Annotated in this window: 60 protein-coding genes and 1 pseudogene; 31 read left to right on the top strand and 30 right to left on the bottom strand. The window is 66.0% G+C overall.

The features are described 5' to 3' along the window. Positions 1–413: 413 nt before the first annotated feature. Both ACH49N_RS18155 and ACH49N_RS18150 read left to right on the top strand, forming a co-directional pair. A complete protein-coding gene (locus tag ACH49N_RS18155; RefSeq protein WP_159920597.1) occupies positions 414–686 on the top strand; it encodes a hypothetical protein in 273 nt (90 codons plus the stop codon). A gap of 637 nt (positions 687–1,323) precedes the next feature. Then, a complete protein-coding gene (locus tag ACH49N_RS18150) occupies positions 1,324–2,397 on the top strand; it encodes an anti-sigma-D factor RsdA (protein ID WP_358273288.1) in 1,074 nt (357 codons plus the stop codon). A 189-nt stretch (positions 2,398–2,586) separates the two neighbouring features. Here the strand turns inward: ACH49N_RS18150 and ACH49N_RS18145 are convergent, their stop codons facing one another. The 3 genes from ACH49N_RS18145 to ACH49N_RS18135 form a co-directional block, all read right to left on the bottom strand. Beyond that, positions 2,587–2,934, bottom strand: coding sequence for a hypothetical protein (locus ACH49N_RS18145; protein ID WP_358273289.1), 348 nt, complete (start codon positions 2,932–2,934; stop codon positions 2,587–2,589). A gap of 346 nt (positions 2,935–3,280) precedes the next feature. Continuing rightward, positions 3,281–4,471: a PIN domain-containing protein gene (locus ACH49N_RS18140; RefSeq protein ID WP_358273291.1), complete on the bottom strand. Its 1,191-nt coding sequence runs from the start codon at positions 4,469–4,471 to the stop codon at positions 3,281–3,283. Between the two features lie 6 nt (positions 4,472–4,477). Continuing rightward, a complete protein-coding gene (locus tag ACH49N_RS18135; RefSeq protein WP_358273292.1) occupies positions 4,478–4,936 on the bottom strand; it encodes a helix-turn-helix domain-containing protein in 459 nt (152 codons plus the stop codon). Between the two features lie 207 nt (positions 4,937–5,143). Here ACH49N_RS18135 and ACH49N_RS18130 point away from each other — a divergent pair, with 207 nt between their 5' ends. Next, positions 5,144–5,605 carry a hypothetical protein gene (locus ACH49N_RS18130; RefSeq protein ID WP_358273293.1) on the top strand — a complete coding sequence of 154 codons (462 nt, stop codon included), beginning with the start codon at positions 5,144–5,146 and terminating at the stop codon, positions 5,603–5,605. A gap of 153 nt (positions 5,606–5,758) precedes the next feature. Further along, positions 5,759–5,863 (top strand): annotated as a pseudogene (locus ACH49N_RS18125) (DUF4193 family protein); the annotation flags it as partial. 75 nt (positions 5,864–5,938) lie between these two features. On the opposite strand, the gene ACH49N_RS18120 reads toward ACH49N_RS18125, so the two are convergent. From ACH49N_RS18120 to ACH49N_RS18095, 6 genes are all read right to left on the bottom strand, one after another. After that, on the bottom strand, positions 5,939–7,180 hold the full coding sequence (locus ACH49N_RS18120) for an allantoate amidohydrolase (protein WP_358273295.1): 1,242 nt from the start codon (positions 7,178–7,180) through the stop codon (positions 5,939–5,941). Between the two features lie 103 nt (positions 7,181–7,283). Then, on the bottom strand, positions 7,284–8,621 hold the full coding sequence (locus ACH49N_RS18115; protein WP_358273296.1) for an FMN-binding glutamate synthase family protein: 1,338 nt from the start codon (positions 8,619–8,621) through the stop codon (positions 7,284–7,286). Between the two features lie 10 nt (positions 8,622–8,631). Next, positions 8,632–9,330 (bottom strand): protein glxC, encoded by a 699-nt coding sequence (locus ACH49N_RS18110; RefSeq protein ID WP_358273298.1) that lies wholly within the window; start codon positions 9,328–9,330, stop codon positions 8,632–8,634. Next, the gene (locus ACH49N_RS18105) at positions 9,318–10,214 is read right to left on the bottom strand and encodes a glutamine amidotransferase family protein (protein ID WP_358273300.1); all 897 of its coding nucleotides are present in this window, start codon (positions 10,212–10,214) and stop codon (positions 9,318–9,320) included. The genes ACH49N_RS18110 and ACH49N_RS18105 overlap by 13 nt, the downstream gene beginning before the upstream one ends. A gap of 24 nt (positions 10,215–10,238) precedes the next feature. Next, positions 10,239–11,600, bottom strand: coding sequence for a type III glutamate--ammonia ligase (glnT, locus tag ACH49N_RS18100; protein WP_358273302.1), 1,362 nt, complete (start codon positions 11,598–11,600; stop codon positions 10,239–10,241). Positions 11,601–11,645: 45 nt separating this feature from the next. Beyond that, on the bottom strand, positions 11,646–12,839 hold the full coding sequence (locus ACH49N_RS18095) for an FAD-dependent oxidoreductase (protein WP_358273303.1): 1,194 nt from the start codon (positions 12,837–12,839) through the stop codon (positions 11,646–11,648). A 283-nt stretch (positions 12,840–13,122) separates the two neighbouring features. Between ACH49N_RS18095 and ACH49N_RS18090 the strand changes: the two genes are divergently transcribed. The 5 genes from ACH49N_RS18090 to ACH49N_RS18070 are packed head-to-tail and all read left to right on the top strand — an operon-like array spanning position 13,123 to position 16,617. Further along, positions 13,123–13,536 (top strand): ethanolamine utilization protein, encoded by a 414-nt coding sequence (locus ACH49N_RS18090; RefSeq protein WP_358273588.1) that lies wholly within the window; start codon positions 13,123–13,125, stop codon positions 13,534–13,536. 18 nt (positions 13,537–13,554) lie between these two features. Continuing rightward, a complete protein-coding gene (locus ACH49N_RS18085) occupies positions 13,555–14,079 on the top strand; it encodes a dimethylamine monooxygenase subunit DmmA family protein (protein WP_358273305.1) in 525 nt (174 codons plus the stop codon). Then, on the top strand, positions 14,076–15,053 hold the full coding sequence (locus tag ACH49N_RS18080; protein ID WP_358273307.1) for a PDR/VanB family oxidoreductase: 978 nt from the start codon (positions 14,076–14,078) through the stop codon (positions 15,051–15,053). The genes ACH49N_RS18085 and ACH49N_RS18080 overlap by 4 nt, the downstream gene beginning before the upstream one ends. Beyond that, a complete protein-coding gene (locus ACH49N_RS18075) occupies positions 15,050–16,045 on the top strand; it encodes a DUF3445 domain-containing protein (protein WP_358273308.1) in 996 nt (331 codons plus the stop codon). The genes ACH49N_RS18080 and ACH49N_RS18075 overlap by 4 nt, the downstream gene beginning before the upstream one ends. After that, the gene (locus ACH49N_RS18070; protein ID WP_358273310.1) at positions 16,042–16,617 is read left to right on the top strand and encodes a TetR family transcriptional regulator; all 576 of its coding nucleotides are present in this window, start codon (positions 16,042–16,044) and stop codon (positions 16,615–16,617) included. The genes ACH49N_RS18075 and ACH49N_RS18070 overlap by 4 nt, the downstream gene beginning before the upstream one ends. A 45-nt stretch (positions 16,618–16,662) precedes the next feature. Here ACH49N_RS18070 and ACH49N_RS18065 read toward each other — a convergent pair whose 3' ends face one another. After that, a complete protein-coding gene (locus tag ACH49N_RS18065; RefSeq protein ID WP_358273312.1) occupies positions 16,663–17,214 on the bottom strand; it encodes a HutD family protein in 552 nt (183 codons plus the stop codon). 192 nt (positions 17,215–17,406) lie between these two features. Here ACH49N_RS18065 and ACH49N_RS18060 point away from each other — a divergent pair, with 192 nt between their 5' ends. After that, the gene (locus ACH49N_RS18060; RefSeq protein WP_358273314.1) at positions 17,407–18,759 is read left to right on the top strand and encodes an ammonium transporter; all 1,353 of its coding nucleotides are present in this window, start codon (positions 17,407–17,409) and stop codon (positions 18,757–18,759) included. 67 nt (positions 18,760–18,826) lie between these two features. Here the strand turns inward: ACH49N_RS18060 and ACH49N_RS18055 are convergent, their stop codons facing one another. From ACH49N_RS18055 to ACH49N_RS18045, 3 genes are all read right to left on the bottom strand, one after another. Further along, positions 18,827–19,423, bottom strand: coding sequence for a transcriptional regulator (locus ACH49N_RS18055; RefSeq protein ID WP_358273315.1), 597 nt, complete (start codon positions 19,421–19,423; stop codon positions 18,827–18,829). Positions 19,424–19,495: 72 nt separating this feature from the next. Next, the gene (locus ACH49N_RS18050) at positions 19,496–20,161 is read right to left on the bottom strand and encodes an XRE family transcriptional regulator (RefSeq protein WP_250776166.1); all 666 of its coding nucleotides are present in this window, start codon (positions 20,159–20,161) and stop codon (positions 19,496–19,498) included. 274 nt (positions 20,162–20,435) lie between these two features. Continuing rightward, positions 20,436–21,683 carry an alpha/beta fold hydrolase gene (locus ACH49N_RS18045; RefSeq protein ID WP_358273318.1) on the bottom strand — a complete coding sequence of 416 codons (1,248 nt, stop codon included), beginning with the start codon at positions 21,681–21,683 and terminating at the stop codon, positions 20,436–20,438. A 381-nt stretch (positions 21,684–22,064) separates the two neighbouring features. Between ACH49N_RS18045 and ACH49N_RS18040 the strand changes: the two genes are divergently transcribed. Continuing rightward, entirely contained in the window at positions 22,065–22,358 is a 294-nt protein-coding gene (locus ACH49N_RS18040) for a WhiB family transcriptional regulator (protein ID WP_109328148.1), read from the top strand. A 58-nt stretch (positions 22,359–22,416) separates the two neighbouring features. Here ACH49N_RS18040 and ACH49N_RS18035 read toward each other — a convergent pair whose 3' ends face one another. Then, positions 22,417–23,634, bottom strand: a complete 1,218-nt coding sequence (locus ACH49N_RS18035) for a hypothetical protein (RefSeq protein ID WP_358273320.1) — start codon at positions 23,632–23,634, stop codon at positions 22,417–22,419. Between the two features lie 173 nt (positions 23,635–23,807). On the opposite strand from ACH49N_RS18035, the gene ACH49N_RS18030 reads away from it, so the two are divergent. Then, positions 23,808–24,257: a hypothetical protein gene (locus tag ACH49N_RS18030; RefSeq protein WP_358273322.1), complete on the top strand. Its 450-nt coding sequence runs from the start codon at positions 23,808–23,810 to the stop codon at positions 24,255–24,257. A 48-nt stretch (positions 24,258–24,305) separates the two neighbouring features. Here the strand turns inward: ACH49N_RS18030 and ACH49N_RS18025 are convergent, their stop codons facing one another. The 4 genes from ACH49N_RS18025 to ACH49N_RS18010 all read right to left on the bottom strand — a co-directional run bounded on the left by ACH49N_RS18025 (position 24,306) and on the right by ACH49N_RS18010 (position 27,905). Further along, the gene (locus ACH49N_RS18025) at positions 24,306–24,563 is read right to left on the bottom strand and encodes a Rho termination factor N-terminal domain-containing protein (RefSeq protein ID WP_109328146.1); all 258 of its coding nucleotides are present in this window, start codon (positions 24,561–24,563) and stop codon (positions 24,306–24,308) included. A 95-nt stretch (positions 24,564–24,658) separates the two neighbouring features. Next, positions 24,659–25,723 (bottom strand): hypothetical protein, encoded by a 1,065-nt coding sequence (locus ACH49N_RS18020; RefSeq protein ID WP_358273323.1) that lies wholly within the window; start codon positions 25,721–25,723, stop codon positions 24,659–24,661. Between the two features lie 38 nt (positions 25,724–25,761). Then, positions 25,762–26,376, bottom strand: coding sequence for a DUF305 domain-containing protein (locus ACH49N_RS18015; RefSeq protein WP_358273325.1), 615 nt, complete (start codon positions 26,374–26,376; stop codon positions 25,762–25,764). Then, entirely contained in the window at positions 26,373–27,905 is a 1,533-nt protein-coding gene (locus ACH49N_RS18010) for an LVIVD repeat-containing protein (RefSeq protein ID WP_397504737.1), read from the bottom strand. The genes ACH49N_RS18015 and ACH49N_RS18010 overlap by 4 nt, the downstream gene beginning before the upstream one ends. A 139-nt stretch (positions 27,906–28,044) precedes the next feature. On the opposite strand from ACH49N_RS18010, the gene ACH49N_RS18005 reads away from it, so the two are divergent. The 6 genes from ACH49N_RS18005 (at position 28,045) to ACH49N_RS17980 (ending at position 32,824) form a co-directional block, all read left to right on the top strand. After that, entirely contained in the window at positions 28,045–28,704 is a 660-nt protein-coding gene (locus ACH49N_RS18005; RefSeq protein WP_358273328.1) for a TetR/AcrR family transcriptional regulator, read from the top strand. A gap of 3 nt (positions 28,705–28,707) precedes the next feature. After that, positions 28,708–29,187 carry a nucleoside deaminase gene (locus ACH49N_RS18000; RefSeq protein ID WP_358273329.1) on the top strand — a complete coding sequence of 160 codons (480 nt, stop codon included), beginning with the start codon at positions 28,708–28,710 and terminating at the stop codon, positions 29,185–29,187. A 536-nt stretch (positions 29,188–29,723) separates the two neighbouring features. After that, positions 29,724–30,497, top strand: a complete 774-nt coding sequence (locus ACH49N_RS17995; RefSeq protein ID WP_358273331.1) for a deoxyribonuclease IV — start codon at positions 29,724–29,726, stop codon at positions 30,495–30,497. An 83-nt stretch (positions 30,498–30,580) separates the two neighbouring features. Further along, entirely contained in the window at positions 30,581–31,369 is a 789-nt protein-coding gene (locus ACH49N_RS17990; protein WP_358273333.1) for an amino acid ABC transporter substrate-binding protein, read from the top strand. Positions 31,370–31,394: 25 nt separating this feature from the next. Further along, positions 31,395–32,063, top strand: coding sequence for an amino acid ABC transporter permease (locus ACH49N_RS17985; RefSeq protein ID WP_159920481.1), 669 nt, complete (start codon positions 31,395–31,397; stop codon positions 32,061–32,063). Continuing rightward, positions 32,060–32,824 (top strand): amino acid ABC transporter ATP-binding protein, encoded by a 765-nt coding sequence (locus ACH49N_RS17980; protein WP_358273334.1) that lies wholly within the window; start codon positions 32,060–32,062, stop codon positions 32,822–32,824. The genes ACH49N_RS17985 and ACH49N_RS17980 overlap by 4 nt, the downstream gene beginning before the upstream one ends. Before the next feature lie 3 nt (positions 32,825–32,827). Here ACH49N_RS17980 and ACH49N_RS17975 read toward each other — a convergent pair whose 3' ends face one another. From ACH49N_RS17975 to ACH49N_RS17960, 4 genes are all read right to left on the bottom strand, one after another. After that, positions 32,828–33,322 (bottom strand): GNAT family N-acetyltransferase, encoded by a 495-nt coding sequence (locus tag ACH49N_RS17975; RefSeq protein ID WP_358273336.1) that lies wholly within the window; start codon positions 33,320–33,322, stop codon positions 32,828–32,830. A 104-nt stretch (positions 33,323–33,426) separates the two neighbouring features. Further along, positions 33,427–34,275 carry a patatin-like phospholipase family protein gene (locus tag ACH49N_RS17970; protein ID WP_358273337.1) on the bottom strand — a complete coding sequence of 283 codons (849 nt, stop codon included), beginning with the start codon at positions 34,273–34,275 and terminating at the stop codon, positions 33,427–33,429. 17 nt (positions 34,276–34,292) lie between these two features. Continuing rightward, positions 34,293–36,092 (bottom strand): long-chain fatty acid--CoA ligase, encoded by a 1,800-nt coding sequence (locus ACH49N_RS17965; protein ID WP_358273339.1) that lies wholly within the window; start codon positions 36,090–36,092, stop codon positions 34,293–34,295. Next, positions 36,085–36,627: a MarR family transcriptional regulator gene (locus tag ACH49N_RS17960; protein WP_358273341.1), complete on the bottom strand. Its 543-nt coding sequence runs from the start codon at positions 36,625–36,627 to the stop codon at positions 36,085–36,087. Before ACH49N_RS17960 ends, ACH49N_RS17965 begins: the two co-directional genes overlap by 8 nt. 282 nt (positions 36,628–36,909) lie before the next feature. On the opposite strand from ACH49N_RS17960, the gene ACH49N_RS17955 reads away from it, so the two are divergent. From ACH49N_RS17955 to ACH49N_RS17925, 7 genes are all read left to right on the top strand, one after another. After that, the gene (locus tag ACH49N_RS17955; RefSeq protein WP_358273342.1) at positions 36,910–37,413 is read left to right on the top strand and encodes an N-acetyltransferase; all 504 of its coding nucleotides are present in this window, start codon (positions 36,910–36,912) and stop codon (positions 37,411–37,413) included. Positions 37,414–37,487: 74 nt separating this feature from the next. Further along, a complete protein-coding gene (locus ACH49N_RS17950) occupies positions 37,488–37,883 on the top strand; it encodes an antibiotic biosynthesis monooxygenase (protein ID WP_358273343.1) in 396 nt (131 codons plus the stop codon). A 61-nt stretch (positions 37,884–37,944) separates the two neighbouring features. Next, positions 37,945–39,285, top strand: coding sequence for an SWIM zinc finger family protein (locus tag ACH49N_RS17945; protein WP_358273345.1), 1,341 nt, complete (start codon positions 37,945–37,947; stop codon positions 39,283–39,285). Continuing rightward, on the top strand, positions 39,282–40,757 hold the full coding sequence (locus ACH49N_RS17940; protein WP_358273347.1) for a DUF5691 domain-containing protein: 1,476 nt from the start codon (positions 39,282–39,284) through the stop codon (positions 40,755–40,757). Before ACH49N_RS17945 ends, ACH49N_RS17940 begins: the two co-directional genes overlap by 4 nt. Continuing rightward, a complete protein-coding gene (locus tag ACH49N_RS17935) occupies positions 40,754–41,857 on the top strand; it encodes an AAA family ATPase (protein ID WP_358273349.1) in 1,104 nt (367 codons plus the stop codon). Before ACH49N_RS17940 ends, ACH49N_RS17935 begins: the two co-directional genes overlap by 4 nt. Beyond that, positions 41,854–44,022 carry a DUF5682 family protein gene (locus ACH49N_RS17930; protein ID WP_358273351.1) on the top strand — a complete coding sequence of 723 codons (2,169 nt, stop codon included), beginning with the start codon at positions 41,854–41,856 and terminating at the stop codon, positions 44,020–44,022. Before ACH49N_RS17935 ends, ACH49N_RS17930 begins: the two co-directional genes overlap by 4 nt. Further along, positions 44,019–45,179, top strand: coding sequence for a VWA domain-containing protein (locus tag ACH49N_RS17925; protein ID WP_358273352.1), 1,161 nt, complete (start codon positions 44,019–44,021; stop codon positions 45,177–45,179). The genes ACH49N_RS17930 and ACH49N_RS17925 overlap by 4 nt, the downstream gene beginning before the upstream one ends. A gap of 7 nt (positions 45,180–45,186) precedes the next feature. On the opposite strand, the gene ACH49N_RS17920 is transcribed toward ACH49N_RS17925, so the two are convergent. The 6 genes from ACH49N_RS17920 to ACH49N_RS17895 all read right to left on the bottom strand — a co-directional run bounded on the left by ACH49N_RS17920 (position 45,187) and on the right by ACH49N_RS17895 (position 49,587). Continuing rightward, positions 45,187–45,390, bottom strand: coding sequence for a hypothetical protein (locus tag ACH49N_RS17920; protein WP_109328063.1), 204 nt, complete (start codon positions 45,388–45,390; stop codon positions 45,187–45,189). A gap of 189 nt (positions 45,391–45,579) precedes the next feature. After that, the gene (locus ACH49N_RS17915) at positions 45,580–46,707 is read right to left on the bottom strand and encodes an acyl-CoA dehydrogenase family protein (RefSeq protein ID WP_159920457.1); all 1,128 of its coding nucleotides are present in this window, start codon (positions 46,705–46,707) and stop codon (positions 45,580–45,582) included. A 10-nt stretch (positions 46,708–46,717) separates the two neighbouring features. Then, positions 46,718–47,893, bottom strand: coding sequence for an acyl-CoA dehydrogenase family protein (locus tag ACH49N_RS17910; RefSeq protein WP_358273354.1), 1,176 nt, complete (start codon positions 47,891–47,893; stop codon positions 46,718–46,720). Positions 47,894–48,010: 117 nt separating this feature from the next. Next, positions 48,011–48,454, bottom strand: a complete 444-nt coding sequence (locus ACH49N_RS17905; protein WP_201453529.1) for a hypothetical protein — start codon at positions 48,452–48,454, stop codon at positions 48,011–48,013. Positions 48,455–48,478: 24 nt separating this feature from the next. Continuing rightward, on the bottom strand, positions 48,479–48,997 hold the full coding sequence (locus tag ACH49N_RS17900; protein WP_358273356.1) for a twin-arginine translocation pathway signal: 519 nt from the start codon (positions 48,995–48,997) through the stop codon (positions 48,479–48,481). After that, complete coding sequence (locus tag ACH49N_RS17895; protein WP_358273357.1) at positions 48,994–49,587, bottom strand: hypothetical protein; 594 nt, start codon at positions 49,585–49,587, stop codon at positions 48,994–48,996. Before ACH49N_RS17895 ends, ACH49N_RS17900 begins: the two co-directional genes overlap by 4 nt. A 184-nt stretch (positions 49,588–49,771) precedes the next feature. On the opposite strand from ACH49N_RS17895, the gene ACH49N_RS17890 reads away from it, so the two are divergent. Genes ACH49N_RS17890 through ACH49N_RS17865 form a run of 6 tightly spaced genes read left to right on the top strand, consistent with a single transcriptional unit; the run spans position 49,772 to position 52,577 of the window. Next, on the top strand, positions 49,772–50,230 hold the full coding sequence (locus ACH49N_RS17890) for an Asp23/Gls24 family envelope stress response protein (protein ID WP_109328051.1): 459 nt from the start codon (positions 49,772–49,774) through the stop codon (positions 50,228–50,230). After that, the gene (locus ACH49N_RS17885; protein ID WP_250772564.1) at positions 50,227–50,541 is read left to right on the top strand and encodes a hypothetical protein; all 315 of its coding nucleotides are present in this window, start codon (positions 50,227–50,229) and stop codon (positions 50,539–50,541) included. The genes ACH49N_RS17890 and ACH49N_RS17885 overlap by 4 nt, the downstream gene beginning before the upstream one ends. Beyond that, a complete protein-coding gene (locus tag ACH49N_RS17880) occupies positions 50,538–50,717 on the top strand; it encodes a DUF2273 domain-containing protein (protein ID WP_109328047.1) in 180 nt (59 codons plus the stop codon). The genes ACH49N_RS17885 and ACH49N_RS17880 overlap by 4 nt, the downstream gene beginning before the upstream one ends. Then, on the top strand, positions 50,710–51,693 hold the full coding sequence (locus ACH49N_RS17875) for a DUF6286 domain-containing protein (RefSeq protein ID WP_397504738.1): 984 nt from the start codon (positions 50,710–50,712) through the stop codon (positions 51,691–51,693). Before ACH49N_RS17880 ends, ACH49N_RS17875 begins: the two co-directional genes overlap by 8 nt. Then, complete coding sequence (locus ACH49N_RS17870; RefSeq protein WP_358273359.1) at positions 51,690–52,268, top strand: hypothetical protein; 579 nt, start codon at positions 51,690–51,692, stop codon at positions 52,266–52,268. The genes ACH49N_RS17875 and ACH49N_RS17870 overlap by 4 nt, the downstream gene beginning before the upstream one ends. A 36-nt stretch (positions 52,269–52,304) precedes the next feature. Next, on the top strand, positions 52,305–52,577 hold the full coding sequence (locus ACH49N_RS17865) for a YciI family protein (RefSeq protein ID WP_358273361.1): 273 nt from the start codon (positions 52,305–52,307) through the stop codon (positions 52,575–52,577). Between the two features lie 105 nt (positions 52,578–52,682). On the opposite strand, the gene tuf is transcribed toward ACH49N_RS17865, so the two are convergent. Together tuf and fusA are read right to left on the bottom strand one after the other, a co-directional pair. Then, entirely contained in the window at positions 52,683–53,873 is a 1,191-nt protein-coding gene (tuf, locus tag ACH49N_RS17860) for an elongation factor Tu (RefSeq protein WP_109328041.1), read from the bottom strand. 89 nt (positions 53,874–53,962) lie between these two features. Beyond that, positions 53,963–56,065: an elongation factor G gene (gene fusA / locus ACH49N_RS17855; protein ID WP_109328039.1), complete on the bottom strand. Its 2,103-nt coding sequence runs from the start codon at positions 56,063–56,065 to the stop codon at positions 53,963–53,965. Positions 56,066–56,205 lie beyond the last annotated feature (140 nt).

Here is a 56,205-nt window from a genome sequence, read left to right as displayed (position 1 = left end):
GGGAGGAGGAGTACGGCGAGTTCCTTCCCGCCGGGTGCCTTGCAACGGCGAGCGGGCAGATCAGTACGGCACCTCGGCGTCTCCGGGTGACCGTTGGACCCCGATCCTGCCGAGGTCGAGATGCGAATGAACGTCTACCGGTCCGGCTAGAAGCGGGGCTCGCGCAGTGCCGCCCCTCTTGGGTGCCGAAGCCAGTTCCTGCCCGCCGAGCGGCACATCAGACGCGCGTTGCGCGCCAAGTGCTATCGGACGGGCCGTCCGGCACGACATGCTGTAGTCATGCACAACAGACGAAGCAATCGCATGACCGACCTTGGCCAGCAGACAGCCGGCGTGTGCAAGCAGTTGGGCACGCTGGCCGACGTGCAGCGCCACCTCGACAACGTCGCCGCGGTGCGCTGGGACGTGATCGAATGAGCACGCCCGCTGATCTTGACGAGCAGGTCACCGCAGTTCGGGATGCGCTACACGGCCTACGCCGAACCCTCCTCGACCTCGAGCGCACCTACGCAGACCTCGATGCGACCGCGCTCGCGGTGGACGACCTCGGCGCCCCGGCCACGGCGCCGGAGGTGTTGGAGAGCGCCGTTGATGCCCTCCGCGCAGCCCAGGACACCCTCGGAACTGCTGACGCCGACCTCGACGTGGCGAAACGACACACCTCACGGCTGAAAAGGCGCGAATGACCGCGGCGAACTTCCGCGGTTTCCCGGCGGTCCAACTCGCTGGAAAGTCCGCCGAAGGTCCACCCCACCTCTCCTCGGCGAATGGTCGTGAATCGGTTCGAACCAACTGCTGCGCCCCGAAGGTCACCACACGGGCTGCCCCGTCGCTGCCGGGGCGTCACCGCCACCACCCGCGGCGCAGGGTCCGCTGCCGCCACAGCCGCCGAACTGTCCACGCTGGACGACGGCGACCGCGCTTGCGGAAGCGCATGACGTGCGGCCACCGCCGGGCCTCGCCAACTACCGGCTGCCGGGGGATAATTCCCCTTGGAGGATCGTTCACCCCGAAGGAGCGATGCTTGAAAACGTCGACCTCGGCCCAGGGCCTCAGGACCGCCCGAGTGCGCCGAGGTCGGCCCGAGTAGGACGGGTGTGCTCGTGCGGCAACAAACTGCGTCCGGACCCCCGGAAACCCACGACCGACGTGGAGCGCTCCGATTGATCTTTCTTCGCTGACATGCGGTAACATGTCGGAGCCCGTCACCGAAATAACAGATGACGCAGTCAACCGCGGTGTCAGCCAGGACCCGGCCATGGGGAGTACCACGGAAGCTGGCGGCATGGCTCAACACCGAGCCATCGCAGGTGACGAGGGTAGGTGAGAGATTTGGCTAGGGGCATCACCCACAACGGCAATCCCGATGCCGATCTCCCAGACGACGACGCACCGGTGGACGTCGCGGCAGTACGCCGCGACGACGCGCTGATCGACGCGATCGCCAGTGGCGATCCCGTCGCATCGGATTCGTCGGAACAGGACCAACTCGCGCTGCTGCTGACCAACTGGCGCGCCGACATCGTCGCGACGCCGATGCCAACCGGTCCGCTGCTCGACGACGTGATCGCGGCGATCGACGCCTCCGACGCTCGTTCCGCACGCAGCGCCGCCCGCGGCACGCTCCGCCTGTTGCGACCCATCGCCGGCGCTGCCGCCGCGATCGCGATCGTCATCGGTGGCGTCACCATCTTCTCGTACAACGCCGCACCCGGCGATCCACTCTGGAGCGTCAAATCGGTGGTGTTCAGCCAGCAGGCCGATTCGACCGTCGCGCAGATCGACACCACCTCCCAGCTGCAGGAAGCCGAGCGGCTGATCGCCGCGGGCGACGCGGAGGCGGCGAAGAACCTGCTCGAGGGCGCCGCCGACCGTGCCGGCGGGGTCCGCGACGCCGACACCCGGAACGAACTCGACGCATGGCGGGCGAAGCTGGCCGCAGAACTCGAGAAGATCGCTCCCACCACCCCGCCGCCGACGACCACAACGGCCGGTACCGCCACCACCGAAGCGCCGACGACGACCACCGAACTGCCGGCTACCGTGCTGGAAGCACCGGGTTCCACGACGGCGCCCGGGGTCGAGCAACTGCCGGAAACCCCGCCCCCAGATGTGCAGCTTCCCGGACCACCGCCCACGTCAGTGCCGCCGCTCCTCACGACGACGCTCACGCTTCCACCCGAGACATGGCAGTCCCCCAGCCCTGAACCCACCATCACGATGGTCCCGCCTCCGCAGCTGCCCGCGCCTGTGCCGCCGGACAACCCGACCACGCAACCACCCCAACCACCCCCGGATACACCGTCGGACAACCCGACCACCCAACCACCCACCCAGCAGCCCCCGTCGCAGGAGCTTTCTCCAGCGCCGCTCCCGCCGCAAATCCCGACCAGCTGAGGACATGCGGCCGCGCGGCGCTCTTCGGCTTCGCAAGCGTTCGCTGTTGCCTCACACCGGACGAAAGGTGGAAGGTCCGCGCGGCCGGCGCGAGCCGATGATGCGCGCAACTTCCCTACGACCCACCTGGGCGGCCGTCGGCTCACCGGTCGATATCGCCGACCCACCGGAACGGCGAAACGACACACGTCATGTCAACGAACCCACGCCCTGCTGACGACGTTGATGAAACCGCTCGCGCTGCTCATCGAGCAACACCACACCACGGTGCTGAACGCGCTGATGTTCACGGGCAATCAACAGGCGCACCGACGCGGTCCGTCGCGTCAGCTCGGTCGCCCGGGTGGCCGCTTTCCGATCGCTGAGCAAGTACGCCGCAGCACGGTCACACTCGATCAGGATCTGCTCGTACGCAAGCCGTATCGGCGCCTGTTCGTCGAGCCGAGCCACCGCCACGTCTTCGACCAATTGCAGCGGAAGCCGCGCCAGTCGATAGTTCACACGCAGAAGGGCCAAGGACAGGGAGCTGAGTGTCACACTCGGAATCGTAAGCACGACGAAATACTTTGTGGCTAGGGCCTTAAGTCCCGTTGTCAATATCCGATCTCTTTCGCAGAGCGCTCGCGCCGAGTGCTTATCGCCCCGATCGCCGCCTGATTGCGGCAGCCGTGATGCTCCGGCGTTCTCCATGACACACCCCGCACCCGTTTCACCGCGACCCACACAATCCGCCCACGGACTTCGCAGCGCCGGCAAGTTCGTCGTGTGCCTAGAAGAACACCGCACCGACGTGGGTGCGGATCTTCGAACCGTGATCGGTGGCCGGGTGCGCGCCGAACCGGACTTTCTCCCCGTGCAGGTATTCGCCGGAGAGACCGTCGACTCAGCCCCAAGTGACCGGGTCCTCCTCAGACCCCAGGTTTCGCACCAGCCATCGCCCGTCGACAAGATGCATGAGGACCGGGTACATAAGGCGGGGGTCGTTCGGCCGCCACCCGCCACCCTCCGGTGTCGAGGTGTCGTGCACATAGAGCACTTCGACTCCCGGGGCGACCAGCCTTGTGCCTGTACCGATTCCCCATGTCGCCGGATCCGGCAGCATCGCCCGGAACGACCGCACGTGTACGCGCTCGAAATGTACCCACAACGGATGATCCGGCTCTGGTTCGGCGAGGGCGGCCGCAACCGCCTCACCATCCCAACCGTCCGCATCGATATCGCGACGATTGTCCTGCACCCAGTTCCAGGCAAGTACCATCCGGAATTCGGGATCCACATTCGGCCACACCGACAGCAGATCCCCGTCCACACACACCGGCGTCAAAAACGCCCACGCCGCACTCACCAGCTCGGCATGCCCGAGGAACCGCACCCGCTCGGCCGGATCCATCGCACGAAGCTGCCGGTACGTCTGCCGCACCTCGGGCGGCAGGGAGTCGATCTGCTCGTCGGTCAGCTCTGGAAGAGACGACGCCACCGGTTCCGCACCGGCGGCGGAGGCTTCGTCCGGGGCGGCAAGCAGTGCCCGGACGGCGTCGACGAACCGCGGGGTCAGCCGCGCGAGTAACTCGAGCAACTCCCCCACCGTGCGCGGCGGAAGCGTGTTGCGGGCGATCAGCACGTGTATGCACTCGAACACCGCTTCCGGGTCCAAATCGACTTGGTCGCACAGGAATTCGTCGGGGTGGACGACCTCGACGTCAAACGGGTCGAGCACCGCACGCGGGAAGTCCTTCAGATTGGCGGTCACGATCAATGCCGCGCCGGATCGTACCGCCGCAGCCAGAACGTGCCGGTCCTTCGGCTCGTTGGCCATCGCGGGAATCAGCTCCCGATATCCGCGTGATTCCTCCTCCGCGAAGGAGAACGCCCTGCGCATCTGCTGCACTCGCCGCGCCGCCTGTTCGGGTGAATTCCCGAACCGCTCGCCAGACAGATTCCGTTCGACCTCGTCGAGTAGATCCGGCGTCCAGACCGGACGGAACAACTCGGCATCGGCAAGTGTGAGCAGCAGATCATTCAGCGTCTGGGGAAGCATGACGCACGCGTCGAGAACCACCCGGAAGGCAGCCATCTCGGATCAGCGGGTCGAGATGAAGCCGTCAGCGGCATCGCCGGAATCCGCGGTTTCTTCGCGGGCCATCTCCTCGAGTACCTGGCCACGACGCGCCCGTTCACCCTGCTGGAACTCCAGCACGTCAGCCAACTCCACCCGCCGATGCCGACCAGGTGAGGTGTACGGGATCTTCCCCGCCTCCAACAACCGCACCAACGTTGGCCGTGTGACGCCCAAGAGCTCCGCGGCCTCCTGCGTCGTCAGCACCGTGCGATGCGGCTCCACCGTCACCGCCTGCCCCCGATCCAACGCAGTGACCGCGTCGACGAGTAACCCTCGGACACTGTCCGGCAGGGGCACCGACCCATCCGGAGTCGAGATCGATACCTCCGCAGAACCAGCGAGAACATCCTTCAGCGCGGCGAGACGATCCCGATCGTCGGTGGGTGGCGGCAACACCGTGCGGTTCATCAGAGCGGCCATAGCCCACCATAAAACGAAAAAAACGAACACGCAATCAGCGCCACCGCCAGGCCTGGCCCCGCACCTACCGAGCCCGGCCAATCCCCCGCCGAGCTCCACGCGGGCACCTGGACAGGCACCTCACCCCGCCGAATGGCCGGTCCGGATCGGTGGGGAATGGAGAACTATAGAAAGACCCGATCAATTCTTCACACGCTCGAGGCATCCATGCTTGAAAACCCCGCACCATCGCCGAGGACATCACCGGCAACGCTCAACCCCTCCGCTGCAGACACCGACGCCCCCTGCCTGGCTCGGCCCGAGCGCAGCCCAACCGGCAACCGCTCGGCCCGGCGACGGCGCGCCGCCCGCGGCGTTCCCACCGGCTCTCCCGAGCTCGACTGGCTACGACAATCCCTGCACGCCTGCGATCTCCTGACCAGCGTGCACTCCATCAGCCCCACGGACCGGGCGCTCGTTGCCTTCGCCATCGAATGGGCCCCCTACGGCGGCGCCGACGCCGAGGACCTGTTCATCAGATTCGGCGTACAACGCAGCAGGTTCCTCCATCTCCTCCAAGCCGCGATGACCCCGCGACCATCAGACCTGGGCCACCTGCGCAACCTCAAGACCACCCTCTGTAACGACCTCCTCCGCGCATGGAATGACACCCACCACAACGAGAAGTAGTCCAGCAGGCTATCGGCACAGAGGTATCCGAGCGCAGCACAGAACCGTCTGCGAACGCGAACCGAGACGGACAGCCGTCCAGCGGCGGATGCGGTTGATGGGACCAACCTTCCGGACGAGGGACGTCACGTTTTCCTCTCGACGCCGAACCCCGTCGTGGACGTCGAGGACACCGACATCGCCGAGTCCTTCGAGCTGCCCGGCGCCGACCTGTCCGGTGAAGAAATCACCGTGCGCGTCCTCCCGAAACAGGCCGATACCGGACAGCGCGATAGAGACCACGACAACCACCGTCACCGCGGTCGCCGAAGCACTGTGGTATTGGCGCTGCCCCTAATATGCCTCCTGCTGCTCGCTGACCCAGTCCGCTATCACGTCCGCAAGGGCTTCGGCGCCGCGGTTGCAGTCGTCGGGTTCGGCGAATTCGGCGGGCGAGTGGGACACGCCGGTGGGGTTGCGGACGAACATCATCGCCGTGGGCACCTTCCCGGACAGGATTCCGGCGTCGTGTCCGGCCGCGGTCGGCAGAACGGGAATGTCGCCGAGGTGCGCGAGTGAGCGGCGCAGTCGTTCCCGGGTGGACTGCGGGAACTCGACGATCGGTGTGACGGATTCGGCGTCCACGTCGAGACCGATACCGTCGGCGGCCGCGTACGCCTGCGCCTCCGCGGTGATTTGCTGGACCAGCTTGGTCAATGTCTCCTCGTCGGCGGCCCGGGCGTCGAGCCACGCCCGCACCTCCGACGGAATGGCGTTGGCACCGTTGGGAAGTACTTGCACCTTACCGAACGTCGCGACCGCCTCGTGCAGCGTCGCGGCCGTGCGGGCGGTGTGGACTGAGGAGGCGAACGCGAGCATCGGGTCGCGGCGGTCGACGAGACGGGTGGCACCGGCGTGGTTGGCCTCCCCCGTGAAGACGAACTGCCACCGGCCGTGCGGCCAGATCGACGATGCCACGGCGATGGGGCTGTCGATCAGGTCGAGGGCGCGTCCCTGCTCGACGTGCAACTCGACGTACACGCCGACGCGGTCGACGAGGTCGGGGTCCTCGCCGAGATGGTGAGGGTCGCGGCCGACGCCGACCAGTGCTTCACCGAGGCTGATGCCGTCGCTGTCGCGTAATGCGAGGGCACGTTCGGGTGCCAGTGCGCCGGTGGACAATTGTGAGCCGACACAGGCGACTCCGAAGCGGGCACCCTCTTCGTCGGAGAAGGCAGTGACCGCGATGGGTCGGGTCGGTTCGATGCTCCGGTCGCGGACGATGTCGATGGCAGCGAACGCGGACACCACCCCGAGGGGTCCGTCGTAGGCGCCGCCGTCGGGTACCGAATCGAGGTGCGATCCGGTGACGAACGCATCGCGGGGGTCTCCTTCCCACCCCTTCGGCATCCACCACGCCCAGAGGTTGCCGTTGCGATCTTCCTCGACGCTCATGCCGCGAGCCTGCGCGCAGTCGGCGAACCATTCGCGCAGCGTCATGTCGGCGTCGTTCCACGCGAATCTTCGGTATCCCCTGGTCGACTTGTGCTGTCCCACATCGAGGATGCTCGCCCACAGCGAATCGAAGGAAGTCATGTTCTCGGTCCTCTACTCATAGTTTCAGCTGGCAGGCGCTTCGCGCCCGTGCGCCTTTCTGGTTGCTCCAGCTACCAAAAAGGCGCACGGGCGGCGGAGCCGCCTACAGGGCGCCGGGGATCCAGGTGGTGCCGGCGAGGGGTACGCGGGCCATCGCCGACGCCTCGACAGTGAGGGCGACGAGGTCCTCGGGTTCGAGGTTGCGTAGGTGGGATTTGCCGCAGGCACGGGCGAGGGTCTGCGCCTCCATGGTGAGCACCCGCAGGTAGTTCGCGAGCCGCCGTCCGCCCTCGACGGGGTCGAGGTTCTTCGACAGTTCCGGGTCCTGGGTGGTGATACCGGCGGGGTCCTTGCCGGCCTGGAAGTCGTCGTAGAACCCGGCCGCGGAGCCGAGTTCCTCGTACTGCTTCGCGTAGCGGGGGCTGTTGTCACCCAGCGCGATCAGGGCGGCGGTGCCGATCGCGACAGCGTCCGCCCCGAGGGCCATGGCCTTCGCGACGTCGGCGCCGCTGCGAATTCCGCCCGACACGATGAGCTGAACGGATCTACCCCCCGTCGCTCCGCTCCTGTGCACCCCGAGTTCCTGCAGCGCCTGGACCGCCTGCGGAATCGCGGCGAGGGTGGGGATGCCGACGTGTTCGATGAACACGTCCTGGGTGGCGGCGGTGCCGCCCTGCATGCCGTCGACCACGACCACGTCGGCACCGGCCTTCACGGCGAGTTTCACGTCGTAGTAGGTGCGGGTGGCGCCGACCTTGATGTAGATGGGCTTTTCCCAGTTGGTGATCTCGCGGAGTTCGATGATTTTGATGGCGAGGTCGTCGGGGCCGGTCCAGTCAGGGTGCCTGCACGCCGACCGCTGATCGACACCCATCGGGAGGGTGCGCATCCCGGCGACGCGTTCGGTGATCTTCTGCCCCAGCAGCATGCCGCCGCCGCCGGGCTTGGCGCCCTGGCCGAGGACGATCTCGATGGCGTCTGCCTTACGCAGATCGTCCGGGTTCATCCCGTACCGCGACGGCAGGTACTGGTAGACGAGGTTCTTCGACTGCCCCCGTTCCTCGGGCGTCATGCCGCCGTCGCCGGTGGTGGTGGACGTGCCGACCTCGCTGGCGCCGCGGCCGAGCGCTTCCTTCGCCTGCCCGGACAGTGCACCGAAGCTCATGCCGGCGATGGTGATCGGGATGTCCAGGTGCAGCGGGAACTTGGCGTTGCGGTCGCCGAGCACGACATCGGTGTCGCACTTCTCGCGGTAACCCTCGAGCGGGTACCGCGACATCGAGGCGCCGAGGAACAGCAGGTCGTCGAAATGCGGAAGCTGGCGCTTGGCACCCCAGCCGCGGATGTCGTAGATGCCGGTCTCGGCGGCCCGCTGGATCTCGGAGATGACGCCGCGGTCGAACGTCGCCGATTCGCGCAGGGCCGGGTTCGGGGTGTTCATGAGGGTTCTCCTAGTAGGCGCTGGCGTTGTCGACGTGGAAGTTGTAGAGCTTGCGGGCGGAGCCGTAGCGGGTGAACTCGGACGGGTCGGCGTCGAAACCTGCCCGATCGAGCAGCTCCCGCAGTTCCGTCCGGTGCTCCTCGCGCATCTCCTTCTTGATACAGTCGGCGCCGAGGGAGGCGACGGTGCCGCGCACGTAGATGCGGGCCTCGTACAGCGAGTCGCCGAGCGCTTCGCCGGCGTCGCCGAGGACGACGAGACGGCCGGCCTGACCCATGAACGCGGACATGTGGCCGATGTTGCCGCCGACGACGATGTCGACGCCCTTCATCGAAATCCCGCAGCGGGCAGCGGCATTGCCGTCGATCAGGAGGAGGCCGCCGTGGGCGGTGGCGCCCGCGGACTGCGACGCATCACCCTTGACGTGCACGGTCCCCGACATCATGTTTTCCCCGACCCCGACGCCGGCGTTGCCGTTGACCGTCACGGTCGCGTGCTGGTTCATGCCGGCGCAGTAGTAGCCGACGTGCCCGTCGATGGTGACGTCGATGTCGGAGTCGAGGCCGCAGGCCAGCGCGTGCGCACCCTGCGGGCCGGAGACGGTCACCGTCTTCGGGGCCTCGGGCGAGGTGAGCCGCTCGTTGATGGCACGGGTACTCGACGTCTCGAGGTTCAGGACAGTCGCTTCGGTGGTGGCTACCGGTGCCATACGTACACCTCTTCCGGTTCGGGCTCGAAGATTCGGGCGTTGTCGACGCCGGGCAGGTTCGCCAGGGCGCGGTATTCGGAGGCCATCGCGACCCAGTGGTCGGTCTCGGCGATGACGGCGGGCTTGCAGGAGATGGCGTCGCGGACCACGGCGAACGAGTCGGCGGTCGAGACGAGGAGGGTGTAGAAGCCGTCGAATGTCTCGTTGAGCATCAGCAGCGCCTTCTCCAGGTCGACGCCCTCGGCGAGTTGCTTGGCGACGAACCGCGCCCCGACCTCGGTGTCGTTGGCGCTGTCGAACGCGACGCCGTCACGTTCGAGCTGGTGCTTGATGCTCATGTGATTCGAGAACGACCCGTTGTGCACCAGGCACTGGTCGGGGCCGACGGAGAACGGGTGCGAACCCTCGGCGGTCACCGCGGATTCGGTGGCCATGCGAGTGTGCGCAACACCCTGCCAGCCGCTCGCCGACGGCAGCCCGAACCGGTTCGCCAGGTCGATGGGGTTCCCGACGCCCTTGAGGACGGTCAGGTCGTCACCGAACCCGATGATCCGTGCCGACGGCGCCACGCTGCGCACGGCCGCCGCGAGATCCGCTGCGCCGACAACACCGTGCAGGATCGTCGTCGGGGACAGGTCGATTCCGGTGACGGTGATGTCAAGTGACGCCGACAGCGTGGCGGCGAGTTCCGCTGCGGGAATGGGGCAGTCGAGCAGTGAGACCGTCGATTCACCGACCGGCGACCAGGCCGGGTCCCCGTAAATGGCCATGCCTGCGGAATCGGGTCCGCGGTCACACATCTGACCGAGCATGTCGGTGAGCAGGGTGCCGAGTTGTGGGTAGAGGGACGGCTCACGCAGGTGAAGTCCGACGATTCCACACATGGATGTCTCCTTTCGGGAGGTCGTTCAGAACGCTGTCAGGTAGTGGTCGAGCTCCCACGGGGAGACGGTGTTGTGCCAGGCGAAGAACTCCTCGCGCTTGAGTGTCGCGAAGTATTGGGCGACCCCGGGGCCGGCGACGTCCAGGGCCCCCGTCACCACGGGATCCGATTCCAGGGCGTCCATCGCGTGCAGCAGTGTCATCGGCAGCATGTCACTGGGACTGTCGCCGGAGCCGGGAGTGCCGGGGTCGAGATCGCGTTCGATGCCGTCCAGGCCGGCGGCGATGGCGGTGGCCGCGGCCAGGTAGGGGTTGGCCGAGCCGTCGCCGCCGCGCAGTTCCACCCGGTTCTTGTCCGGAACCCGGAGGTAGTGGGTGCGGTCGTTGCCACCGTACGTGGCGTAGCGAGGCGACCAGGTGGCGCCGCTGCTCGTCGAGGTGGCCCCGGTGCGCTTGTAGGAGTTGACGGTCGGCGCGATAACACCCTGCAGCGCACACGCATGCTCGAGAATCCCCGCGATGAACGCGTACGCCGTCCTCGACAGTCCCAGCCCCTTGGGGTCGTCGCCGTCCGGGAACACCGAACCGGCGTCGTTCCACAGTGACAGGTGCAGGTGCATGCCCGACCCGGTGCGGTCGGAGAAGGGTTTGGGCATGAATGTGGCCTTCATGCCGCGCTTCTCGGCGATCACCGACAGCAGATACCTTGCGGTGATCACCCGGTCGGCGGTAGTCATGGCGTCGGCGTAGTCGAAGTTCTGCTCGAACTGCCCGTTGCCGTCCTCGTGGTCGTTGGCGTAATTGCCCCACCCGAGCGTGTTCATCGCCTGCGACACCTCGGTCAGATGGTCGTACATCCGGGTGACGTCGCGGGCGTCGTAACACGGCTGCCGGCTGACGTCGGCGGTGTCCGCGGTGGTGAGAGCGCCATCCCCGGTGCGGTGGACGAGGAAGTACTCGATCTCCGCGCCGACGTTGACGGACAGGCCGAGATCGGACGCCTTCTTCAGCGTCTCCTTCAGGATCACCCGCGGCGCATACGGCCAGGGCTTGGCCTCGACGTGCGGGTCGCAGTGCACGATCGCCAGTCCGGGCTTCACGAACGGGATCGGCGTGAACGACGAGACATCGGGTATGGCAACGAGATCGGAGTCCTTGGGCTCCTGCCCCATGTGCCCGGCCGCGTAGCCGGCGAAGCCCACGCCGTCGTCCTGAAGCTGCTCGACGGCCTCGATCGGCACCAGTTTGGCGCACGGTTTGCCGGACAGGGTGACGAACAGGGCGAGGATGAAGGTGGTTCCGGTGGCCCGGGCCACCTCGGACAAGGTCTGCGGTGGGGTTGTCACGATGTTCTGCGCGGTGAACGCGTCAGCAGTGTCGACAGCCATGGGTAGCTCCTGAACTGGTGGTCTACGGGTGAGGGGGTCTGTGGTTCAGCGCATCTCGCCGGCGCCCTCGTAGGGGTGCAGGCTGAACAGGAGGTCACCCTCCTCGAAGCGTGAGTACCTGAAGTCGGACGGCTCGACGTTCGGGAGGGTCGTCTTTCCGTCGTCGAGGAGCATGTCGGCGACAAGGCGGCCGACCGCCGGTGAGACCTTGAAACCGTGACCGGAGAACCCGGTGGCGAGGAACAGTCCGTCGACCGGTGCGGGTCCGATGATCGGGTTGTAGTCGGGCGTCACGTCGTACGCGCCGACGTAGGACGACGTGATCCGCGGGTCGGGCATGTCCGGCAGACGGTTCCCCAGTTTCATGATGTTCTTCTCGATGGTGGAATCGTCCGCGCGGTTGCTGTACTTGTCGGGGTCGATGTATTCGGGCGCGGCGTGGTCGCTGTTGCCGACCAGCAGTTCGCCGTTCGGCTCGCGGCAGATGTACTGCAGTCCGGCGAGGTCCGACAGCACCGGCACCTCCGGCGTCGGAATGCCCTGATCGATCAGCACGAGCTGCGCTCGTTGGGCTTTCACCGGGATGTCGACGCCGACACCGGCACCGAGTTCGGGTGCCCACGGGCCGGTCGCAAGAATCACCTGCTCGGCGTGCACCTCGTCGCCGTTCGTGAGCGCCACCCCGTAGACGCGGCCGTCCGCGTTCTGCAACAGCGACGCCACCGGAGTGCTCTGCCGGATCGTGACGCCCAGCTTGCGGGCCGACGCACCGAACGCCATCCCCGCCATGTACGCCTCGCCACGGCCACCGAGAGGCTCGTAGGCGAAAGCGGCGAAGTCGTCGAGGTGCAGCCCCGGCCACAGTTCGGCTATCGTGTCGTGGCCGATGTAGTCGACGTCGATACCGAGGCCCTGCATCATCGCGACGTTCGCCTTCAGCGGGTCGATGTTGTTCTCACCGACGCCGACGACGTATCCGCACTGCCGGAACGCCATGTCGTCGCCGAAGATCTCCGTGGCCCTGGCGAAGATGTCGACGCCGTACCACGACATCGCCGCCAGCGACGGCGTCCCGTAGTGGCACCGGACGACGCCACTGGACTTGCCGGTCATCCCCGAGCACAAGGTGTCACGCTCGAGGACCAGCACATCCGTCTCTCCGCGGTCCGCGAGCGACCAGGCGATGGCGAGACCTTCGAGTCCTCCACCGACAATCACGAATTTTGCTGTCTGTGTCACGTTGCTTCCTTCATTCGGCCGGATTATCGGACGCTACGGCTCGAGTAGCGGAGCGTTTCACCGCAGGAATTTCTGTTGTTCACTAGGAAACACATCGACTATGTCCATCGTGTTACGGCAACGTTGTCGGTGGATCACCAGATCTCCCTGCTAATAAACTCTTTCAAGAAGTATCCCGGCTTCGAAGTGCATGTCTTCAGCGACCCCGCCTTAATTTACGTCGGCGAAATATGTCCTGTGGTTTCCTGTTGCTACTCCTCGTTTCACACTGAGGAGCTTACCGATCCCATCACCACGCCTTCAGGGAGAACCCAGAACCACCACCGACAAGCCCACCGTCGCCGCGTTCCGCGTCACCGCCGGATTTCACGAGAACCTGCCGCAGATGCCGGTCTCGGAATACCCGGGCACCAAGGGATACATCGACGATGTCTTTTCCAACCCGGACGGATCAGAGATGTCGGCCGGCTACTTCGAACTCGAGCGCACCGACGCCCCGCTCGACTACTACTACGCCTACGACGAGATGAAGGTCGTCCTCGAAGGGGAGTTCACCCTCGAGAACCTCGACACCGGCCAGGTCGAAGTGGCAAAGGCGAAGGACGCGATCTTCTTCCCCAAGGGTTCGCGTATCCGCTTCACCACCCCCGACCGCGCACTGGCCTACTTCGTCGGCCACCGCTCCTTCGCTCCCTGATCCGCGATGGCGGTATCGATGAGATCGACCAGCGTCCCCCGCTGGCGATCCGACTCCTCGGCCGTCGACGACCTCGCGGCGGGCGCTCTTGTCACCCGCTACGTACACATCGCGGACCGCTCGATCAGCACGCAGGTCCTCCGCGAACTGTCCCAGCGTGTGACGCCCGTTCCCACTCGCACGGTGATCGTCGACGCCGGGGTCGGATCCGGGTTCGGCGGGCTCGACGAACTGCTGACCGAGGCGCGCATCGGGTGGCGGTTCGTCGTCGCGGGCCCCGAGCATATGGTCGGGGCAGTGCGTGCTCGGCTGATCTCCGCGGGCGCGCTGCCCGCCGAGATCGCCGCAATCGTCCACCCTGACGCCTCGGTGCGCGACGTGTTCTGCGCGCACTGCCACACCACGTCGCCCTCCGTGCCGGTGCCTGTGGGCGGCCGGACACGGTGCGGGGGTTGTTCCGCCGAACTCACCGTCTACTACCACTACTCCCGGCGCCACAGCGCCTATTTGGGATATCGAGCCGATTCGGAGGAACTGCCATGACCACGGCCCTCGAAACAGTTGCGGGCGAGAGCATCACCGGAGGGCTCACTCTGACGGTGCGCGAGGCACGGTTGCTGTGCCGGGGCATCCGGCACATCGTGCTCGTGGACCCGGCGGACCGCACCCTGCCGTCGTTCACCCCCGGCAGCCACATCGCCGTCAATTGGGCCGAGGGTCGGCACAATTCCTACTCGCTCACCGGCCCCTCGATCGAGCCGGACCACTATGCGATCTCGGTCCGGCTCGACGAGAACGGCCACGGGGGTTCGCGCTGGGTCCACGACCTTCAGCCGGGACAGACTATCCGGGCGAGCCGTCCGCGGAGTGCGTTCGCGCCCGTACTCACTGCGCGGCACCACCTGCTGGTCGCGGGTGGAATCGGCGTCACGCCGATCCTGTCGCACGTTCGGGCCGCCCTCGAATGGGGACGCTCTTTCGAAGTGATCTACTCCTTCCGCGGTCAGTCGGGGGCGCACGCCGACGAATTGGCGACGCTGTGCGGCGACCGGATGATCACCGTCTCGACGCCCGGCGAACTCGCCGACCGCCTCATCCCCACACTGGCCAACCAGCCACTCGGCACCCACGTCTACACGTGTGGGCCGGCGCCGATGATCGCGGCGGTGGCCGAGTGGGCCCGCGACTGCGGCTGGCCACCGGGGCGCGTGCACTCGGAGGCGTTCGGGGCGGGCCCGCTGCCCGACGGGGCACCCTTCGCCGCCAAGCTCGGGCGCACCGGAATGATCGTCCCCGTGCCCTCGGGAACCAGCCTCCTCGAGGCGTTGCTGGACCGGGGAATCAAGGTCCCGAACCTCTGCCGCCAGGGGGTGTGCGGCGAATGCCGGCTGTCGGTTCGCGGCGGCGAGATCGAGCACCGCGACCTGTTCCTCACCGACGAGGAGAAGGCCGCCGGAGATTCGATGATGCCGTGCGTATCACGTTCCGCAGGAGACCGATTGGAGCTGGATCTGTGACAACCACCGACTCGCGTGCTGACATCACGCGCTTTCCCTTCCCCTTTCCTCGCGATCAGTACCGCTACAGCACCAACGTCGAGCCCGCCGGACACTCCACCGACACCGTGGCCGGCAGCTGGGGTGACACCCGCATCGCCATCGACGCGCACTACCACCGGGAACTCGCCGAACGTGAGCGCATTCTGGCCACGGATCCGTCGCGGCACCAGTGCCTGCCCCACATGGTTCCCGCCGCCTGGGACGCGATGCTCACGCTGATGCGCACCCTCGCCGACGAATATCCCGACACCATGACACTCGCACGGCGCGGGGACGGGTGGTACTGGAAGAACGACCTCCTCAGCATCGAGCACACCTTCGTGTTCGGCGACCTCGACACGTTGCCGGCGCCGCCGCTGGTGTACATCTGCGGCCAGATCCAGGAGGACGTCGTGCTGCTCGATCAGCGTGAGGGCGCGCTGTGGGGCGACGCCGGACTGGTGACGTTCGCGGCGGACTGGTCGTTCGGATTCGACGTGGGCATGAGCTTTCTCGAGATCCACGGCCCCGTCCCACGTGTTCACAGCGAGCAGATCATCATCCGCGCCCACAACTTCCTGATGCGGCTCGAGCCCGGCCAGAGCTACCGGCGCACCAACTGGACGCTGACCGTCGACGGCAAACTCGACACGTCGACCGAGACCTACCCCGAGTGGGGCAAGGACCGGCGCACCCTCGCCGACGGCCCGCTCGACGAGGTCGGGGACCGCCTGTTCCTGAGAACCGAAGTGCAGCATCTCATCCGGCTCGCCCACACCGGCACCGTGATGTTCCTGATCCGGTCGTATCTGCTTCCGTTCCGGGACGTCGCGTCGGTTCCGGAATGGGGCGAACGACTGTACCGGGTGCTCGAGGACCTTCCGGTGGATATGGCCGAATACAAGGGCATCAGCCGCATCCGGGAACCCGGCATGAGATGGCTGCTGACCCATGGGAATGTGGAACCGTGACGCTGGCCGACGGGCGGCCGCGAAGGCCGGCACCCCAGACCACTCAGGCCCTCGACCTCGTTCTCGCGACGGTCTCCGTGATCGCCCGCGACGGCCTGCGCGGGCTGACGACGCAGGCCGTCGCCCGTGAGGCCGGCGTCTCGGACGACGCCGTCCTGCGCAGCGCCGGGTCGACGGACACCTTCCTCGACGCCGCGTTCCGCTACGCGCTGGACAAGAGTGCAAGCGTCTTCGCCGACATCGCCGCCGGATCGTCCCTCGACCACTTCGTCGAACACCTCACCGACCTCGTCGCCCGCGACCCCGACCTCCAGGTATTCCAGTACGAGCTGATGCTCGAGTCCCGACGCACGCCACGCCTCGACCCGCACGTGAAACTGCTGTACGCCACGTACATCGAGGCGACGTCGCAGGCGCTGACCCGCCTGGGCATCACCGCCGACGAAGACCTGACCCTGCTGGTGTACTCGGCGATCGAGGGATTCATCATGCACCAGCTGATCGCGAAGGACCGCCCCGCAACCGAACGCGCGATCGGGCGACTACGCCGAATCCTCTCGACCGCCAGGTAACCCCGGCACGTGAGTGGCAAAGTGTGCCCTGGCACGCTTTGCCACTCACATGCGGGCGAGGACCTCCGCCACCACCACCGACGCCTGCCCGGACAGCCGCACCGACCCGCCCTCGACGAGGAGGCAGTCGCCCGGTTGGACGGGACCGAGGTCCGTCGTCAGCCGCCCACTGAGGACCAGGACGAGAACGGCAAGCCGCCCGTCGGCGGTGACGTCCTGCGCCACTCCGATGTCAACGATGTCCACGGACGCCGCCGCGGTGGACCTGTGGACCATGACGTTGAACGCCTCGGTCGGCCCTTCCGTCACGCAGTCGGGGCTGCGCTCGCCGGCGAAGGCCGTCGGACTGAGGCGCGGAATCAGGGTGGGACCGTCGCCGAAGTCGAGTGACGCGGGATGGTCGCCGATCACCGTGAAGATCCGATCCACCCCGGGAAGCGATGAGAACGTCGAATTCGCCTCGAGCGTCGCGACACTGAACCGCCACCGGGACGCGGCACCGGCGGCGATCTCCGCGGTGGTGCCCGCGCCGTTGGCCCACGGCGTGGTCCGGTGATCCGCTCGCCGGATGATGCGGGCCTCGCGCACTGCGGCCACAGATTCCCCTCACCGAGATGGTCCACTGTCACGATACTTTGTTTCAAGACAACTCGGTACAACAATCCTTTACGCATTCGTCACGCGGCGCACTATTTTCGCAATCTTCGATTTGGTTCACTGGCAATAGACATTGATTCCCAACGGCGGACACTTTGAGTGTCCTGCCATCCTCGATCAAGGTGGACGACTATGAACGAAGCAGTCGCTGCGGCCGACACCGCCTGGATTCTGGCGGCCTTCACGGCAGTGAGCCTCATGGTGCCGGGCCTGGCCATGTTCTACGGCGGAATGGTCAGCGTGCGCAACACGCTCAACATGGCCATGATGACGTTCGGCGCGTTCGCCGTCGTCGGGATGCTGTGGATCGTGTTCGGCTACTCCACCGTGCTGGGCAACTCCCTCGGCGGTCTCGGCCTCCTGGGCGACCCCCTCGAGTTCTTCGGCTCCAGCGCGCTGCTGGAGGCGCCGGCCGAACCCGGACTGCCGCCCGCGCTGATCTCAGGATTCCAGCTGTTGTTCGCCGGCATCACCGTGGCACTCATCTCGGGTGCGCTCGCCGACCGGATGAGATTCGGCGCCTGGATGCTGTTCGCCGGACTGTGGGCAACGTTCGTCTACTTCCCCGTCGCCCACTGGGTGTTCGCGTTCGACTCCGCCGACGGATCGGTGATCGGCGGATGGATCGCCAACACCCTCGGCGCCATCGACTTCGCCGGCGGCACCGCCGTGCACATCAACGCCGGCGTGGCTGCTCTCGCCGTCGTCCTGGTCCTCGGGGCCCGCAAGACGTTCCCCGTCTCGCCCCGCCCGCACAGCCTTCCCCTGACCATGCTCGGCGCCGGCATCCTGTTCTTCGGCTGGTTCGGATTCAACGGCGGCTCGGCGCTCTCCGCCGGAAACAGCGCGTCCGTCGTCATTCTCAACACCGTCGCCGCCGCGTGCGCAGGCATCTGCGCCTGGCTGGCCGTCGAGAAACTGCGTGAAGGCCACGCCACGTCGCTGGGTGCTGCGTCGGGTCTGATCGCGGCACTGGTCGCCATCACACCGGCCTGTGGCGCCGTGTCACCGCTCGGCGCTCTGGTCGTCGGAGGCGCTGCCGGTGCAGTCTGCTGCTTCGCGGTGTCCTGGAAGTACCGGCTCGGCTACGACGATGCGCTCGACGTCGTCGGCGTGCACCTCGTCGGCGGCATCCTCGGCACCGTTCTGATCGGATTCCTCGCAGATCCGGCCGCACCCAGCGGCGCCGCGGGACTCTTCTACGGCGGCGGTGTCGACGTGCTGTGGCGCCAATGTGTTGCCGTGGCAGCCGTTGTCGGCTACTGCTTCATCGTCACGCTGGTGATCGCCGCGGCACTGAAGAAGTTCATGGGCATCCGCGCCGACCAGGACAGCGAATACGACGGCCTCGACGTGTCCGTACACGGCGAGACGGCCTACGTACTCGATGCCGTCGGCCTCACCGGCGCCTCGAAACACGGCACCGACGCGGTGCTCGGGGCAGAAGCAATAACGACCAGGGCGGCTGACCCCGCCAAGGCCTGATCCCGGTCTCGACACAGCCGGTGGCCTGCCCCGCAGCACTCCGCGGGGCAGGCCACCGTGTGATCAGCTAGGTCAGACTCTGAGCCAGACTCCGCAGCCTCGCGCTGTAGTTGTTCGGCTGAGCGGACAGGAACTGACTCAGCAAGATCGTGTCGAATTCCTCCATCGCGGCCGAATCTGCAGTAATCGGATCATGATTCGCCACCTCGTGCTCCAGAAGCTCGACCGCATCACGCCAGCCGCGGATTGCGGGGCTTCCGAGTTCCATCTGCGTCTCGAATATCAGCGGTTCAGCGAGTGGGCTCCCCAGGATTTCTTGCAAGTGCTCCTCGAGATTTCGGCGCGCCAGCCGGATGATCAGCTGAGATTGCCCTTCATGCCACTGCATGGTCGCGGGGCGCCCCGGCTGCAGAATCGACGCGACCGACATCGTCGAATCGAACTCCTCAGCGCCAGAGGTAATTCGGGCTGTACCCGACAGCGGGATCTGAACGAGGTAGAAGTCGCCGAGCTCGTCCGAGCTCATCCGCGCATCGGTGCCGTAGTCGAAGTAGTAGAGCCCGATCGCGCCCGCGGTGGCCAGGTAAACCGGCTCCAGACGATCGAAGGGCAGCGCGGACCCGTCGTCGGACGCTATCTGAACTGTCGCTAACACCGTAACCACGACCTTTCGAACCAACCGCCACTCTACGCCCGGTGCGGAGGCGGAGGAAGGTAGAAATCCCGATGACCGCCGTCAGTCCTCGTGGTGGTCGGGATATGCGGTGACCGCGAGAAATCGGATCGGCAACCGCACGAGATCGTTGGGACCGTGCAAACCTTCACCGTCGAGCAGCAGCGAATCCCCCGGCCGCAGCGTGTACTCGGCCTCACCATGCCCGTACACCATGACACCCTCGAGCATGTAGAGCAGTTCGGTGCCGGCGTGCTGGAACAGCGGAAACGTCTCGCTGGCGTCGGTGAGTGTGACCAGCACCGGCTCGAGTCGCTTGTGCTGCCCGCGCAGTGCGCCGAGAAGTTCGTAGTGATGCCCCACCCGGGTCCCTCGCCCGACGATGACCGCACCGTGGCCCGCCTCGACGTACACGGCGTCGCGGGCAGTGTCCGCACCCCGGAACAGTGATGTCACGGGTACGTCCAGTCCCGCCGCCAGCCGCGCCAACGTCGACAGACTGCACGAGGTCTGCGAATTTTCGATCTTCGACAACATCGCCTTGGAGATCCCGACTTTTGCCGCCATGTCCCCCACGGAAAGCCCACTGGCCTTGCGGAGGGCGCGCACCTGCTTGCCGATCACCTTCTCGAGATCAGGGCCGGTCGGCGTATCGGACGGCACCTCACGCTCGACGGGCGCAGGATCACCCGTGTCGCGGTGAATCCCGGTCTCCGGTCGAGTCGTCATGTCCCGCATCCTAGCAGCGTTGTTTACTGTCAGGAAACCGCAGGAACGTCCGGCACTTCGCCGGCTGGACCGACAAGATCACCCGTTGGCGACGGCGAAACCCATGTGGCACAAGCGCGTGGCCAAGCATGTCGCCCGCCGTGGTGGGACGTGCGGTTTGTCAGGTGCTCCCGCATACTTGCCGATCTCGCCGGTTGCCATGCCTACCGCATGATCGGTCAGCGGATGCGCGATACACCCGGCCATTGGTGTTGATGCGGGAGTGCTCCCGAGCTCAGCCCAGAGCCAAGTCATACTCGGTCGACGCCTGCGCGCTCGGAGTGCGTTGCGAGCTCAGGAATTCGCGGACCAGTTTCATCGTCAGAGCGGGCAGTTCCAGCTGAGGAACGTGCCCGCAATGAGGAATGACCACCGATTCCGCGGTAGGCATCGCCTCGCTGACGTGGCGAGCGAAGCTGGCCGGAACGAGCCGATCCTCGCTTCCCCACAGGAACAACGCCGGTGTCCGAAGGTTGGGGAGTCGTCCCCAGAACCCGGTATCGCCGAAGGCTTCCTCGGTGTAGATGTTGAACAAGGCCGACAGCGCAGCGCGACGGTGTGCACCGGAGCTCATGGCAATCTCGAATTCGTCGACGGCAGCGTCGAACCAGCTCTGTGGCACTCGGTTCGGGTCGGCGAACATCGCCTTCACGCCCGCCATCACAACCGGGCGCGGCACGGGGGCCGCGGGTAGGCGCGCCACATCCACGGGCAGCAACTTGACGAGTGGTACCAACTGCCGGAATCGGCGGAACGCCGGTGACGGACAGAGCAGGACCAGCTTGGCGACCGCCTCGGGATCGTGCATGGCCAACTCGAGTGCGAGGCGGCCACCGAGAGAGTTACCGACGACGACGGCGCCGCGGGCGTCGACCGCATCGAGGAAAGCGCGAAGCCAGGAGTACAGCTGATGGGCAGTGTAGGTCCAGCACGGTGCATCCGATGCACCGAACCCGGGGGTGTCGGGCGCGATGACGCGGTGGTCCTCGGCCAGGTCGGCCAGCACCGGAAGCATGGATGCATTGGTGGCACCGAGGCCGTGGAGGAGAACGACTGGAGGCGCGTCGGCTCGGCCCGCCTCCAGGTAGGCCGTGCGCACGCCACCTGCGTCGACTTCCCGCGACTGCGGTCGCGTCGACAACTCGACGTCCGGCGCGAACGCCCCGCCGATCTGAAGCACCGTCGCGAGGCTTCCGCGTGTGACGAGGTCGCCGTCCAGAAACGCGTCGACCCCACTACGCCGGCCGATCAGGACATCGGCGAGCGTGTCTGCGTCGGTCCGGATGGTGCACGTGGGCTTGCGAGGTCCGTCCGCACTGCGGAGTTCCGCGACACCACTGTCGATCGACACGGTCCAGTGACCGTGACCAGCGATGTCGAGGACCACAGTGGCCGACTCATCGCTCATCACCGTATCGGTGAGGTCGCGCGGAAAGTGGGTGGCCAGCATGCTGGCTGGATCGATCGGGTGCCCTTCGCCCATGTGCTCTTCCTTCTTTAACTGCCGCGGCGTGTGTTCCCCGGCGTCGTGGGCAGCCGATTACCCGGTTGATCGGAAGTTGAACATGAGGAGCTTTCCATAGGACTTGTGCCAAGAGATATCGGGACCGTGCGACCACTCTTCATCTCGGCGGGCGAGGCCACCGTCGGCCTCATGGTCGTGCTCGAAACGCGGTGACGGCACGCACGGCCGAGACGCAACACCCGACGCCGCTCCGTGAAAGTTTTCTGACGCGTGCGTGACAGATCGCGTTTCTGGGTACAGGTCTCCTCACATGTTCACCGCGCTCCAGCAGTGCGGGCTGGTGAGCGTCGGGTGGCGAGAACGCCGCCACCTACGTCACGTCACGATCGAGGAGTTCACATGCCTTCATATACGGACCTTCCCAAGCCACTGTCGGACGTGTGGGAGTGGCAGGTGCATGGCTTGTGCCGTGGCGTCGACTCGTCGCTGTTCTTCCACCCGGACGGACAGCGCGGGCGCATCCGGAAGCAGCGTGAGCTGCGAGCCAAGCAGCTGTGCAACCGCTGCCCGGTCATCGTCCAGTGCCGAGAGCATGCGCTGGCTGTCGAGGAGCCCTTCGGAGTGTGGGGAGGAATGTCCGAATCCGAGCGGCAAGCCGCCATCGAACACCGGCGAGGCGACATCGCAATATGATCGCGACCTCGGCCCTAGGTTGGGTACACGGGTGCGCGCCGGCTCGATGTAGCGGGCTCTATTTGCGCTCCGGGCTCCCCGACCACGCCGTCAGTTCGGCGATGTCGCCGTACAGCGCCGACTGGTAGGTGAGCATCAGTTCTTCCACCCCGTCGAACTGATCCCCCACATGGTGGGTGTTCACGGCCGATAGTTCCCGGTCGCCTGAGCGGGCGATGAGGTCGTCGATTCGACTGTCCAGGCTCATCGCCCGGTTGACGGCCAGCACGGAGCGCAACTGCACTTCGGCTCGGGACAGCAGGTCACCGATGCGTGCCAGCGCCGCAACGCGGTCCACCAGCTGGTCCCACACCGGCGTCAGTGCAGTCTGCCGGAGTTGAATCTGCCGTCGACCGCTGTCGGAGTGGGTGACGCGCAGTGCGTCGTCGAGCTCGAGGCGAATGCCGCGCAACGCCACGGTGTCGACAGCGATTTGCGTCAGCTCGTCGGCGAGGTCGAGTTGGTGCCGCTGGACAGCGAAGTGCTCGGAGCGCCACACCGGGGACCCGTCGATCCTGTCGTACAGCATTCCGGCGACGTAGAGGAGCGTGTCGTAACCGTCGGCGAAGCTGTCTTCGTCGAGGTCGACGCCGCGGCCGAGCGCGTCGGCCACCCTTCTTCCGGCCGCCGCCATCACAGTGTTCTGCGACGCCTGGCCGATCCGTTCAGCAGCGGTACCTCGCGCAATTTTCGCAGCCCGCTCGAAGGGGCTTCCGGTTAACGGTGTCGGCGTCCGCTGCAAAGCTCGAAAGAGCGCCTCACGTTGCTCGAGGTCGAGATGCACGCCCTCCCGCCGATCACGGCGCATCGCCCGCACACCGTTACCGTAATGCGCTGTCGACATCACCACTGCCGACCGATATGCCTGCAATTTCCTGGCGAGTTCGGTGGCGCGGTACTTGAAGAGCAGCTGCGCCGGCCCGGGGCGCAGGGTGTCGCAACGATGGGCCACCTGGTGATATTCGTCGGTCAGAAGGCGCAGGTGACCGAACCCACCGATCGATGGAATCGTCCTGCCGGTGCGACGGCGGTTCGCGAGCACCTGCCGAGTGGCCGCGTCGAGGTGTCCGGCAGCGATCAACACGGCAGCCTGATCGGACAACGGCGGGTGCGTTCCCGAAATAGTGGCTCGCTCACACCAACGCCGAACCTCGAAAGAAATCCGAGCCCTACGCTCCTCATCGGTGTCGATCATCGGCTGGATCTCGCCGTACGGGGACTGGCCGCTCTCCGACATCGGACCTCCTGGACACCGGCTTCTGGGCAGATCGCTCCCCACTACTGTCCCAGAAAGTCGACGGCCGCGCCGCGACCGCCCCGTCGACCACCTTTTCCGCCACTACCCCGCCGAAAACGACCACGTCGACGCCTCCTACTTCGATGCGGAGTGCGGCCCCGTCAACTCCGAGCGTGGTTCCCAGTGCAGTGACGAGCGCGCCCGCGAGAACCCCGGAAGTCGATCCGCAGCGTTACGCGGGTACCGCGGCGGGGAGCTTCTACTTCACGACGCCCAGTACCAAGTTTCACTGCGCGATCCTGACCGGCGGCGACCTCCCGACGGCGGGTTGCCACGGCCAGATGCCGGAGTCGGCTCCGAAGGTTCCCGGATCCGGTGCCCCAGACATCCGGGTGCCGCCCAACGCCGTCGAAGTGACCGGTTCCCGCTCGGGTCAGTTCATCAGCGCGGGTGATCCTCGGTACTACCCGCTGGGCGGTTCGCCCGCCGCTGTACTGCCGTACGGCAGGTCGCTACGCGTGAACGACCTGGCCTGCCATGTCGAAGAGACGACGGGTGTTGCCTGCACAAGCGACGTCGGGCACGGATTCACCCTGTCCGACAGCAAGTTCCGCGTGTGGTGAGAGGCCCTTCACGACGGCGCGACCAGGCGCGGACGGTGTCATCGGCCGTCAGTGGTTTCGCAGGGCATCAATCAGCTCGCCTTTCCGTTTCGACGAGTATCCAGACAGTCCGACATCCTTGGCCTTCTTCTTCAACTCGTCGACGGTCCAGTCCTCGTACGACTGCGACTTTCCGCCCTTACGGCCGGTTCCGGAACGCCCGCGCTTGGCGGCCGCGTTCGCGATCCGCGCCGCTTTCTGCTTCGACGCGCCGTCCTTGCGTACTTCCTCGTATACCTTCTCATCTTTGATCGATGACCGCGGCATGATGTGTCTCCTCGGTTGGAAAGGTCCGGCACTGTCCGATTACCCGGACGGTTGTAGACCACACAGGATGACTCGGCGGCGTCACGCCGGCCGGATCAACGGTGGTGGTTCCGGGGAATCAGTTTGTCCGTCAACGTGGTGACGGTCGCCGACGTCTGTGCCGGGCGGGGTGTCAGCGGATGCAACGGCAGGTCGTTCTTGGCATCGGTCACCGACGCGAGGTGTTGGAGAATCACCCCCTCCCGCAACGCCCACGGACTGACCTCCACTTGGGCGATGTTCAACGCACTCATGGCCTCTTCGGCGACGATGGCGCCGGCGAGGATCTGATGGGCTCGAAGCTCGGAGACGCCTCGCAGCGTCGCTCGCTCTTCTTCGCCCATCGCGGCAAGACGTGGAATCCATTTGCGCACGTCCCGCAGCGACAAGGTGCGCCGCACGAAAGGCCCTTTCCGTTGGGCCGGCGCGCCGCACAGGCGCGCCAACTGTTTGAAGGTCTTTGACGTGGCGACAGCACGTCGGGGCTGACCCTCCCACCGGAGCCGATCCGCCGGTTCGCGCAATGTGTCACGCACATACCGTCGAAGCGCTTTGACCTGTGTGCGAGCCGGGGGATCAACCTCACCGAGGAACGCGCGGGTCAGTCGCCCGGCGCCCAATGGCAAAGACAGCGCCAGGTCTGGCTCGGCATCACGACCGAGGGCGATCTCCATCGACCCGCCTCCGATGTCGATGTTGAGCAATCGGCCCGCCGACCACCCGTACCAACGGTGGACGGCCAGGTATGTCAGTCGAGCCTCCTGTGCACCGGTGAGATATTGCGGTCGGATACCGCATCCCTGCTCGATGCGGTCGAGCACGTATTCCCGATTCGCGGCATCACGGATCGCGGCCGTGACAAAGGGGTACAACTGCGCCACCTCGTACCGATACGCCGCATCCAACGTTTGGGTGACAGCCTGGCAGACCCGGTCGACGCCGTCCGCGTCGAGGCATTGGTCCTGCCCTATCGCTCCACCGAGCAAGGTCGCTGCTTTGACGGCATGCATGGGAAGCGGCGGCGCCCCCGGAGCGGCATGCACGACTTGCAGTTGTGCAGAATTGGAACCGATATCGAGCACGCCGAGCCGCATCGCGATCGAGTACCCCGAGTAAGGCAAAGCGACGCCTCCATCAACGAATCAATTACCTCACAGAGCTACGGGTACCGAAGCTGCTCCACGCCGCGGGCTGCCAGCAGCGGCTCCATGACGCCGATCTCCTCGCTCTGCTCCTTGATCATCGATGTCGCCAGCTGCGCCACCGCCCGCGTGGTGGCGTGTTGGGCGGCGTGGGAGGCCATGTCGAGGCCACCGCGATGGTGGCGGATCATGAGCTGAAGGAAGGCCGCCTCGGCCGCCGGTCCCGTGAGCCGACGAAGCTCGTCCATCTCGGTCCAGCTCGCCATTCCAGGCATGTGGGCGCTGGAGTGGTGATGGCCGGTTCCCATCCACGCCATCGGTTGCGGGGAAGTCTGCGGTTGGTCGAGCAACATGAGCCAGCCGCTGAGCACACCGATCTCCTGGTTCTGGGCGGAGGTGATCTGCGTGCACAGTGCATCGATCATGGGCTCCCGCGGAGACGCCAGGGCGTGACACAGTTCGATCGCCTGCAGGTGATGGCTCGACATGTCCTGCGCGAAGCCCACTTCCAGGGGTTCGAGCGACACAGTGGCGGCGCGCGGCGGGTCGGGCTGGTGCTGCCACCACGCCCCCACGACCACGCCGAGAAGGACACACGCGACGCCTACGGCCGCGAGAGCAAGACGTTTCATGTCAGCGGGTACACACCGTTCTGGAACTGCAGCGCCAGGAAGCCGTTGTCCATGCACGTCACCCAGAGTTGGTCGCCGCGAAACTCCGGAGGCGACATGCACCAATCGCTGGACATGTCGATTCCGATCGGCCGGGTGCCCGGCCCGACCGCGCCCGCTCCATTGATATCGCCCTCCAGCGCGGCCCGCGCGACCGCGATCGATCCGATCAGCGGAAGGCCGACTATCGATCCCAGGGTCGCGTGCGTCGAGTTCTCGAGCTGACCGGCCTTGTCCGGTTGCCCCGGCGGGACGAAGTACGCGATCTCCTTGATGTCGTGCAGGTCGCGGACGTCGAAGACGCGAATTCCGGACTGGATCCAGCCGCACGCCAGCGCGGTGGGGTCCACGGGCCGATCCACACTGCAGTAGTGCGCGTCGTAACCGAAGGCACCGTTGCCACCGTTGTCCTGGGCCCACACGTCCATGTTCTGCGGCAGGTTCACCTCGAGTTTGATCGTGCTCATCAAGCGCAGATTCGCATCATCGGACGAGTCGATCACCTTCACGCCACCGGATCCGCCTTCGTCCACGGTGAAGATGACCGGTGCGCCGTCCACAGTGACGGGGATGGTGTGCTGCGTGAGCTGACCGTCCGACCACAGTCTACGGCCCACGTGCGGCACCACGGGAAAGAGATCGCGGCGCTGGACGGCGCTGATGTCCAGCACGGTGATGCCCGCCAGCGTCGAGATATACATGCGGTTTCCATCAGGCGTGATCCCGAAGCCGTGGTTCGACACACCGGTCAGGCCCGTCCAGACCACGCGGGGTTCGGCCGGGTTACTGACGTCGATAGCCGACAACTGGCCGCCGGCAGTGCCTGCAGCCCAATATGTTCGGCCGTCCGGCGAGAAGCCGCCCTCGTGCGTCGTGATCGGCAGCGGGAGCGACAGCTGCGTTCCCGCCCCCGGATTGAGGAGCCGCGGGCGCGTGCAGTCCTGGGATACGTCGTAGATCGAGAATCCACCGATGCCGGTCAGTAGTCCGACGCCCGTGCCCGCGAGGAGACCGCGCCCCGGATCGACCTTGAGCGACTCCCAGGTGCCTGCCTGCATCGGCGGTTCGATGAGGGTCCCGGTGTGACGCGGGCGGGCCGGATCGGATACATCCACTACCTGGACGCCAGGGCCGGGGCGGTCGAGCCGGGTGGGAATATTCGATCCCACATACACGCAGTTGCCATACGCGGCGCTGACGATTCCCGCCCCTTGACCCTGGAGTTGGCCGACCAGTCCGAGGTTGCACGAGTACGGTTGCTGGCTGCGTCCACTCCGGCGGTCCGCGAGCGGCACCTGCCCTTGCATCCCCGACTCCTGATCCGACCCCGGTCCGCACTCGGCGTGATCGACCGCTGTGCGTTGGACGGAAAGGAAATCCGTCACCGGGTCTGCGACCGCGGGCGCGGCAACGAGCCAGACAGCGAGGACTCCAGCTAACGCGGCAACCCGGTGACCTCGGTGCGAGCGGTGTGAACCCATGCGCGACATGCTAGGTATTTCACACCAGAAACACCGGCGTTTCTGGAAAACAGTTCAATTCTTCGATTCGCCCACCGGCACCGGCGCCGAAACGGTGCGGCAGGTGTGGCGACGACGAACAGGCTCGGTGCACGTCTACCCTGACATCATGCGCGAGTCGGCAGGATCCACAGCCATTGAGCCACTTCCCGCAGGCCGCCATCGGCTCGACCCGACGGCGGTAGCGGCCTCCCAGCGGTACCGCATCGACTTCGCCGCCCTCGACGTGCTGGCCGAAAAGGGCTACGCGGCAGCAACAGTGGCTGACATCATCGCCTCCGCGCGCGTGTCCCGACGCACGTTCTACGAGTTCTATGCGAACAAGGGTGAGTGCTTCGTCGCCGTGTGCGCGCTCGCGACCCGGATCATGGCGGAAGAACTCGACGCGGCCACAGACACCACGCTGCCCTGGCAGCTGCAGCTGCGCGCCCACATTCAGCGCTACCTCGACGTCCTGGCCGCACAACCCGGCGCAGCGTATGCCCTCACTGTGCAGACGTTCGCCACCCCGGAGCTTCGGCAGGCCCGCGAGGCGATGTTCGACAGCCTTCTCGATCGAATGCGCGGACTTCATCAGCTCGCCCGTCAGCAAGATCGCACGCTCCCCCACCTGCCCGACGACCTTCTGCGGCTACTTGTCGGGGGCTTCGACGAACTGTTGCGCACGAATCTGCGCGCGCGTGACGGGCACAGTCTTCCGTCGCTTGCTCCGATGATGACGCGGGCGGCGATAGCGATCCTGCAGAGTTCCGGAACAGCGGAGCGCTGACGAATGTCGACGTCGCCGAAGCCCACCCGGCTCACCCTCGATCCGGAAAAATTGCTCGCGGCCGCGGTTGCCCAAGCGGAACTGGGCGCCCGGGAAGGCGGCATCCCGATCGGCGCCGCCCTCTTCGCCGGAAACGGAGACCTCCTCGGCAGTGGCCGCAACCGTCGCGTCCAACACGACGACCCCTCGGTGCACGGTGAAACCGATGCCTTCCGGGCCGCCGGACGTCAGCGTGACTATCGCTCGACCGTCATGGTGACGACGCTGTCGCCGTGCTGGTACTGCAGTGGACTGATCCGCCAGTTCAACATCGGGGCTGTCGTCATCGGCGAGAGCGTCACCTTCACCGGAGGGCACGAATGGCTCCGGGAGCACGGGGTCGATGTGACGGTTCTCCGCAATCAGCACTGCATCGACTTGATGACCGAGTTCATCGAGACCCAGCCGGAACTGTGGAACGAGGACATCGGGGTCGCCGACTGAGGGAGGCCTGCTCTGCGCAGGGTGGCCTGATCCTCACCCCGGGGTCGGTATCAGTACCGAACACGCTCGCACAAGATGGAATCACGTCAGAAACGCCGAGCTGACACCCTCGCTGCCTCCGAGAAGGAACACCAGATGTCGAAGAGTCGTTCACCCCGAACCCGCGTGATCGCAGCGCTCGTAGGAGCCGCCGCTGCGTTGTCGATCGGGATGGTGGGTCCGGCGGCTGTGGCTTCCGCCGCGCCTCCCTGCAAGATCAACTGCCATCAGCCGAATCCGAAGCCACTACCCAAGGACCTCGGAGACAGCTGCCAATTCTGCACATCGACGCCCGGCGGACCGTCGCAGCCGCCCCCTCCACCGCCGCCGCCGCCGCCACCGCCGCCCGCCTGACAAAGACCAGCCGACACAGAGCCCCTCGCCCCGCACACGGAGCGAGGGGTGTCGGCGTGTCCGGGTCCGTGCGTCCCGAATCGACCCGCATCCCGGCCAGGTGTTGCGCCCCACACCCGACACCCACCCCCTACCCTGAGTGCATGCGCATAGGAGCACATGTCCGCCAGGACGACGATCCGATCGGATACGGCGAACGACTGGGGGCCGACATCATCCAGATGTTCCTCACCGACCCCCAGAAGTGGAACAAACCGCCCACGCACCCGCGGACCGACGAGATCCGCGACAGTCCCATCGACGTCGTCGTCCACTCCTCCTACGTGATCAACGTGGCGAGCCTCAACAACCGGCTCCGCATGCCCTCACGCAACGCTGTGGCGCAGCAGGCTCAGGCCGCCGCAGACATCGGCGCATTCGGGCTGGTGGTGCACGGCGGCCACGTCCGCGACGGTGAGGACGTCAACGAAGGGATCGTCAACTGGCGCAAACTTTTCGAGCGCCAAGCCGACAAGGGCGGTTTCCCGGTGCCGATCCTCATCGAGAACACGGCAGGTGGCGACTTCGCGATGGCCCGCCACTTCGACGCAATCGACCGGTTGTGGCAGGAGGTCGGCGACTTCGGTGCCGGCTTCTGCCTCGACACCTGCCACGCCTGGGCCGGCGGTGAAGACCTGGTGGGTGTGGTCGAGCGCATCAAGGCCATCACCGGACGCATCGACCTCGTGCACCTCAACAACTCGCGGGACGAGTTCAACTCCGCGCGGGATCGGCACGCCAACCTGGCCGACGGAACCATCGACCCGGAACTGCTCGCCGAGGTCGTCCGCACGGCAGGCGCACCTGTAGTCCTCGAAACGCCGGGTGAAGGGCTAGCCGAGGATCTGGCTTTTCTCCGGGAGACGGTCGGAAGCTAGCGCGCGCTCGAAGCCCGGAAGATCCTCTCCGAACCGCACTCGACAAGTACGGTGAGCTGATCCGCCGAATGAGGAGGAACTCCGTGCGACGCACACTTCCGGCCATCCTGATCGCCGCTGTGACCGCCCTGTCCTTGGCAGGATGCAGCACTTCCGACTCCGGCCCGGTCATCGACCAGGTGCGCGAGGCGGGCGTCCTGAAGGTAGGCACCGAGGGCACCTACACCCCGTTCAGCTACCAGGGCCCCGACGGTCAGCTCACCGGCTACGACGTCGAGGTCATCCGCGCCGTCGGTGACAAACTCGGTGTGTCCGTCGAGTTCACCCAGACCCCGTGGGACTCCATCTTCGCCGGCCTCGAAGCGAGGCGGTACGACCTGGTCGCCAACCAGGTCACCGTGAACGACGAGCGCACCCAGAAGTACGACCTGTCGACGCCCTACACGGTGTCGGAGGGTGTGATCGTGACCCGCGCCGACGACAACTCGATTACCGGACTCGACGATCTGATTGGAAAGACTGCAGCACAATCCGCGACCAGCAACTGGGCCCAGGTCGCAAGGGACGCCGGGGCGAACGTCGAGTCCGTGGAGGGCTTCGTACAAGCGATCACACTTTTGAAGGACGGACGAGTGGACGCCACCGTCAACGACAACCTCGCCGTCGCGGAGTATCAGAAGCAGACGAATGACGCGGGCGTGAAGATCGCGACCGAGACCGGCGACACCAGCGAACAGGCCTTCGCTGCCCGGAAGGACAGCGGCCTGATGCCCGACATCGACAAGGCGCTCGCCGAACTGCGCGCCGACGGCACACTGGCGAAGATCTCGGACAAGTACTTCGGCACCGACGTGTCCGCGCCGAGTAACTGAGCCGGCACGCACGAGGAGCGCCGGAGTGGACGACGCAACGATCCAACTGATCCTGGACAACCTGTGGCCGATGCTGAAGGCCACACTCACCATGACGATTCCGCTGACTCTCGTCAGCTTCACCATCGGACTGGTCATTGCCCTACTCGTCGCGCTGGCCAGAATCTCCTCGATCACGCCGTTGTCGATCGCGGCCCGCTTCTACATCTCGATCATCCGGGGCACACCGTTGCTGGTGCAGCTGTTCATCGTCTTCTACGCGTTGCCGCAATTCGGGGTGACGCTCGAACCGTTCCCGGCGGCGGTGATCGCGTTCAGTCTCAACGTCGGGGGTTACGCCGCGGAAGTCATTCGTTCGGCGATCCTGTCCATCCCGAAAGGTCAGTGGGAAGCCGCCCAGACCATCGGCATGGGATACACCACCACGTTGCAGCGGATCGTGCTCCCCCAGGCGGCCCGGGTCGCCGTTCCGCCGCTGTCCAACACGCTCATCTCGCTGGTCAAGGACACCTCCCTCGCCTCGACGATCCTCGTCACCGAACTGTTTCGCGTCGCGCAACTTGCCGCCGCACCCACGTTCGACTTCTTCGCCCTGTACGGTGTCGCGGCGCTGTATTACTGGGCGATCTGCATCGTCCTCTCGGCCGTTCAGGGCCGACTCGAAGCCCGACTCGACAGGTATGTGGCCAGATGACCGACACCCGCACCCCACTGCTCCACGTTTCCGGCGTCGAAAAATCGTTCGGTGAACATCGCGTGCTGCGCGACATCAGCTTCGAGGTCCTGCCCGGCACCGTCACCGTGATCATCGGCCCGTCCGGTTCGGGAAAGACCACGGTGTTGCGAACACTCAATGCGCTGGACCGCGCGGACGCCGGCGTGATCTCGATCGGTGAGGTATCGGTCGACTTCGCTGCCCAGGTGGACCGGTCCACCCTGGCTCGGTTCCGGGCACAGAGCGGCATGGTGTTCCAGGCCCACAACCTGTTTCCGCACAAGACAGTGCTTCAGAACGTCACCGAGGGTCCGGTGGTCGTCCAGAAGCGGCCGAAAGGCGAAGCGCGCGCCGACGCCCTGGCACTGCTCACTCAAGTAGGCCTGGCGGACAAGGCGGATCAGTACCCGTACCAACTCTCGGGTGGCCAGCAGCAGCGCGTCGGAATCGCCAGGGCGCTCGCGCTGAAGCCCAAACTGATGTTGTTCGACGAACCGACGTCTGCACTCGACCCCGAACTCGTCGGCGAGGTCCTCCGCGTGATCCGTGATCTCGCGACCGAGGGCTGGACCATGGTGATCGTGACTCACGAAATCCGGTTCGCGCAGCAGGTGGCCGATCAGGTGCTGTTCATCGACGGCGGCGTCGTCCTCGAACGCGGTACGGCGAAGGACCTACTGACGAATCCGACCGGGCAGCGGCTACGGCAATTCCTGCACCGCATCCTCGATCCGCTCTGATCATCAGCGAACGGCCTTTTCCAACAGCACGACGCTGGGCCATTCGACCTCGAAGTCGCGGCGGCCCACCAGGAAGAAACCCTGCTCCTCGTAGTACGTGCGCAGTCGGCTGTTGGTTTCCACGCATTCGAGCCGGACGACGGACACGGCCTCGCTCCGGGCGTGCTCGTCCACCCACCGCAACAGTTTCGCTCCCAACCCTGGGCTCGCATGGCGGCGGTCCGTCATCACCCGCGCGACGTAGGTAGCGGGAACCTCGTCGTCGACCCAGATGTCGGGATCGGCGCGCAGCACGCGCAGGGCGCCCGCCACGATTCCACCGGAGCGCGCGACGCGCCATTCTACGGCCTCGATCTGCTCACGCACATCGGCGAGCGATACATCACCGCGGCACGGCGGGTCGATCTGCTGCTCGGCGAGCCAATCCTCTGCGTCCCAGTGCATCTGGACGATGTCCTCCGCCTGATCCAGCACTGCCCGCTCCACCGTGACCGCCATGCACTCACAGTAGCGACCCCACGGTGAAATCAAATCACCGCTGCGCCCGTGTCGATCTGCGGTGATGTGACTGGGATTACAGTGTCCGCGTAGCCGCTGAAGCTCTATCTGTGCATGTGTGGCAGAAGCAGGTCTGCCTGCCCGACCTCGACGGGGGCCTCGTCGAGCCACTGCGCAGTCTGCTCCCGGGCCCGCCGTATCAACTCGTCCGCGTCGCCGAAATCTGCGGGGCTGGTGTCCAGTGGACAGAGGGGTGGCACGACCTTGATATCGGCAGCGCCCTCGTAACGTTCGATGTCGAGCGCGAGGCGTTGATTGATCGCGAGCGTCACTCCGAGCAGAGCCATCCCGAGTGCGCTGCGGGGAACCTCGGACAGCGTGCAGGCATATCCGGTGGGCAGTACCCACACCGTCGTGGCACCGAGTTCGATGGCATGCGAGATCGGGGTGTTGTTGACCACGCCACCGTCCACCAGCGCGCGACCTTCGACGACTACCGGCGGGAGAATTCCCGGAATGGCAGCGCTGGCCAGAACGGCATCGACAGCGGGACCGCTCGACAGCCGAACGTCCTTGCCGGTCAGCACATCGGCTGCGATCACGTGGAGCGGGATCGGAGCGTCCTCCATCCGCCCGAAGCGCAGGTGCTTCTCGAGAATCCGCCGGATTCCCCGGTTGGAGACCAGATGATTGTCGATCCCGACGAAACCCACGAAGCCGGTGAACAGGCCGGTCGGGAACACCGAGCTCCGCTTCAGCCCGCGCCACAGATCGGCCAGTTCACGTAGATCCGATTCCGAGGACCCGGCCGCCAGCCAAGCGCCGTTGAGCGCTCCCACAGAAGTGCCGACGATGAGATCGGGGCGAGTTCCCCTGCCTATGAGCGTTTGCAGCATTCCGACCTCGATGGCTCCGAGGCTCGCTCCACCGGACAGAACGAAAGCGGTCGTCATGTCGCCACGGTAACCGGTCAGGTCCGGCGATACAGCGCATCGATATCGTCGGCGAAGCGTTCGGTCACAACTGGACGCTTGATCTTCAAGGTAGCCGTCAATTCCCCGTCCGCCTCGGTGAGGTCGCGGTCGAGGATGACGAACCGTTTGATCGACTCGGTGTGGGAGACGGTGGTATTCGCGTCGTCGACGGCATCCTGAAGCTCCGCGCGCAATTCTTCGTCTTCGCGCAGATCGGCGACCGATGCGTCGGCAGGTCGCCCGTGGGCTGCCTTCCACTTGTCGAATTCCTGAGGATCGACGGTGAGCAGCGCACCGATGAACGGGCGACCGTCACCCACGACCACGGCCTGCGACACCAGTGTGTGCGAGCGCAGCCGATCCTCGAGGGGCCCCGGTGACACGTTCTTGCCCCCTGCGGTGATCAGAAGGTCCTTCTTGCGTCCGGTGATGGTGAGAAAGCCTTCGTCGTCGAGGTAGCCCAGATCACCGGTGCGGAACCAGCCGTCGTGCAGCGCCTCCCGAGTGGCGTGCTCGTTGCGCCAGTAGCCGCCGAATACGACGTCACCGCACAATTCGATCTCACCGTCCTCGGCGATGCGCACACCCTGTCCGCCGAGCGGCCTGCCCACCGTTCCGATCTTTTGCGCCCCGGGAACGTTCACACAATGCGCGGCAGTGGATTCGGTGAGTCCGTAACCTTCGTACACGGGTACGCCCATCCCGCGAAAGAAATGCCCGAGGCTCGGCATGAGCGCTCCGCCTCCCGAGATCGCCCACCAGCAGTCGCCGCCCAAGGCTGCCCGCAGCCTGGCGTAGACCAACTTGTCGGCGACGGCGCGGCGCAGCGCGAGCAACGGTCCCGGCCCACCGTTGTCCTGGGCCCGGCTGTACTCGACGGCCGTCGTCTCGGCGAAGTCGAAGATCCACTTCTGCAGGCCACCACCAGACGCCGCCTTACGGGCGGCACCGTCGCGCACCTTCTCGAAAACCCGTGGAACACCGAGGATCGTATGCGGGCGAAAACGTTCGAATTCTCCCGTGACCGTCCCGAAATCGGACCAGTGCGCCTGGGTAGCCCCCGCCTCGAACATCGCCAGGGACACCGCCCGGGCAAGGACGTGTGCCAAGGGAAGGAACGTGAGGACACGGTTGCCGGGACGCGCCACATCCCCGATCGGCGCAGCGAGGAGAGCCCGCACCTCCGACAAGAAGTTGCGGTGCGTGAGAATGCCCCCTTTGGGTCTTCCGGTGGTACCGGAGGTATATACCAGCGACGCGAGGTCGCCGGCGGTCAGCGCGACGACTCGCTTGAACACCTCGGAGTCGTCGACCGAGCGTCCGTCCTTGATGAGGGTGCCCACCGCATCTTCGTCGATGGTGAAGATGTGCTTCAACGTGTACGGGATGCCGTCGCCCTCGAAACTCGCCGCATGAGCCGGCGTCTCCACCACGGCAGCCACCGCCCCGGAGTCCTCGATGATCCACCGGATCTGATCGGGCGACGAGGAGTCGTAGACCGGAACCGAGGCCGCACCGGTCGCCCAGATGGCGTAGTCGAGCAAGGACCACTCGAACCGAGTGGACGACAGCAGTGCTACCCGGTCGCCCGGTCGGACACCATGGGCGATGAGGCCCTTCGCGACCCCGGTGACGAGTGCGGCGAAATCCTTGGCCGTCACGTCGACCCAGCCATTGGCCTCCGGCCGGGCGTACATCACCCGGTCGGGCGTGCTCTCCGCATGTGCGAACACCGTCAAGACCGCGTTCTCGTGCTCGGAGACGCTGAAGGTCGGCGGGCTCGTGAACTCACGCACGGGTGGCGTCTCCGTTGCTCTCGAAGGTCGAGGGGCGCCGCGAGGGGTCGTCGCCGCCATGACGGAATCGGCGCAGATGATCGGCAAATGCGGCGATGTCACGGTCCGACCAGGACGCCATCCGGTCGCGCACCTCCTCTACCCGTCGGGCATCCGCACCCGCAAGCACGGCGACACCGGCGTCGGTGAGGGTCAGCGGATGGCCGCTGCGAAGCGGTCCGGCCTCGGCCCGCACCCACCCCTCGTCGATGCAGACACGCAGCTGGCGCGACACCGTGGAGCGGTGCACTCCGAAGGACTCGGAGATCTGGGTGGCCCGGCATCCGGGATTACGGGCGATGTACGAGAGCAGCGAATGTTGAGCGAATGTCGGCGAACCCGCCGGAGGTCCGTCGCCGGCGACGAGCTGGCGGACGAGCCGGACGAGTTCGTCATGGACAGCCACGACGCCCGATGCGGACGACTCACCCGATTCCACCTCGTTGTGTTGCACACTGCAACTATATCGAGACTCCCGCGCCTCGGCCACTCGCACCCACTTCCCTCGCCGCTCCTCGACCCGCCCCGGCGGCCGACACACTCACGCGTGGTGCTCATACTGCTATCCCCGACCCGGAAAAACCCGAAAGCGGGAAACCCTCGAGGGTCACAATTGGAGAACGCTTCGCCCAGTGCCGACTCCTGATGCTGCGGCGGTATCTGCCCGGCATCGCTCAGAACCTTCTGTGCGCGGGCTCCGGGTCCAGCTATCGGCCAGCAGCAAACCGTTGCATAAAGTCGTTGCGACGGACAGAATTCTCGCGGCAGGCTGTCGACCATGCTCATCCGACGGGAAACTGCCCACGACGTCGCCGCGATCGCCGAGGTCCATCGCCAGGCCTTCGACGGGGACGCCCCCGTCGAGGTCGACCTCGTCGAGCGACTGCGCTCGAGCCCGGCGTGGATTCCGCCGCTGTCCTTCGTCGCCGAGTGGCACGACTCGGTGATCGGACACGTGTGTCTGACCCGGGCCACCGTTGATTCGACGCCGGTGCTGGCATTGGGCCCTATCGGCGTGCTGCCGAGCCACCAGCGCGGTGGGGTCGGTTCGGCGCTCATGCATGCCGCCCTCGGCGCCGCTGATTCCCGTGACGAACTGCTGGTAGCACTGCTGGGCCACCTCGAGTACTACCCCCGGTTCGGGTTCGTCGCCGGATCCTCCCTCGGGATCGAACCGGACGAGCCTTCCTGGTCGTCCCATTTCCAGGTTCGTCGTCTCACTAACTGGGACTCCGCCCTGTCGGGAATGTTCCGGTACGCCGCGCCGTTCTATCAACTCTGAGGCAAGTGGACAGTGTGCAGCTCCCGAGCCGCTGGTAGTTTGCCAATAGACAAGCAGGATCCGAGGTAACGACAGTGACGAACACCGCCGACAGCGTCCGAACGGGCGACGTCGTCGACACGTCCGTGACGACGACCATCGTCCGGCGGGTCAGCCAGGGGTGCGAAGAAGAATTCGCCGATTGGATCCAGGTCGGCCTCGGTCTGGCACGCCTCTTCCCCGGTTTCCTCGGCGGCGGATGGCTCAAGGAGAGCAGTACGTCCGCTGTGTGCGTCATCGTCCTCAAGTTCGAGACGCAGGCGGCGCTGGACAACTGGTTGACGTCTTCACTGCGGAACGGGTGGTTGCGGACCGGTGAGAACATCGCCGTCGAAGACTCCACCGACCGGATATCGAGCATCGCGGGATTGTTCGACCCACCCCGGCCCGCGGACGGGTTGCCCGACTCCGGTACTCCCACACCCACCTAGACCGTGCCTGTGAGCGCACCCTCCTCCCTGCATGTCGGACTACTCGCCTACGGTGACTGACGTGACGTCGCCTTGGTCGGAGGGACAGGTCGCATCGGTCGCGGCCGATGCCGGCTCTCTCGCTGCCGCACGCACGCTCTCGGCGTCGTGGTCGGATACCGGCCACACCGGCACCGCATTGTGGGGACTGTGCCAGGGTAGCGGCAGGAGCCCATACCGCACCGTGGTCGATCTCGACGGGCCAGCCTTCTCATGTTCGTGCCCGAGCCGGAAATTCCCCTGCAAGCACGCGCTCGGGCTACTCCTGCTCTGGTCACAGGGGCGGGTCCCGGACGCGGCCGACCTCCCGCCGTTCGCGCGCGAATGGTTGGGACGACGCGCCACGCGGGCAAGCGAACCCGGTCCGCCCGCTCCCCCGTCGACCGCCCAGGGGAAGGCTGCCGAACGTCGAGCCGATCGGGTGGCCGCGGGCCTCGACGAACTCGACCTGTGGCTCACCGATCAGATCCGCGGTGGGCTGGGATCCACGGACACGTCACCCGCCGCATTCGATGCCATTGCGGCCCGAATGGTCGACGCACAGGCTCCCGGCGTCGCATCGGCGCTGCGTCGGCTCGCCTTCACCGTCGCGTTGCGCCCCGACTGGCCGGTGAGATTGCTTGCCGAGTACGCCAAGCTGCATCTACTCGTGGTCGCGCATCGTCGTCTCCCCGAACTGCCGGAGCCGTTGCGGGCGACGGTCCGCGCCCACGTGGGATACCCGGTCTCCACCGACAAGGTGCGTAGTGAACCGGCTGTGCGAGATCGGTGGATGGTGCTGGGCTCCCAGACCACCGAAGAGAAACGGCTTTTCACCCGCAAGGTGTGGTTACTCGGCCGGGATCACCGCCGTTGGGCACTCCTGCTCGATTTCGCCCACGGCACACCAAACTTCGCGAACGCCGTTCCGCCGCTCGGTTCCCTCGTCGACGCAGATCTGCACTTCTATCCCGGCGCCGCGCCGTTGCGCGCGCAGTGGGGCGCCGGCCACGGTGCGGCAGAACCGTTCACGACGCTCCCCGCGGGAGGCATCGACCCGGCCCTCGACGCCTTCGCCCACGTCATCGGCGCCGACCCGTGGGTTCGTTCGTGGCCCGTGTTGCTGGGCGGTGTCACGCCGACGGTCACGGAAGAGGGATGGCTGCTGGTCGACGCCGAAGGGCGAGCGTTGCCGGTCACCGGTGACGAGAGGAATCTGTGGACACTGCTCGGCATCTCCGGCGGCCACCCGGTCACCGTGTGCGGTGACTGGAACAGTGAGGCACTGACTCCGGTGTCCGTGTTCGACCGCGGTGTCGTCCACTCGCTCGTATCCACAACGGCACCGTCCGTCTCGACCCGCACGGCAGGCAGACGACGATGAGCGAGCTTCTGTCGACGGCTCTCCTGGGTACAGCCCGGTCCACTCCCGCACTGCAGGACCTCGCCACGGGGCAACTGGCGCAATCGATTACCGGCGATCCTGCCGAAGTGCTGCTGGGCGCGGCCGCTCTGGAGAACGCCCATCGAGCCGGCGGGGTCACCGCCTCCCTGCACGTCGTGCCTGCGCCCGCCGACGAGGACGACCGAGTGCAACTGCCCCCGACGGCGGCCGACCACCTGATGCAACTGCTCGCCGCCAAGTCGTGGACACTGACGGAGTGGTTCGCCGTAGCCGTCGAGCGCGGGTACCGGGCGCCGGATCATCTCGTCGCCGACCTGATGTCCGCGGCACGGAGCAACGACACGCACCGGGAGAACATTCTCCGGCTCACCGGACCACGCGGACAGTGGCTGGCCGCCCAGAACCCGGAATGGTTGATGCTCCGGCGGACAGCCGATCGCCTCGAGGTGTGGCATCGCGGCTCCCATCCGGAACGTCTGCAGTGGCTCACGGCGATGCGCTCGGTGAATCCGGCGGCCGCCACGGCGGAACTGCGACGAACGTGGGATACCGAACGCGGCGAGCACCGGGCCGCGTTCATCGCAACACTGGCCACCGGGCTCGGCGACGCGGACGCCGCCCTCCTCGAGCACGCACTCGACGACCGGCGCAAAGATGTTCGCCAGCATGCAGTCCAGTTGCTGCGCCAACTTCCCCGCTCGGCGTACGCGCAGCGGATGGCCGCCCGCGCCCGCGCGTGGGTGCGGGTGGAGAAGAAGCCTCTCCGCACCCGCCTCGTGGTAAACATGCCGGGTTCGCTCGATGATTCGGCGCGGCGTGACGGCATCGAAAACGTGCACTTCAAGAACAAGGGAATTCGGAGTTGGTGGCTGCGAATGGTGGTCACCGCGGCACCACTGTCGGTGTGGGACGACATGATCGGATCCGCATCCCAGGCCCTGGACATCCGCATCGAGGACCAATGGCGTGATGTGATGACCGAGGCCTGGGTCAACGCGACAGTGATGCAGCGCAACCCGCGATGGGCGTCCGCCTTCCTGCACAAACAGGGCAGGCAAACCGAGCGGCGCGTCGTCCCCCTCGTTCCCGCCGGGCAGCGGCTGGAGTACATACTCGCCGGCCACGCCGACTCCTACCTGCTGGGCGTGGACGGGGCGGCACTGTTCGACGATCTCCCGCACCCGTGGCCCCTCGAACTTGCGCAACGCATCATCGCCCGATTCGAGGACATCGCGGTGCGGCACGCCTCGACAGGCAAGGAGCTCGGACAATTGTCCCGGCACAGCCACTACTCGACGCTGCGCAGCGCCGAGACACACTTCCCGTTCAGTGCGGTTCCCCTGCTCCACGCGGCCGCCGAACGCACCCGCGACCCCGGCTGGCAGCAGGCGTTCTCGACGGCCGCCGCCAACATCGAACACCGCCGAACGCTGCTGAAGGAGCTCGAGTGACCGAGATCGTGGCCGGCCAGGCCGACCTGCTGCGTCCCCATGCCGAGCAGGACTACGCCGAAGAACTCGCGACCCTCGCCGCCCAGGACACCCGGCCGCGGCCGCCGTCCTGGAAGATGTCGCCGTGGGCCGTCGTCACGTACCTACTCGGGGGCGAACTCGACGACGGCACCGTGATCACCCCCAAATACGTCGGCCCCCGCCGGTTGATGGAAGTCGCAGTCGCTACCCTCGCCACCGATCGGGCACTCCTGCTCCTCGGTGTCCCCGGGACAGCCAAGACGTGGGTGTCCGAACATCTTTCGGCCGCGATTTCCGGAACGTCGACGCTACTGATCCAGGGAACTTCCGGAACACCGGAGGAGGCCATCCGGTACGGATGGAACTACGCCCGGCTCCTGGCCGAAGGCCCCACCGCGGGAGCCCTCGTCCCCTCCCCGGTGATGACCGCGATGGAGAGCGGCCGGATCGTCCGAGTCGAGGAGCTCACCCGGATTCCGGCCGACGTGCAGGACGCGCTCATCACCGTGCTCTCGGAGAAAACCCTGCCGGTGCCCGAATTGGGCATCGAAGTGCAGGCAACCAAGGGTTTCAACCTGATAGCCACCGCCAACGACCGGGACCGCGGTGTGAACGACCTCTCCTCCGCACTCCGCAGGCGCTTCAACACGGTGGTCCTGCCGCTGCCCGCCAGCGAGGAGGACGAGGTCGCCATTGTCACGCGGCGCGTCGAGCAATTGGGCGCCTCACTCGAACTGCCGAAAATCCCCGCGACGGTCGACGAGATTCGCCGAGTAGTCACCGTGTTCCGCGAACTACGCTCCGGCGCCACCTCGGACGGTCGTACCAAGCTGAAGTCGCCGTCCGGAACATTGTCGACCGCGGAGGCCATCTCCGTGGTGACCAACGGATTGGCGCTCGCCGCGCACTTCGGCAACGGCACGTTGGGGCCCTCTGATGTGGCCGCAGGCATCCTCGGATCCGTACTGAAGGATCCGGTGGCAGACAAGGTGGTGTGGACGGAGTATCTCGAAGCGGTTGTCCGTGAACGCGAGGACTGGTCGGACTTCTACCGAGCCTGCCGGGAGGTCACCGGGTGAGTTCCGATGTCCGTGTCTTCGGCATCCGCCATCACGGGCCCGGATCGGCACGGTCGGTGCGACGCGCACTCGAAGCGTTCACTCCCGATGCAGTCCTGATCGAAGGACCCGCGGACGCCGACCCGCTGATCGCACTGACGGCCGCCGACGCCATGAAACCGCCGGTGGCATTGCTGGCCTACGCCACCGGGGAACCGCGGACGGCTGCGTTCTGGCCTTTCGCAGTGTTTTCCCCTGAGTGGCAGGCACTCTCGTGGTCCGCGGAGCACGGAGTCGACGTGCGGTTCTGTGATCTCCCGGCTGCCCACACGCTCGCCGCCGAATCCGCCGAAACCGATCGCACCGACCCGTTGGCCCAGCTCGCCGCGGCTGCCGGATACGATGACACTGAACGCTGGTGGGACGCAGTCGTCGAATCCGGCACCGGCGCAGACTCGTTCGATGCCATCACCGAAGCGATGTCCGTTCTGCGCAATGCCACCGACCTCGACGAGGAGACGAGAAGACGCGAGGCCTACATGCTCCAAACGCTGCGCAAGGCCATCAAGGGCGGCGCTCAGCGCGTGGCGGTGATCTGTGGCGCCTGGCATGCGCCGGCGCTCTCCGGGCCCCTCGGCCCCGCCACCGCCGATGCGCAAATCCTCAAGGGCCTGCCGAAGATCAAGACCTCACTGACGTGGGTTCCGTGGACCCATTCGCGTCTGTCCACGGCCTCGGGGTACGGAGCGGGCATTACCTCACCGGGTTGGTACCACCACCTCTTCACCGCCGGCGACCGAACGATCCCACGATGGCTCACCAAGGTGGCCCGCGTGCTGCGCGCCGAGGACCTCCCGGTGTCGAGCGCGCACGTCATCGAGGCGGTACGCCTGGCAGACACCCTGGCCGCCATGCGCTCACGTCCCCTGGCCGGCCTGTCCGAGGTCACCGAGGCAACCCGCGCCGTGATGTGCGACGGCAACGACGTCCTGCTCGACCTGATCACCCGGCGACTCGTGGTCGGTGAGGCACTCGGCGGAGTCCCGGACGACACACCCACCGTCCCGCTCGACGCCGACCTGCGTGCACGGGCAAAAACGCTCCGCCTCAAGCAACAGGCCACGGAGAAGACCCTCGACCTCGATCTCCGCAAGGACATCGACGTCACGCGCTCCCGGTTACTCCACCGCCTGCAGCTACTGGGGGTCGGGTGGGGCGTTCCCGCGGACAGCGAGATCAACGCCACCGGGACGTTCCGCGAGACGTGGTCACTGACCTGGAAGCCGGAACTCGCCGTCGCCATCATCGAGGCATCGCTCTGGGGAACGACAGTCGAGGCCGCGGCCACCGCCAAAGTACGGGCCGAAGCGTCGGACGAGCACGTCTCCCTCGCCCAGCTCACCGCACTTCTCGAGCAGGCGCTGCTGTCGAACCTCACCGATGCGCTGCCCGAATTGCTCCGTGCGCTCGACACGGCCGCCGCCCTCGACCACGACGTGATGCATCTGATGGATGCGCTGCCGTCCCTCACCCGGACCCTCCGCTACGGCGACGTCCGCGGCACCGACATCTCGTCCCTCTCCCGCGTCAACGACAGCCTCCTGGTGCGGATCTGCGCGGGACTGGGATCGGCGCTGTCGGGATTGGACGACGACAGCGCGATCGAGATGCGCCGGGCGATCGACGGTGTCCATGCCGCCGTGATGCTCCGCGACGAGGATCGCGCGTCGAAACGATGGCTGGGCGCTCTCGCCGGGCTCGTCGATCGCAGCGATGTGAACGGCCTGGTGATCGGCCGGATGGTCCGGCTGCTCCGCGACGCCGGCGCGATCAGCGAAACCGACTCCGCGACCAGGTTGTCGCGGGCACTGTCCGTCGGCGCCACACCGTCCGCGAAGGCAGGATGGGTGGACGGCTTCCTCGGCGGCGGTGGCCTGCTTCTCGTCCACGATCGGGAACTGCTCCGCCTGCTCGATACATGGCTATCGGGACTGGGTGATCAGGACTTCGTAGACACGCTGCCGTTGCTGCGGCGAACATTCGGCGCTTTCGACACCGGGGAACGTCAGGCGATCGGCCAGTCAGTGCAGGGCGGAAACCGAACCGAAGCTGCAGCTCCGATCGACCCGCGGCGGGCCGCAGTCGCGACCCGCACGGTGGCCGACATTCTGGGAGTGCCGTCGTGAGCGAAGACGTCGAGCGGTTACGACGGTGGCGGTTGCTGCTCGGTGACGCCGCCGAGGAGTCGACGGGCGGGCTCGGCTCCAAGTCGGATGCCGCGATGGACGGGGCACTGTCCGCCCTGTACGACGCGAACAATGAGGACAGCGGTAGCCGTCGCCGCGGTGCCGGCCTGGGAAGCTCGGCGCCCAAGGTGGCGCGGTGGCTCGGCGACATCCGGACGTACTTCCCGAGCACCGTCGTCCAGGTGATGCAGAAGGACGCCGTCGACCGGCTCGGACTTACCGAGTTGCTGCTCGAACCCGAACTGCTCGACGCCGTCGAACCCGACGTCCACCTCGTCGGCACGCTGCTGAGCCTCAACCGGGTGATGCCCGAAACGAGCAAAGCCACCGCCCGCATGGTCGTCGACACAGTGGTCCGGCAGATCGAGGAACGCATCGCGCAGAAAACACGGACCGCGGTGACCGGCGCCATCAACCGGGCTGCGCGCACCACCAATCCGAAGCTCCGCGACGTCGATTGGAACCGCACCATCCGCGCCAACCTCGCCCACTATCTTCCCGAGTACAAGACCGTGGTGCCGGAACGGATGATCGGGCACGGACGTCGATCACCGTCGGTGCACCGCGACGTCGTCCTCGCCATCGACCAGTCGGGGTCGATGGCGTCGAGCGTCGTCTACGCCTCCGTCTTCGGCGCCGTTCTCGCATCGATGCGCGCACTGAAAACTTCGCTCGTCGTCTTCGACACGGCCGTCGTGGATCTGACAGACAAACTGTCCGATCCCGTGGACGTCCTGTTCGGCACGCAGCTCGGCGGCGGCACCGACATCAACAGGGCCATCGCCTACAGCCAGTCGCTGATCGACAGACCGGCCGAATCGCTGTTCGTGCTCATCTCGGACCTGTACGAGGGCGGAATCCGCGGCGAGATGCTGCGGCGGATGTCTGCCATGAAGACTGCCGGGGTCCAGGTGATCGTGCTGCTGGCACTGTCCGACGACGGCGCCCCGTCGTTCGACCACGACAACGCGGCGGCCCTGAGTGTTCTCGGGATTCCCGCGTTCGCCTGCACACCGGACAAGTTTCCGGAACTGCTGGCGCTCGCGCTGGAACGCGGCGACATTCGCAGGTGGGCAGACAGTCTTCAAAGGGAGTGACGCGGGTCTAGCCGGCGGCCATTCGGCGGTCGCTGTGCAGTTCGGGGTGCGCGTCGGCGCGAATCCTGAGCAGGACAAGACCGGAGACTGAAGCGACGATCAGCGACGCGACCGTCCACTGAACGTGCAGTTCGGAAATCCCGACTCCCGCACCGACGAGTCCCACGAAAAGCAGGCTCCACATGATCGCTTTGACTGGACCGGACCCCATGGCAATACTCCTTCACCGAGATTACGAACGTCCCCCGTGAGTTCTGGCGTTGCGCGCAGAACGTTATCCGCGTCACACCACCACCACCCGCGCGACACGTCGGAAACGCCGTAATTCGATACCAAGCCGAGACCAACCCCTGTGAGTACTTATTATCCGCCCGGGGTTAATAAGTACTCACAGGGGCTTTTAAATAATGCTGATGGTCCCCTGGGTGGTCGCCGACGCGAGGACGCGGAGATGGTCGTCGGAGCCGCCGAGGGTGTGTTCGATGGCGGTGAGCCTGCTGACGTAGTGCCCGACCGGATACTCCGCGGTCATACCGATGCCACCGTGCATCTGGATCGCTTCCTGCCCGATCTTGCGGGCCGAACGCCCGATCTGCAGCTTCGCACGAGAGGCGACCACCGGGTCGACGGTTCCGTCGGCCAGCGACATCGTCGCGTACAGGCTCATGCTGCGAGCCAGTTCCAGCAGCACATACATATCCGCCGCCCGGTGTGTCAGGGTCTGGAATTTCGCGATCGGGACACCGAACTGCTTGCGGGTTTTCAGGTACTCGGTCGTCAACCGCAACGCTTCCTCCATCGCGCCGACCGCCTCCGCGCACAACGCCGCCTGCGCCCGGATCTGCGCGCCCTCGATCGCCGACGACGCATCGCCGCCCTCACCGAGCGGCTCCGCCGGAGTATCCGACAGTTCGATCTGCGCGGCGCGCAGTCCGTCGTGAGTCGCGTAACCCGTGCGGGTAAGCCCGTGAGCGTCGGCGTCGACGAGGAACAGCCCGACCCCACCACCGGGGAGTGTCGCCGTGACGACCAGCGTGTTCGCGCTTCCCCCGTGCAGGACAGGGTTCTTGATCCCCGACACCGTCCAGGAGTCGCCGTCCTGCTTCGCGGTCGTGGAGACTCGGGTGGAGGGCCACCGCACCCCCGGTTCCCGATCGGCGAACGCCAGCAACAGGTTGCCCTCCGACACCTCCGGCAGGATTCGGCGGCGCTGCTCCGTGCTGCCTACCGCAGCGATCAACCCGCCCGGAACGAGCACCGCGTCGAGGACGGGTTCCGGGGCGAGCCGGCGGCCGATTTCGGTCATCACCGACGCCACCTCGACTGGACCAGCGCCCATTCCGCCGTCATCCTCGGCGAAGCTCAAACCGAGTAGTCCCACCTCGGCGAGTTGCTTCCACACCTGCGGGCTCCACCCCTGCTCGGTGTCGGTGACGGCATTACGCTTCTCCGCGTCGTAGCTGCGGCCGAGCAGTTCCCTGGTGGTGTCACGCAGCAGTTTCTGTTCGTCGGTCAGTTCGAAATCCATGACACACCCCTCACAATCCGAGGATCGAGGAGGCGATGATGCTGCGCTGCACTTCGCTCGATCCGCTGTAGATGGACACCTTGCGGTAGTTCAGATACGTCGGTGCCGTCCGCTGCGCCCAAAGCGGCGAGGCAATACCCTCACCGGCCGCGAAGGGCAGCGAGTCCGGTCCCGCGACATCGGTCAACAACTCCAGCGTGGCTTGTTGCAGCTCGGACCCCCGCAGCTTCAGCAACGACGACGCCGGATTCGGCTTCCCGTCGGCCGAACTCGCCACCACCCGCAACTGCGTCAACTCCAACGCGATGATCTCGTTCTCGAGTTCCGCGACTCGCGCGGCGAACAGCGGATCCTCCAGCAAGGTGCCGTCCCCGACCGCGATTTCGGCGGCGCGTTTCTTCGCCTGCGCCACACGCACCTTGGAAAATCCGAGCCGGGTCACCCCGGTGCGCTCGTTGCCGAGGAGGAACTTCGCGTAACTCCAGCCCTGGTTCTCTTCGCCCACGAGATTCTCCGCCGGCACCCGAACGTCCTCGAAAAACACCTCGTTGACTTCGTGGCCGCCGTCGATGAGTTTGATCGGGCGCACCGTCACCCCAGGCGTACTCAGGTCGACGAGGATGAACGAGATACCGGCCTGCTTCTTGAGCGCATCTGGATTGGTGCGAGCGAGAACGAAAATCCAATCCGCGTGCTGCGCCAGCGTGGTCCACGTCTTCTGACCGTTGATCACATACTCGTCGCCGTCGCGGAAGGCGCGGGTCTTCAGCGACGCCAGGTCCGAGCCGGCCTCGGGCTCGGAGAACCCCTGACACCACCAGATGTCGAGATTCGCGGTCGGCGGCAGGAACTTTTCCTTCTGCTCCTGTGAACCGAACGCCGCAATCACTGGGCCGACCATGCCGGTATTGAACGCGAGCGGCTCGGGCACCGACGCCAACTGCAACTCTTCCAACCAGATGTGCTTTTGCACCGGCGTCCAGTCCCGGCCGCCCCACTCCACCGGCCAATGCGGCGTCGCGAGCCCGTTGGCATTCAGGATCCGCTGCGACTCGACGAACCCCTCCCTCCCCACCTCTTCTCCGCGCGCATACCGCTCACGGATCTCCGCCGGAATCTGCGTGGTGAAGAACGTTCGCATCTCGTCACGGAACGCCAGCTCCTCGTCGGTCAAAGCCAGATTCATCGGGATTCCTTCGCACTCGAGGTCGGATTCATGTTCTGGATCCGACGTTACTCCCTCGTGCGGCTTCCCCGCCCGTGAGTACTTGTTAACCGGCCACGGTTAACAAGTACTCACGGGTCAGGCGGTACGAAGGACCAGCAGATACGCACCACCCGCAGCGTCAATCTGCGACTCCACCCGCAGGTCCGGAGCCAACCGGGACAACCGGTCGAGCAGCCACTCCGACGCCTCTTCGGCATCCGACTTTCCCGGGCAGCGCGCCACCGCGACACGTCCGCCTTTGCGGCTCAATTGCTCGACCACGCCGATGATCGGTGCGGGATCGACGACGAACAACCGGTCCGGCCACGGCACGACCGGCTTGACCGCGCCCTTCTTGGTGTTGCACGCGCGGTGCGCCAGGCGTTCGGCGCCGCCCTTCGCCTTCGCCTTCTTCGCGGTGACAACGCTGTCGATACTGGGTCCGCGCGGATCGTTGACCGACATGTCGGGATCCACCGGTTCGTCACACAGCCAGCAGCGCCAGGATGCGCGTTCGCCGACCTCTTGGAGAGTGCTCATGCGCGCACACGCTACTCGCGCCGACTAGACAGGATCGAAGCCGGAGATCAGCCAGTTGTCGCCGGAGCGCGTGAGTTCGACGTTGATACTCGTCGCCGTTGTAACCGGTTCGGGTTCCGCGGCACTCGTCGTCGTCTGGTTCACGAACAAGAGCACTGTCGCCGTGTCGGCCTGTACGTCCACGGAACCGGCCGCCGCCACCGTCGCCTCGGTGGCTACCTGGCTCTCCTGCGCGGCCGGCACCACCACCTCCGTGGTGAACTTCGAGTAATAGTCGAGGAACTCTCCTGTCAGACGACCGCGGGCCGTATCGACGACGCTCGCCACGGTGTCCGGCGTGTAGGACAGAAGGGCCACCGCGCCCTGCGACGCGGTGTCGGTCACCGCCGCACGCACGTCGTCATCGACACGCTGGTCCGCTCGATACGTCGTCACGTAGAGGGTTGCGGCCAGCACAGCCGCCACCGCGGTGAGTGCAGCCAGGACGGAGACCAACCTGCGTGGGTTCCGCGACCACCATCGCACCTTCTCTTCTGCGTTCACTGCACGAACCCCGCCTTCACGATCTTGTACCGGCCGTCGTCGAGTTGCACCGTGACCCGCATCCGCTGTCCGCGCGGTTCTTCCGCAGCGCCACCGGCATTCGAAACCTTCTGTGCGACCGCGACTATGACGTCGGCGGAATCGCCGCTCTGCGATTCGATCGCGGCCTGCCGCACCTCACCTTCGGACTGGACCCGCGCTTCCTGCATGACGGCGACGAGGTCCTTCGAGCGCGCCTCGAACTCGTCGCGGAACTCTCCCGCAGCGCCGTCGAGCACTCGCTGCACGTCCTCGTCGGCGCGCTCGAAGTTCATGGTCGTCAAGTTCACGACCCCTTGGCGGGCGGCGTCCAGAATCTCCGACCGCTCGCGGGCATCGCGCTCGGCCTGCCAGTGCGAGTAGGCGAAGTACCCGCTGAGGGCGAACAGCACCAGCGCCACCACCGACAGCACGCCGGCGATTGCCGTCCCTGACCTCCACCCGGCCGACGGCGGGGCAGCTTCCCCGCCGGGCGCCGCCTGTCCTATGCCCTCTTCCGGCGGAGTCGGCTTTTCCGGGGAAGCGCTGTCCACGGCGGGCACGTCAGCCATCGATGTCCTTCGGTAGTGCGTGTTGTTACCTGGATCACTCGAATGCTACCCGGGAGCAATATCAGATATTTTTCGCCCACCGGCGCTCGCGACTTCCCATCGACGCATAGCTTGTGTCGGGCCACACGTACGGTCGGGTATCACTACTGTTGAGAACAAGGCAGGCGACTCGGAAGGATCCACGATGACCAGCGATTCAGGCGCGCGCAGCCGCGTGCAGTTCGGTGCCGGAGCGACGCCGGAACTCGTCAGCTCCCAGGGGCGGACCATCATCGCCGACGCCGTGGTCGCCAAGATTGCCGGCATCGCCACTCGCGAGATCAACGGCGTCTACGACGTGGGTGGCGGTACCGCCCGCGCAGTCGGCGCTCTCCGTGACCGGATCCCCGGCGCACGGGTCAATCACGCCCAAGGGGTCGCCGTCGAGGTCGGGGAAAAGCAGGCCGCCATCGACATCGGCATCGTGGCCGAATACGGCGTCGCACTACACGAACTCGCCGTCGGAATCCGCCGCAACGTCATCGCCGCCGTCGAGCGCATGACCGGGCTCGAGGTGACGGAAGTGAACATCACCGTCTTCGATGTCATGCTCGAGGAACCCGATATCGTGGCCGAGTCGGACCTCAAACCGAGGGTGCAGTGACCGGGTCGCCCTTGCCGGACACCGGCACCGAAGATTTGTCGGAACGGGTCGCCGCCGCCGTCCTCGCCACTCCCGGCGTCGCAGCCCTGCACGGCGGCGAATTCGGGGAAATCGCGACCTATCTGCCCGGCCGTCGTGTCACCGGGGTGACCATCGGTCCGTCGTCGTGCGCCGTTCACGTAGCCGTGCGCTACCCGGCGAATGTCGTCGATACCGCCGAAAACGTACGGGCCGCCGTCGAATCGCTGGTGAACGTCCCCGTAGACGTGACCATCGAAGATCTCTTGACCGAGACAGGACACACGCAATGAACAGTACAGTCACAGGGTTGGTCGTCGGGTTACTCCTCGCGATCGCCGGAATCCTCGGCGGCTTCAGCGGATTCGTCTTCGCGGTACTTCTCGGCGCGGTTGGAATGGCCGTCGGTGCACACCGGGACGGTCACCTCGACCTCGGCGCCATCCTCCGAAGCCGTGGCCGTGGCTGAACCCTCCCCCTCCGGATCGGCTGCCGGTGTCGACGAGGCGGCCGCCGACTACGACGCGTCCGGATTGCGCGGCGAGTTGGTCATCAAAGAGCGCGCCATCGTGAAGATCGCCGTCGCCGCAGCCCTGCAGGTACCCGGCGTGGTCCGGCAGTCCGGCGGACTGTCCCGGCTCACCGGTCGCGAACTCCCCCGCGCCGATGTGTCCACGGGCGCCGATGCCGTCGCCATCAACCTGTACATCGCGATGCGCTGGCCGTGCCGTCTCGACATCCTGAGCCGGCGGCTGCGTTCGGAAGTGAGCCGCCGCATCGAGGATCTGACCGGGATGCCGGTGTGCGAACTGAACATCGTGGTCGCTGGAACAGAGGCAGCGCCGGACGAGGACAGTTCACCGGACACGCCCTACCAGGACGACGACTCCCGCGCTCCGGACGCGCCCATTGTCCCGCTCCGACCGCGCACACCGCGGGCCACCCCGGCCGCGGTACCGGCCGCCATCATCATCGCCGTCGCAGCCCTCGGCCTGGCACTGGTCTCGGCGCGCGAACTGCTCATCATGCGAGGCACTTTCGCGAATGCACCCTGGATACGGAACACCGTGGAGTGGCTGGGACGACTGCACTGGTCGGAGTGGATAGTCCCGGCCGCGGTGAGCGCGATAGTGCTCGGCGTCGTCTTCATCGTCGCGGCTGTCAAACCCCGACCACGCACACATCTGCCACTTCGAGTCGGCGACACACCGATCGTCTGGTTTCGACCCACCGACCTCGCTCGCCATTGCAGCAGTCACGCCCGCACCGCTCCCGGCGTGCAGTCCGCGCACACCACGGTCGACCGCAGGCACGTCACCGTTCGAGTGGTGCGCAGCGAAGCGTTCTCGGCCGGTGACGTCGCCATCTCGGTCCGCGAAGCGGTGGAACCGACCCTGTCACTACTCGGTACCGCCCCCGAACTCCGAGTGCAGGTGAAGCCATGACGCATCGCACCGCCGCCGTCAATCGTCTGATCGTCCTCGTCGTCGGCCTCATCCTCTTCGGTGTGGGCGCCTACGCCGTCGCCTGGGACCTCGGCGTACCGATCGTCCGGGAATGGGTGTCGCATTACGACCGCGCACGGGTCACCTCGTTGCCTGAGGAGGACTGGTGGGGGTGGGCGCTCGCCGCGGCGGTCGTCGGGGGTGTGCTGTTCGGAACGGTGCTGTTGGCACTCGATCTCACCAGGCGACGCACCGCGCCCGTTGCGGTGCCGGACCGCGACTCCGGAACCTTCGTCACCGTGGACCTCGGGTCTCTCGCCAACGGGGTGTCGAGTGAGCTCGAGCGGTACCCGGGGGTGCGGCAGACCCGTGCACGGGCAGTCAACGAACGCGGATTACCCACCTTGTCCGTCGTCGTGACCGCTGATCCGACGATCGACCTCGCCGACTTCACCCGCACATCGGAGCGCATCGCCGCCTGGGTTGCGGCGACGGTCGGTGACAACGAGGTGGCCACCCAGGTCCTGCTGCACCTCGATCGGGCCGATCAGCCCGCACAAAATTCCGAGAGCTGACCCGCGCACCCGCACGTACTCGGTACGTTCGGGCTCATGGAATATGTGGTGTTCTATGCGACCGATCCGGACAGTGCAGCGCGTATCCCCGAGGTGTACCCGCGGCATCTGGCGTACCTCGACGAGTTCTCCGCTCGAGGGGGTCTGCTGAGTATCGGCCCGTTCGACGACCCTGTGACCAACGGGTCGATGGCGATCTTCACGAGCCGGGAGCGAGCTGAGGCGTTCGTCGCGAACGACCCCTTCGTCCTCGAGGGCATCGCGTTGCCGGGAGATATCCGCGAGTGGGACGCCCTGAGCTTCCGCTGACCCCCACGCGGTCGGACGAGAAAACGCCAGTGGCGCCCATCCCGGAGGATGAGCGCCACTGGCGTGTAGTGCAGCGTGATCAGCCGATCACAGGCAGGCGGGTGCCTACTTGTTGATCTTCGTGACCTTGCCGGCGCCGACGGTGCGGCCGCCTTCGCGGATCGCGAAGCGCAGGCCCTCGTCCATGGCGACGGGCTGGATCAGCTTGACGGACATCTCGGTGTTGTCACCGGGCATGACCATCTCGGTGCCCTCGGGCAGCGTCACAACGCCCGTCACGTCCGTGGTACGGAAGTAGAACTGCGGACGGTAGTTGTTGAAGAACGGCGTGTGGCGGCCGCCCTCGTCCTTGGACAGGATGTACGCCTGGCCCTCGAACTCGGTGTGCGGGGTGGTGGTGCCGGGCTTGACGACAACCTGTCCACGCTCGACATCTTCGCGCTTGATACCACGCACGAGCAGACCGACGTTGTCACCGGCCTGGCCCGAGTCGAGGAGCTTGCGGAACATCTCGATACCCGTGACCGTGGTCTTGGTCTTGGTTTCCTTGATGCCGACGATCTCGACGTCCTCGTTGACGTTGATCACGCCACGCTCGATACGACCGGTGACGACGGTGCCACGACCGGTGATCGTGAAGACGTCCTCGACGGGCATGAGGAAGGGCTTCTCGGTCTCGCGAACCGGGTCCGGGATGGACTCGTCGACCGCAGCCATGAGCTCGAGGATGTTCTTGGTCCACTCCGGGTCGCCCTCGAGCGCCTTCAGTGCGGAAACCTTGACCACCGGAGCGTCCTCGTCGAACTCCTGCGCAGCGAGGAGCTCACGGACCTCCATCTCGACGAGCTCGATGATCTCTTCGTCGTCGACCATGTCGGCCTTGTTGAGAGCGACGAGGATGTAGGGCACGCCGACCTGGCGGGCGAGCAGCACGTGCTCACGCGTCTGGGGCATCGGGCCGTCGGTGGCGGCGACCACGAGGATGGCACCGTCCATCTGCGCCGCACCGGTGATCATGTTCTTGATGTAGTCGGCGTGACCGGGAGCGTCGACGTGCGCGTAGTGGCGCTTCTCGGTCTGGTACTCAACATGCGAGATGTTGATCGTGATACCGCGAGCCTTCTCCTCAGGAGCCTTGTCGATCTCGTCGAAGGCCGAGGCCTCGTTGAGATCCGGGTACGCGTCGTGCAGAACCTTGGTGATGGCCGCGGTCAGCGTGGTCTTGCCGTGGTCGACGTGACCGATGGTGCCGATGTTCACGTGCGGCTTCGTCCGCTCGAACTTCGCCTTCGCCACTGTGTGTCCTCCTGGACTGATTGATGCTTGCGGTATGCAGCAGTGCGGTTGTTATTACTGGGTCGTGCTTTCGGCCGGCTTAACCGAGGTTACTCGCCGGTCGCCTTGGCGATGATTTCCTTCGAGACGTTCGCGGGAACTTCTGCGTAGGAATCGAACACCATGGAGAAGTTCGCCCGGCCCTGGGTCTTCGACCGCAGATCACCGATGTAACCGAACATCTCCGAGAGCGGAACCAGCGCCTTCACGACACGGGCACCACTGCGTTCCTCCATGGCCTGGATCTGGCCACGGCGGGAGTTCAGGTCGCCGATCACGTCACCCATGTATTCCTCGGGTGTAGTGACCTCGACAGCCATGAGCGGCTCGAGAATGACCGGGCCGGCCTTGCGGGCGGCTTCCTTCAGTGCCTGCGAACCGGCAACCTTGAATGCCATTTCAGACGAGTCGACATCGTGGTATGCACCGTCGAGCAGCGACAGCTTGAGGTTGACCAGCGGGTATCCGGCCAGGACGCCGTACTGCATCGCGTCCTGTGCGCCTGCATCCACGGAGGGGATGTACTCGCGGGGGATGCGGCCACCGCTGACCTTGTTCTCGAACTCGTAGGTGGCGCCGTCTTCGCCGACGAACGGTTCCAGCGCGATGATCACCTTGGCGAACTGGCCCGATCCACCCGTCTGCTTCTTGTGGGTGTAGTCGTGCTTCTCGACCTTCTTGGTGATGGTCTCGCGGTAGGCAACCTGCGGCTTGCCGACGTTGGCCTCGACCTTGAACTCGCGACGCATACGGTCGACGAGGATGTCGAGGTGGAGCTCGCCCATACCGCCGATGACGGTCTGGCCGGTCTCCTCGTCGAGCTCGACGGAGAACGTGGGGTCCTCTTCGGCGAGCTTCTGGATCGCGGTGCCCAGCTTCTCCTGGTCGGACTTGGTCTTGGGCTCGATCGAGACCTGGATGACCGGGTCCGGGAAGCTCATGGACTCGAGCACGATGGGGCTGCTCTGATCGCAAAGGGTGTCACCGGTGGTGGTGTCCTTCAGACCGATCATCGCGTAGATGTGGCCGGCCACGGCCTCGTCGACCGGGTTCTCCTTGTTGGCGTGCATCTGGAAGAGCTTCCCGATGCGCTCCTTCTTCCCCTTGGTCGCATTCATGACCTGGGCGCCCGGATCGATCCGGCCGGAGTACACGCGGACGAACGTCAGCTTGCCGAAGAACGGGTGCGCTGCGATCTTGAAGGCCAGAGCCGAGAACGGCTCGTCCTTGCTCGGCTTACGAGTGAGAACTTCCTCCTCGTTGCCCAGCGCGTGGCCCTGAACCTCACCGATGTCCAGCGGGTTCGGCAGGTAGTCGATGACCGCGTCGAGCATGGGCTGCACGCCCTTGTTCTTGAACGCGGAACCACACAGCACCGGGTACAGCTCGGACGCGACCGTCATCTTGCGGATGGCAGCCTTGATCTCCTCGACGGAGAGCTCCTCGCCGGCGAAGTACTTCTCCATGAGAGCTTCGTCGGACTCGGCAACGGTCTCGAGCAGCTTCTCGCGGTACTCGGCGGCCTTGTCGGCCAGATCCGCGGGGATCTCCTCGATAGTGGGCTCGGCACCGGTCGGCACGACACCGCGCCAGGTGATGGCCCGCATCTCGACCAGGTCGACAACACCGTCGAAGTCGTCCTCGGCGCCGATCGGCAGCTGCAGGACGAGAGGCTTGGCACCGAGACGGTCGATGATGGTCTGGACCGTGAAGTAGAAGTCCGCGCCCATCTTGTCCATCTTGTTGACGAAACAGATGCGCGGAACGTCGTACTTGGCGGCCTGACGCCACACCTGCTCCGACTGGGGCTCGACGCCCTCCTTGCCGTCGAACACGGCCACAGCGCCGTCGAGCACGCGGAGCGAACGCTCCACCTCGACGGTGAAGTCGACGTGACCGGGGGTGTCGATGATGTTGATCTGGTTGTTGTTCCAGAAGCAGGTCACCGCGGCAGAGGTGATCGTGATGCCGCGTTCCTTCTCCTGCTCCATCCAGTCCGTCGTCGACGCGCCGTCGTGCGTCTCACCGATCTTGTAGTTGACACCGGTGTAGAACAGGATGCGCTCGGTGGTGGTGGTCTTGCCGGCATCGATGTGCGCCATGATGCCGATGTTGCGGACCTTGTTCAGGTCGGTCAGCACTTCCTGTGCCACAGGATTCTTCCCCGCTCGTAGCTCGTGTATCGGGTGTCGGCCTCCCCGGTGTTCCACCAGCGGGGCCATTGTCTCGAGTTGTAGATCAGCCGAGCCCGGGTAGGGCCCGACGTAGCAACGACGCCGGAGCAGTCACGGTG

Origin of the sequence: Rhodococcus sp. NPDC019647 (assembly GCF_044389235.1) — a bacterium.
GTDB classification, from domain to species: Bacteria; Actinomycetota; Actinomycetes; order Mycobacteriales; family Mycobacteriaceae; genus Rhodococcus_F; species Rhodococcus_F oxybenzonivorans.
Note: the sequence above shows the minus strand (reverse complement) of the source record. Positions and strands in the feature narration are given on the sequence as shown.

What these genes read in the sequence shown, in the direction of transcription:
- ACH49N_RS18140 (WP_358273291.1), bottom strand. Translation starts at nt 4,471, where the DNA reads ATGGCTGCCTTCCGGGTGGTTCTCGACGCGTGCGTCATGCTTCCCCAG.
- ACH49N_RS18060 (WP_358273314.1), top strand. Translation starts at nt 17,407, where the DNA reads ATGAACGAAGCAGTCGCTGCGGCCGACACCGCCTGGATTCTGGCGGCC.
- ACH49N_RS18110 (WP_358273298.1), bottom strand. Translation starts at nt 9,330, where the DNA reads ATGGCACCGGTAGCCACCACCGAAGCGACTGTCCTGAACCTCGAGACG.
- ACH49N_RS18155 (WP_159920597.1), top strand. Translation starts at nt 414, where the DNA reads ATGAGCACGCCCGCTGATCTTGACGAGCAGGTCACCGCAGTTCGGGAT.
- ACH49N_RS18015 (WP_358273325.1), bottom strand. Translation starts at nt 26,376, where the DNA reads ATGAAACGTCTTGCTCTCGCGGCCGTAGGCGTCGCGTGTGTCCTTCTC.
- ACH49N_RS18085 (WP_358273305.1), top strand. Translation starts at nt 13,555, where the DNA reads ATGAGATCGACCAGCGTCCCCCGCTGGCGATCCGACTCCTCGGCCGTC.
- glnT (WP_358273302.1), bottom strand. Translation starts at nt 11,600, where the DNA reads ATGGCTGTCGACACTGCTGACGCGTTCACCGCGCAGAACATCGTGACA.
- ACH49N_RS17895 (WP_358273357.1), bottom strand. Translation starts at nt 49,587, where the DNA reads ATGGCTGACGTGCCCGCCGTGGACAGCGCTTCCCCGGAAAAGCCGACT.
- ACH49N_RS18040 (WP_109328148.1), top strand. Translation starts at nt 22,065, where the DNA reads ATGCCTTCATATACGGACCTTCCCAAGCCACTGTCGGACGTGTGGGAG.
- ACH49N_RS18130 (WP_358273293.1), top strand. Translation starts at nt 5,144, where the DNA reads ATGCTTGAAAACCCCGCACCATCGCCGAGGACATCACCGGCAACGCTC.
- ACH49N_RS17910 (WP_358273354.1), bottom strand. Translation starts at nt 47,893, where the DNA reads ATGAATCTGGCTTTGACCGACGAGGAGCTGGCGTTCCGTGACGAGATG.
- ACH49N_RS18105 (WP_358273300.1), bottom strand. Translation starts at nt 10,214, where the DNA reads ATGTGTGGAATCGTCGGACTTCACCTGCGTGAGCCGTCCCTCTACCCA.
- ACH49N_RS17920 (WP_109328063.1), bottom strand. Translation starts at nt 45,390, where the DNA reads ATGGGGTCCGGTCCAGTCAAAGCGATCATGTGGAGCCTGCTTTTCGTG.
- ACH49N_RS18025 (WP_109328146.1), bottom strand. Translation starts at nt 24,563, where the DNA reads ATGCCGCGGTCATCGATCAAAGATGAGAAGGTATACGAGGAAGTACGC.
- ACH49N_RS18120 (WP_358273295.1), bottom strand. Translation starts at nt 7,180, where the DNA reads ATGACTTCCTTCGATTCGCTGTGGGCGAGCATCCTCGATGTGGGACAG.
- ACH49N_RS18010 (WP_397504737.1), bottom strand. Translation starts at nt 27,905, where the DNA reads ATGTCGCGCATGGGTTCACACCGCTCGCACCGAGGTCACCGGGTTGCC.
- ACH49N_RS18035 (WP_358273320.1), bottom strand. Translation starts at nt 23,634, where the DNA reads ATGTCGGAGAGCGGCCAGTCCCCGTACGGCGAGATCCAGCCGATGATC.
- ACH49N_RS17955 (WP_358273342.1), top strand. Translation starts at nt 36,910, where the DNA reads ATGCTCATCCGACGGGAAACTGCCCACGACGTCGCCGCGATCGCCGAG.
- ACH49N_RS18005 (WP_358273328.1), top strand. Translation starts at nt 28,045, where the DNA reads ATGCGCGAGTCGGCAGGATCCACAGCCATTGAGCCACTTCCCGCAGGC.
- ACH49N_RS17905 (WP_201453529.1), bottom strand. Translation starts at nt 48,454, where the DNA reads ATGAGCACTCTCCAAGAGGTCGGCGAACGCGCATCCTGGCGCTGCTGG.
- ACH49N_RS18050 (WP_250776166.1), bottom strand. Translation starts at nt 20,161, where the DNA reads ATGACGACTCGACCGGAGACCGGGATTCACCGCGACACGGGTGATCCT.
- ACH49N_RS17970 (WP_358273337.1), bottom strand. Translation starts at nt 34,275, where the DNA reads ATGACGACCGCTTTCGTTCTGTCCGGTGGAGCGAGCCTCGGAGCCATC.
- ACH49N_RS18080 (WP_358273307.1), top strand. Translation starts at nt 14,076, where the DNA reads ATGACCACGGCCCTCGAAACAGTTGCGGGCGAGAGCATCACCGGAGGG.
- ACH49N_RS17975 (WP_358273336.1), bottom strand. Translation starts at nt 33,322, where the DNA reads ATGGCGGTCACGGTGGAGCGGGCAGTGCTGGATCAGGCGGAGGACATC.
- ACH49N_RS17890 (WP_109328051.1), top strand. Translation starts at nt 49,772, where the DNA reads ATGACCAGCGATTCAGGCGCGCGCAGCCGCGTGCAGTTCGGTGCCGGA.
- ACH49N_RS17915 (WP_159920457.1), bottom strand. Translation starts at nt 46,707, where the DNA reads ATGGATTTCGAACTGACCGACGAACAGAAACTGCTGCGTGACACCACC.
- ACH49N_RS18115 (WP_358273296.1), bottom strand. Translation starts at nt 8,621, where the DNA reads ATGAACACCCCGAACCCGGCCCTGCGCGAATCGGCGACGTTCGACCGC.
- ACH49N_RS17865 (WP_358273361.1), top strand. Translation starts at nt 52,305, where the DNA reads ATGGAATATGTGGTGTTCTATGCGACCGATCCGGACAGTGCAGCGCGT.
- ACH49N_RS17995 (WP_358273331.1), top strand. Translation starts at nt 29,724, where the DNA reads ATGCGCATAGGAGCACATGTCCGCCAGGACGACGATCCGATCGGATAC.
- ACH49N_RS18000 (WP_358273329.1), top strand. Translation starts at nt 28,708, where the DNA reads ATGTCGACGTCGCCGAAGCCCACCCGGCTCACCCTCGATCCGGAAAAA.
- ACH49N_RS18135 (WP_358273292.1), bottom strand. Translation starts at nt 4,936, where the DNA reads ATGGCCGCTCTGATGAACCGCACGGTGTTGCCGCCACCCACCGACGAT.
- ACH49N_RS17980 (WP_358273334.1), top strand. Translation starts at nt 32,060, where the DNA reads ATGACCGACACCCGCACCCCACTGCTCCACGTTTCCGGCGTCGAAAAA.
- ACH49N_RS17940 (WP_358273347.1), top strand. Translation starts at nt 39,282, where the DNA reads ATGAGCGAGCTTCTGTCGACGGCTCTCCTGGGTACAGCCCGGTCCACT.
- ACH49N_RS17880 (WP_109328047.1), top strand. Translation starts at nt 50,538, where the DNA reads ATGAACAGTACAGTCACAGGGTTGGTCGTCGGGTTACTCCTCGCGATC.
- ACH49N_RS17870 (WP_358273359.1), top strand. Translation starts at nt 51,690, where the DNA reads ATGACGCATCGCACCGCCGCCGTCAATCGTCTGATCGTCCTCGTCGTC.
- ACH49N_RS18045 (WP_358273318.1), bottom strand. Translation starts at nt 21,683, where the DNA reads ATGGGCGAAGGGCACCCGATCGATCCAGCCAGCATGCTGGCCACCCAC.